A 57,671-nucleotide genomic window follows, 5' to 3' on the forward strand; every position below is an offset into this window, starting at 1 on the left:
ATCGAGCCGAAAGCCAAGACGTCGCTCCAACTCCTCTTGGAAACGCTCGGCCGTCCATCCATGTTCGAGGAAGAGGAATTTCAACCGCGCCTTCGCGCGATCCTGCCGCAGAACGTCGCTGTCGCGAAAGATCTCGGCGATCCCGCGCACGACCGGCAAGACTTGCGACCATCGAACGAAGGCGTTCAAGCGAACGCCGAAATGAGGAGCCGTCGAAAGCCCTCCCCCCACGCGCACCGAGAATCCGATCTCGCGCTGCCCATCTGCTCTCATGCGCTCGAGGGCCGTCAACCCGACGTCGTTGATCTCCGGATACGAGCACCAAACCCGACAGCCCGTGATGCAAATCTTGAACTTGCGCGGCAGATTGTAAAACGCGTCGTTCCCCACAAGCAGACGCGTCGCTTGCAGGACCAACGGCGATGCATCGCACACCTCATCGCCATCGATTCCGGCGAGCGGGCAGCCCGTGACGTTGCGCGTGTCATCGCCGCAGGCGCCCATCGTCGTCAATCCCACGCGAAAGAGGCGAAAGAGCACGTCGGGCATGTCCTCGATTCGCACCCAGTGCAATTGAATATTCTGGCGCACGGTGATGTCGGCGAAGCCTCGCGCATAGCGCTCGGCCAATTCCGCGATCGCGCGCACTTGATGCGCGGTGAGCAACCCATTCGGGATCCGAATGCGCACCATGAAATACGGCGTCGCGTGGCCAAAGACGCCACGCCCATCGCCTTGCGTATAGATCCCCCACCATCGGAAATAGGTCTCCAACCATTCGCGCGGGATGGCCTCATGCCCATGCTTCGCGAATCGAAGGATCTCCTCAAGGCACTCCCATGGATTTTTCTCCGCCTTCAGCCGCTCAATCCGCGCGGCTTTGGTCTCCTTGCTCGTTTCCTTTGATCGAACGTCACTCATTGGCGACGCGCCTGCTCCTTTCATTGAGGGGTGCGAGTCTCTCGAATTGGAAGCACGAAGGCAGCCCAATAAGGGGAAGATTCAGCGACGACAGATATCGTCGGCGAGGGCGTTCCCAAACTCCGAAGTCCACGGTCTCGGAGAGATCCGGACCTCGACGCTCATGAGGCGGCGCTCATGTGCTTCGCTTCGCGCCGTCTTCGATTTCCCTCTCCCAAGTCTCACCATGCGCTCCTCCCCACGGCGTGAGTCGGGCGCAAGTATAGTCCAAGCAAGACGACTTTGTCAACGAAAATGTATAGAAACTTGCCACACCCCCGTGTCCCCGCGGCGCACGGGGGCTGACCGCCCTACGGGGCACGCGTCATCAATCGAGGCGATGGACAAGAGGCGAACGTCGCGGCGAGCGCGTGAGGCCCGCTCGCTGAGTGTGGCGTTCCCCTCGCGAGCCGAGGCGAGCGCGCCGTCCCGATGAAGGCCGCGCGCGAGAGAGACGAGCGGCACTCGCCGACTTTCGGATGGTCGTGCGGGAGGCCGATGAGGTGAGGTTCCGATCCGTTGGCCGCGAATCGGGCATCACCGTCGGCGATGGGACGCGAGCCGTGGGAAGTGGGGTCACTCGAAGCGGTCGGCGACGGACCTCGCCGATCGGAAGCTCGGAAGGTTCAGGCGCGAGGACCGCTACGGTCGAGGTCGCCACGAGTACGCCCGCGTGCTCGGCTTGCCCATGAGAGATCGGTTCTCTCGATCCCCCCTCCTTTTGCGACCCCCTCGCACCATTGGGCGGCATCTCGGCACCGGCGGGGAGAACCCACAACTCCACGCGACGATTCAATCGTCGCCGTCCACTCTCGTGGGGGCGCTCGGCGCCGAAGCTTCGGATTCGAATCCGAGCGCGGTCGATCCGACGCTGCCGGATCAGATAATCGGCGGCATTCTGCGCCCGCCTGCGCGCCACATTTGGCCGCTCGGCGCGATCCTGATGACCATCAATGACGAGCGTGGCGCGCGGATCTTGTCGCAGCCGATCGGCCGCATCGTCGAGAATGGCCTTATGCAAATTCGTGATGCGCGCCGCATTCAATTGCGCGAAGAAGAGCGCGGGCAGTCGTATCGGTTCCGGCCGCCTCACGGCGACGACCGTGATCGCGTGCGAACGTTCTGCGATCCCGCCTCGGCCGTCATCCGCCGTCACCGTGATCGTCACCGTAACGGGCGGCCCTCCAGGTCCGACAGTGATCCCCGCCGTATCGAAGGTGATCTCGCTGCCGATGCCCACCCATCGTCCGGCCGTCGCGCTCCAGCGGTAGACGAGCACATCGCCATCGGGATCTTCGACGACGGCGCGAACGCGCAAGAGATCGCCATCGGTGATCTGCCCAGGTACCTGCGGCGTTCCAACGGGCACGACTTCGATGGCCCGAATGACCGGAGGACGATTTGGCGGAGGAGGTGGAGGCGGAGGCGGAGGCGGCGGAGCGGGGGGGGGAGGCGCAGTTACTGTGATCGCGCGCCGATCCGACGCGGTTCCTCCTCGTCCATCCTCAACGCGCGCGATGACGGTGAAGGTACGCGGCGGGGCGCCGGGCGTGGGATTCAACCCCGTCGTATCGAGCACGACGCGATTTCCCGGAGGCACGCCGACGGCCTGCAGCGCTTCGCGCGGGACCGGTGGTTCGATCGTCCACGAGTAGGTGAGCGCATCGTTATCCGGATCGAAGGCGCGCGCTTCCAGGGTCACCCGCTCCCCATCCCGCACTTCGGTGCGATCTGCAAAGAGCGTGACGCTCGGCGCGCGATTCGGCGGTGGCGGCGGCAAGATCGAAGCGCGACGCGCCAGCGCGAAATTGAAGATGAAGCCATTGGCGTCTCTCGAGCTGATGTCGAGCGTGGAGACGCCCACACCGGGTCGGAAGACTGGGATCGTGCGCGCATCGGATTGGTTCAACAGACGGCGCCACCCTCCACCGACCTGCAAGCGTCCCTCATAGCCATAGAAGCGCGCGCCGAGAATCAGATCGGAGGGATTGATCGCGTTCAGACTCGGCGTTCCCGACGCGACGTAGATCGTATTCGCCCATTCGGCGACGAGCACGAGCCATTGCGCCGGCGCGATCTCCACGCCCGCATTGAGCAGAAGCTGATCGCGCCGATCCAGCAGTTTCACCCCACTCAGCTTCGGATCCCCAGAACGGATGTAGCCGATGTTCTGCACGAATCGCAGCCGATGGTTGAGATAATTCTGGCCGGAGATCAGGAGCACGCCGACATCAGTCGCTCCCGAGCTGCGCCCGCGCGCGAGTGCCTCCAAATGTCGCGCCGAGGGCAACCGCAATAAGGCGGCCAAAGCGAGAGGGAAGGCGCCGGAAGGCTCCGTCAGCGCAGCTTTCAAACCGACAGTCACGTCGCCCATGCCGTTGGCCGAGCGCTGCAGGTCGAAGCCCAATTCGCGCGAGAGGAACGTCGCCGGTCCGAAAAAGGGCCATTCGTTGACGAAGCTCGGCCGATCCGCGAGCAAGGCCGGACCGAAGAAACTACCCGGGGGCGGCAGAATCCCTCCAAGCCGCGCGCCACTCAGGGGGAAGAACGCCGCTGCCGTCTCTCGTCCCCCAACCGGCGAACCGAAGGCGACGAAAGGATCTCCGCCGAAGGCCTTTCGCACGCCGTGGAATTGATAGCCCGAGAGGGCGAAGGGCTGTCGCGACGTCACCTGTTGGAAGACGTTCGCCGTCACGAACAGCTCCAGCCGATTCGTCACTCCGAGCGTGAAGCTGACCGGGATTTGATTGATGTCCAGATCGCCCGGATCGCGATCGAAATTACTCCACGACGTGCTGAAGGTATATTCGCCGCGGCGAAGCGTCCGTCCGCTGAGCGTCAGAAAGAGCCCTGTGCTCGTCCCCCCTGTCGTCGTCGAAGCCGTTTGATTGGCCGGTTCAATCGGTCGCGGCTGTTGCGCCAAGCCTTTGCCGAGCGATCCAAATCCCACGCACAGAAGGACGAGCGCACGAACGCGAACTCGCACAGGAGATCGAGCCACCATTTCCCCCTCCCTGAAGACGACGAATCCCCCAACTCTCGCCAGTGCGATGCGAGGACGCTGTGAAGGCTTTTACTGCACATCGCTGGTGAAGAGCGTCAACGTCTCGCGCGCCGTCATGAGAACGGCTGTGGCGACGTTCCTTCGCACGTCAATGTTCACCGTGAGCATGAGCCCATCAGGCCCTCTCCCTATGATGCGAATTTGAGCGCCGTCGCCGACGTTGCGCGCGATCTCCACGATCGTCCCAGTGAAGGTGCGACCGAGACGACCAGCGTGGAACTCGAACGTATTCGTCGCGAGATTGAGGATGAGCCGATTTCCGCTTCGGCGGCTGTCATCCAATCGAACGAGGTTCTGCACGACGACATCCACGGTATCCGGAGCGCTGCTCATCCGTCCATCGCTCACGACGAGCGAGAAAGTGAGGCGAACCGATGTCGCTTCCGTGACGGCGAGATTTGGTGCCGTGAAGCTCGGGCGCGGTGTCGTCGCCCCCGTGAGCGTCACCGTTGGTCCCGCCGTTTGCGTCCAGCGGAACGTGATGCCATCCCCATCGGGATCGAAGCTGCGCGTCCCATCCAGAGTGACGAGCACACCGTCGGGGACAGTTTGATCGGGACCGGCATTGGCGATCGGACGCCGATTGATGGTGATCACGACCGAATCCGGTGCACTGCTCAAACGCCCATCGCTGACGACTAACTCGAACGTCACGGTGACCGGCGGAGGAACGGTCGGAGCGACCACGGGCGCCGTGAACTGCGGGCGAGGCGCCGTCGCATCCGAGAGCGTGACCGACGGGCCAGCTACTTGCCGCCACCGGAACGTGAGGGGATCGCCATCGGGATCACGACTGGCCGTGCCATCGAGCGTGACCGTCGTCCCCTCGTCCACTCGTTGATCCGGTCCAGCGTTGGCGATCGGACGCCGATTGACGGTGATCACGACGAGATCGGGATCACTCTCAACCCGCCCATCGCTCACGATCAGCTCGAACGTGAGACGAATGGGAGGCGGCACAGCCGGATCTACGATCGGAGCTGTGAACCGAGGCTGTGCCGATGTAGGATCCGAGAGCGTGACCGACGGGCCAGCTACTTGCCGCCATCGGAACGTGAGGGGATCGCCATCGGGATCGCGACTGGCCGTGCCATCGAGGACGACCTCTGTGCCTTCATCCACGACTCGATCCGGACCGGCCTCAGCGATCGGCGCGGCATTCACCGGCGCGCACGCCGAGAACTCCGATGTATTCCCCGCAGCATCGGTCGCCGTCGCCGTGATGAATTGGCCGATCGCTGTCACAGGTAACACCGCCGTGAACACGGCCGGATTCGCCACGTCGCCTGTCGCCCGCACGGTGATAGCCCCGATGAACCGCTCCCCTTCTCCGAATCCCGAGGCGTGACAAGCGGCATTGGCGAAGAACTCAATACGGACATCGCCCGCTCGCGCATCGAGTCTTCCAGAGAGGACGAGCCGCCCTGGGCGCTGCACGGCTGCCGCGATCACAGGGAAGTTCTGCAGATCGTTCGGTCCCGCATCAGCATCGCCCGGATCGTTGACCGTCGGGCCATCTCCGCGCAGATCAATCCCGAGCTCACCGTTGTTCCAGATCGAGTTGCCCAGGATGCGGTTCCCGCGCGAACTCCCGCTGATTAGAACGCCGACTCCGCGCTGATGGGCGATGAGATTTCCCTCGCCGGACTCGGTCCCACCGATGAGATTCTCGTTCCCACTGCTGATGACGACGCCGGCCACGCGATTGCCGATCGGAGCCCCGCTCGGGCTCACGCCGATGCGATTCGCTTGCACGATGTTTCGATCCGCGCTCTCGGGCGCGCGAATCCACACGCCATTGCCCACGCTCGCAGCGATGATGTTACCCGTACCTGGTGCTCCCACGCGATTGCCGTTCGCCTCGCTCTCAATCCGCACGCCATCCACATTGGAGAGCGGCGTCTCGCCGTCGGTGGCTGTCCCGATGAAATTCCCTACGATGAGATTGCCCGTCGTCCTCGCTCCGCGCAAGAGAACGCCAATCGTATTCGCGGAGATGACATTTCGAGCCTCGGCGCTCACCCCTCCGATCCGATTCCCGCGCGCGTCCTCGATGAGGAGCACGCCCGTCGTGTTCCCCGCCGGTCCCGTTCCCGCAGCATTTGTCCCAATCAAGCAGCCTTCCACGACATTCTCAGCGCCACCCCGTACCACGATGGCGGCTTGATCCGCACCGGTGAAACGCGAGAGGATGAGCCGCCGCACGATATTCCGATCGCTGGCCAGAACGAGCCCGGAGATGGATACCGCGACTTCGCCGCTCAGGACGATGACCGGACGGTCGCCATTGGTCGCTCCCGTGAAGGCGATCTGACTCGCTCCATCAAGCGTGACGCCGCCCCCTCGAATCTCCGGCAGAGGGCTTCGCAGGCGGATCACGAACGTGCTTCCGGTGAAACCGGGATCCGATGTCGGAATGCGAAAGCGAATCACATCGGGATCCGGGCTGGCGTTCGCCTCCTGCAACGCTTGCCGCAGCGACCCAGGACCATCATCGCTCGTCGTCGTCACAATCAGCTCGTTCGCTGGCGCTGTCGCCAAATGAAAGACGCTCGGGCAGGTCCTTCCTGACATCTCGCGGCTCACGATGAGAAGATCGCCCACCCTATCCTCGGTGAGAGGAAGAACGCCAGCGAGGACGGGCGAGCATCCTGCCGTCAAGGGAACCAAAGACGCCGGCGCGCGCCCTCCGCGAGATCGTGCCGCCGGGCGCTTCTCCTGCAGCAGTCGCTCTCCGTGCCAGACTTCAAGCATCGCCGCCTCGGTCGCAAGGATCACGAGATCGGCCAGGCGATCCGCATCCAGATGAGCGGCCACGAGAGTCTGCGCCGCGCGCGAAAGCGCGATCGAGGTCTTCTCTACGGAAGCACCCCAGACGACGGTCACTTGAAGCCCGGATTCCTCCAAGAGCGCGAGATCCACGCGCCGATTCCCATCGAAATCGCCGATCGCCAGCGCGCGCGCTGAAATCGGAAGCGACATGATGTTGGGGACAGCGAGTCGCTCTCGCGCGAGATTGGAGAAGATCAGCAGCCGATCGCCGCCGAGAATGAGCAAATCGGCACGGGCATCGTCATCCCAATCGGTCGCCATCGCCGAAGTCACCCGCCGGGCGGCGGGCACGGGCAGCGAAGCTCGCTCTTGCACCGAGAGGTCGCGCACGCGCGCGATCTCCCACCGCTTCTCAGCCTCCCCAATCACGAAGAGATCCATCGGGACGCGAATGAGCGGCTGTGCCGAAGGACTGAGAGGAGGACCAACGCGCGGCGCCGACGCCATGACGCGAGGCACGACCGGAAGCGCGATCTCCTGAGGATCAGCGAAACGACCTCGACCATCGCCGAGGAGAATAACCATGCGCGCGGCCGATCCATCGGCGATCGCGATATCCGCATGCCCATCTCCATCGAAATCGCCGGCCTGAAGCACCCTCGGCTCAATCGATATGGTCACAGCGCGCGCGCGCAGGCGATCTGTCTCTCGCACCAACGATCCGCCAAACGACACGACGAGCGCTCCTCCCCATGGCGCGAGAAATCCCGTCACAGCATCCGCTCGTCCGTCTTCGTCGAAATCGGCCGCCGAGAGCGAGAGAGGAACGAGCCATCGCGGCTCGAAGAGCGCGCGAGATCCGCGCTCCCCCTCGACCTCCACCGAGAGCACGCGAGGAATACGCAAGGTTAATGCGGAATCTTGCGGACTCTTCGATCGAAGGGAATCGCGAACCGCGACAGAAGCGCTCTCTGAGAGAGGGACTTCGTAGCGAACTGGGCGAGCACGGATGCGCTCAGTTCCCTCGGGAAGTCCTCGATCGCCTCGGAGCGAGAGCACGAAAATGGCCGCAAGTACCCAACTCCATCGCCTCACGCTGCCCTCCTTGAACTGCTCGAACTGGGACATCCACGTTTGTGTTCACCACGACCACGGCACCCTTCATCGGCGTTCTCTCGCGCACGCGCTTCGTGCTCAACCCTCCGCGAAAGGCCAATCGGCCAAACACGTACGCGGGCATTTTTATTCAATGAACCTCGGCATGTCAAGTGCGATTTTGCTCAAGACGCCTCTCTCCGTATAATATCCGAAGCCCCATCGAGATCATCTCAGGAGGAGGGCAACTGATGCTGACGATCACGCAAATCGCCGTCACGCTGGAGAACAGGCCGGGAGCGCTGCACCGCGTCTGCGCGGCCTTGGCTCAAGCCGGGATCAACATCACGGCCATCTTCGTCCCCGAGGTCAAAGAGAAGGGGAAGGTGCGATTGGTCGTGGAGGACTTGAGTCGAGCGCGCGATGCGCTGCGCGCGGCGCGTATTCGCTTCTCGGAGGAGGAAGCGCTCATCTTCTCGGCCGAGCATCGGCCGGGAGCGCTGGCCGAGATCGCCGAGAAGTTGGCCCAGGCCAAGGTCAACATCAAATACGCCTACGCGACGACGATGCCGGGACAAACGCAAGCGGCCGTCATCCTGGCCGTATCCAACATCGAGAAGGCGCTCGCGGCCATCGGACGGTCGTGAGGCCATCGTTCATCGCGAGCAGTCTTGAGAGCGGAATCACTTCTGGACGCTGGCCGAGGAGTCGTCCGCCCATCCGTAGGAGTAGTTCGGCGATTCGTCCTAGCAACTCCCGTTGAATGTCGCGCTCGATGGACACGATACGCGAAGAAGCCGTCCGCGCAAAGTGAGTGTTTGCTCGCTTGTAGGCGTCTCTATCGAAGGGAACGGTGCTCAGCGGTGTGGGGAAGGTTTAGAAGAAAGCCTCAAGACGCGGCCAGAGGAAATCCCTCGGCCAGGTCCGTGAGGGGTTACCGGGAAAGAGTCCCCGCGGCGGCGCGCATCAGCCGAGGCATCGCCTCCAACGCGGCTAAGACCTCGCTCAAGCGTTCTCCCTCTTCGCTCAACCGATACCACACAGCCACCGGGCGCGTTGGACTCACCTCTCGCCGGATCACGCGCAAGTGCTCCAACTTCTCCAGCTTCTCGCTGAGCACTTTGCGGCTGATCCCAATGAGGCATCGCTGGAGAGCGCTCGGACGCTGCGGCCCCTCTCGCAAGAGCGCGATGATGTCTCGCAACCAACGGCACTTGAGCACTTCGCCTAATAGGGGCAAGGGAACGTCGTATCGCTGACACGTGGAGATGACGCGCAAAAGCTCCCGCCCTCGCTCCGTCAGATGATATTCCGCGCGCCGCGGATATCCCTCGAAGATGAGCGCGCGCACGAACCCATTGCGCTGCAGATCGCGCAGTCGCTCGTAGAGCACCTTGGTTGAGATCCCCGCGATCTCCCGTTTCAACTGCCCGGGGCGCACGACGCCTTCCGCCAAGTGGCGAATGAGAAGTGGCGTCCATTTACATCGCAAGGGCTCCAGCGCGGCCTCCTCCCACATACCTCACCTTTCCGTAACCAAGGCACGAAAAAGTGCCTGATTGACGACCCAACGAGCGATCCTTATCTTAGCATACCTGCCACTGAGGCAGAAGGGCGTTGAACCAGCGCCTGCAAATTCTGACGAGGAGGTCCTGGAAGATGAAACGCACGAAGAGACTCGCATTGTTGATCGCGATGGCCGCCGGGCTCAGCCTGGTCGTGCTCGCCGCGCAAGGCGAGCGATCCGCGCCGCCTCGGCGGACGCCCGCTCGAGGTGACGTCGAGAGTCTCACGCTCCCGAACTATCGGAACTGGACGCACGTCAAGAGCATGGTGATCTTCGATGAGAAGCACCCGCTCTTCCAGTCTTTCGGCGGCATTCACCATATCTACGTGAACGCCATCGGACGGCGGGCGAGTGCGACGGGAGGCCCCTTCCCCGATGGGAGCCAGCTCGTCTTCGTGCTCTACGAGCATGTGAACGAACAAGGGGCTTACGTCGCCGGGAAGAAGAAGGTCGAGGCCATTATGGTCAAAGACCGACGGCGCTTTCCGGAGACAGGCGGATGGGGATTCCAAGCGTTCGATCCGCAGACGCGCAAGCCGCTCATTAAGAACGCCGATGTGAAGTCAGCCTGCTTCGATTGCCACGCCTCGCAAAAGGACAACGATTACGTCTTCTCACGTTTGGTCCCATAAGCTCCGTCGAGCGGAGGGCGAGGACATGGTCGGTGCTGTCCTTGTCCTCCGCGCCATCTGGATGGGCTCCCACTCACGAGCCGCTCGGACGCTCGCTTCCTTGCGCCTTCCCTTGCGCGCGACTACAATTCGACTCGACGATGAAAGGAGCACGCTATGGAACCGCGCGTCGTGCAGGGAGCGTTGCGAGCTGAAGGCCTTCGATTTGCCATCGTCGTGAGTCGGTTCAACGACTTCGTGACGAATCGGCTGCTGAGCGGAGCCTTGGATGCGTTGGAACGACTGGGCGCGGAGGAGAAAAATGTTGTCGTCTACCGAGTACCCGGGTCGTTCGAGCTGCCACTGATGGCCAAGCGGCTCGCCACCAGCGGTCGCTGGGATGCGATCATCTGTCTGGGGACGATCATCCGTGGGGAGACGCCTCACTTCGATTACGTCGCGGCCGAAGCGGCCAAGGGCATCGCGACGGCGGCAATGGAGACCGGCGTGCCCATCGTCTTCGGCGTGATCACCGCTGATACGCTCGAACAGGCGATTGATCGCGCCGGCGCCAAAAGCGGTAACAAGGGGTTCGAGGCGGCGTTGACGGCCGTCGAATTGGCGAACCTCTATCGCGAAGCCTAACGCTTCGATGGGCGCTCGCCCACTGAGGCGATGTTTGACAACTCCGATGGCCTATGGGATCCAGGCGCAAAGCGCGGGAGTCCGCCATGCAGATGCTCTACCAGTATGACGTCGCTCGTCCGCCGATTGACGAATTGCTGGAGACTTACTGGAGCGAACTCCGCCCGGATGTGGACGAGGACGTGCGACGATTCGCGACCTCGCTCGTCGTGGGGACGATCGAACACTTGGAGACGATTGACCGGCTGCTCGCCAGTCGAGCCGAACATTGGCGAATCGAGCGCATGGCCACTGTAGATCGCAACATCCTGCGACTGGCCGTGTATGAACTGCTTTACGAGACGGAGACGCCGAAGGTCGTCATCATCAACGAAGCCATCGAGATCGCTCGTCGGTATTCGACCTACGAGGCGACGCAATTCATCAACGGCCTCCTGGATGCGATTCGACGACACTTGGAGGCCGCTTCGCCCCAAGGGCCCCGTGATCTCGTGTCTCCGACGACCGTGGATTCTCCATCTTGGCATTGGGACGAGGACGAACCGTGATGAAGCTCCTCACTCTCATCCTCACCCTTGGCGCTTTCGGCGCCGCCCTGTGGCTTTGCGATGATGGGCGCGCGCTCGGACAATCTGGTCGGGTCAGCGCGCCAAAGACCGAGTCAAAGGAAGAGCGCTCGGAGTCCCCGGAAGTGAAAAGCTCACGACTGGTCCTGGGGCTCATGAAGCGCGAGGAGATGCACGCCTGTGGGCTCACGAAGTTGTCGGAGGAGGAGCTTGACCGACTCGATCGCTGGATCCTGCAGCTCATGCTGACGATGAGTGCGTTGCCGACGGGAGAGCTTCGCCCCCGTTCGCTCGCTGAGGAGGGCTCCCGCGATCTGCAGCGACAGCAGATGGAGCTTGAGCTGAACGATTTGCGACAGCGACTGACGGAGATCCGACAGGCGAGCGCGCAACTGTTGCTCGATCTCTCTCGCGCGCGCCTGGCGGCGCAGCGACGCGACGCGCTGAGCGTGGAAACCTTCCTTTTCTCAGCCGAGGGCAGCGCCATGCGCATTCAGCGCGCCGCACAGTGAGCGCCGTTCAGAGCGGCATGAGCCACAGAGGAAGTCCTCGCAGCGCCGCTAGTAGAACGGCATCTTCTGGCACGCGCCTCCACTCACTGAAGAGCCGCGCCAGGAGCCCACGCTTCTTGGGCGTCGCCTCGACGACGACGGGTTCGCCAACGATCCCCGCCATCTCTGCAGCCAACTCGATAGCGCGCTGCACATTCCCCAACTCGTCCACGAGTCCATAAGCTTTGGCCTGTTGTCCGGTGAAGATACGACCATCGGCGAAGGTCCGCACTTGCGCCGACGTCAGCCCGCGCCCGCAAGCGACAGCTTCCACGAACTGCGCGTAGGTATCGTCAATGACCTCCTGCAGCAGCGCGCGTTCTTCTTCCGTCAACGGACGGAAGGTCGAAAGCGCGTCCTTGTACGGACCGGATTTGATGACCTCCGTTTCGACGCCGAGCTTCTGATAGAGCCCGCGCAGATTGTTCGTCTTCAGAACGACGCCGATCGAGCCAGTGATCGTCCCGGGATTGGCGACGATCTTCTCGCAGGCGACGGCGACGTAAACGCCTCCTGAAGCTGCGACGTCACCGAGCGAAGCGACGACTGGGATCTTCCGACGCTCGCGCACTCGACGAATCGCACGATGGATCTCCTGACAAGCACCCACGGTGCCTCCTGGGCTATTGATCCGCACGACGAGGGCGCGAGCTTTCATCGCTTCGGCGCGCTCCAAGGCTGCCAGGATCTGCTCCCGCGAGGCTCCGAAGGGCGTGTCCGTGATGATCCCCTCGATCGAGACGAGGGCGACGCGATTTTTCTTCCTCCGACGGCGGAAGGGCCACATCCTCATCCTCCCCAATATCCCCAGCCGACTTTCATGTTCGGCAAAAGGGACGTTGGAAGCGAATTCGCGAGCAAGGCGCTCAGCAGCGTGTGCGAGGCCGCGAGCGCCAAGAGATTCGGCTCCCGCTGGAATGTCCGCGCCCACACATATCCCCCGAGGAACGTTCCCACGACGAGAACGGGATTCGGCAGATGCAAGGTCGCGAAAATCGTGGCGACCCACAACGCCGTTCGGTTCCCCTTCCCCCACAGATCCTGCAGGCGCCGATGGATGAAGCCCTGAAGCGCGTACTGTTGGACGAGCGCCCATGGAGGCAGCGTCCGCAGATGGAAGAGGAACCGTTCTCCGAGATTCACGCTCTCGAATGCGAGTCCAATGGCCAGGATCCCGAGCGCGGCGGCTCCCGTCGGCAACGCCAAGAGTTGCAGCGCGCGCCCGAGGTTATCTACGCGCAGGCCGATCTCCCGCAGCCCATCGCCGTGGGTGACGTTGGACACGAAAGCAACCGAGAACGCGAGCACCGAGAGCCAGAAATTCGTTCGCCAAAATGTCACTCGATCCTCGATGAGCAGTGGCGTCACCCACATGATGACGAGAACAGGCAGCAACCCAAGGGCGATCTCGATCAGCGGATGAAGCCCCGACGACCGCATCGCTCTGCTCCAAAGGTCGAACGTTCGAGGACTCTGCTTCCTCATGGAAACGTTCGCTCGCGCGCCGATTCGGAAGCCGCGACAAGCACGCGAGGCACGCGCGCGCTGATCCCGCAGGTGATCTCGTAAGAGATCGTCCCGCACAGCTCGGCCAACTCCTCGGCCGTGATGCGCTGGTCGTTGGCCTGGCCAATCAAAATCACTTCATCCCCCACGCGCGCGTCGGAGACGTCTGTCACATCCACGAGCGTCCAATCCATGCTCACGCGCCCAACGATCGGAGCGAATCGCCCGCGCACGAGGACGCGCCCGCGATTGGAGAGCGCTCGCCGATAGCCGTCATGATACCCGATCGGCAGCGTAGCGATGCGGCTGCGACGCTGGGTGACGAACGCGCTCCCATAGCCGAGCGGCGTCCCGGCTTCCACTTCTTTGAGGAAGACGATGCGCGTGTGGAGGGAGAGGACGGGCTGCAGCGCATCCTCTCCCGTCGGGGTCTCCACGACGATCTCCGCGCGCGATGACGATGCGGATTGGCACGGACCACTCCAGAGACCGTAGAGCAATCCGCCCGGACGCACCATGTTCCCCCACGCTTCTGGATACGCGCGCACGCCCGCGCTATTGGCCAGATGCCGATAGGTCGGGCGAAATCCCCACGCTTCGACCGTTCGCACGGCTTCGTGAAAGCGCGCGATCTGCGCGCGCGTGAATTCGGCCCGATCCGGATCATCGGCCGCTGCGAAATGCGTCATGAGTCCATCCAAGCGCACATGGTGCAATCGCTCGAAGGCCCTCAGGACGGTCTCCAATTCCCGAAGTGGGACACCGGTGCGCCCCATCCCCGTATCCACCTCCAGATGCACGTCGAGGACGCGTTGATGCGCGCGCGCGCATGCGTCGAGCCGTTCGAGCTGAGCCACATCGAAGACGACCGGCGTCAACCGATATTCGAGCACGAGGGCTTCTTGTCCCTGAGCGATGCCGAAGCAGAGGATCGGGCGCGCAATACCAGCTTCTCGCAGCGCGATTCCCTCCTCCACCACAGCGACGCCGAACCAATCCGCCCCCACCGATTCCAGAGAGCGAGCGATGGCCACGGCCCCATGTCCATATGCCTCGGCTTTGACGACGGCGCAGATCTTCACTCGCTCGCCCACGCGGGCTCGAATCACTCGGAAGTTGTGCGCGAGGCGATCCATGTGGATCTCTGCCCACGTGGGCCGAGAGGCAGTGGGAAGGCGCTCAAGCGTCGTGATCGGCATATCTCTCTTCCCCTCTTTACGCGCATCCGCTCGCGTTCTCTCGCGAATCGTTCCCGAAGCTCGTGCAGAGGCATTCACAGCGGAGGTTTGTGCGAGAACGGAAAGGCTTGCTCATAGGCGTGCGCGGCGCGCAACAGCATCTCCTCCTCGAAATGGCGCGCGTGCAGTTGCAACCCGATTGGCAAGCCCTCGCGCGAGAGCCCTATGGGAATGCTGATGGCTGGGATCCCCGCCAGATTCGCCATGATCGTGTAGATGTCCGAGAGATACATCGCCAACGGATCCTCGGTCTTCTCCCCCAAGCGGAAAGCGACGGTCGGAGAGGTCGGCCCGATGATGAGATCGCATCGCGTGAAGGCCTCGCGGAAATCGCGCTCGATGAGCGTGCGCACCTTCAGCGCCTTGAGATAATAGGCATCGTAATACCCGGCCGAGAGGACATACGTGCCGAGCATGATGCGCCGCTTCACCTCGGCGCCGAATCCTTCGTTGCGCGTGCGGCGATACATCTCGCGAAGCGTCCTCGCGCCTTCGGCGCGATACCCATAGCGCACGCCGTCATATCGAGCCAGATTCGAAGAGGCTTCGGCCGTCGCGATGATGTAGTAGCACGCGATGGCATACTCGGTGTGCGGCAACCGCACTTCGACGATCTCCGCGCCGAGATCAGCGAACCGATCAATCGCCTGCCCCACGGCGGCCCTCACGTCCTCAGCCAATCCCGGGCCGAAATATTCCCTCGGCACGCCAAGGCGCAAGCCCTTGATCTCCTCGCCGAGCGCGGCCAGATAATCCGGCACCGGATGATTCGAAGATGTCGAATCGCGCGGATCGCGCCCAGCGATGACCTGCAGCACGCGCGCGGCATCGGCGACGGTCTTCGTGATCGGCCCGATTTGATCGAGCGATGATCCATAGGCGACCAAGCCATAGCGCGAGACCCGCCCATAGGTCGGCTTCACTCCCACGACTCCGCAGAAAGCCGCTGGAAGACGAACCGATCCCCCCGTATCCGAGCCGAGCGCGACGACGCAGAGATCGGCGGCCACGGCCGCGCCCGATCCTCCCGATGAACCGCCCGGCACACGTTCGGCATCCCAAGGATTTCGCACGATGCCGAACGCCGAATTCTCATTCGAAGAGCCCATGGCGAACTCATCGCAATTGGTCTTGCCGATGATGATCGCTCCGGCCTCGAGCAATCGCTCGACAGCCGTCGCATTGTATGGGGGGATGAAGTTGTAGAGGATCTTCGACGCGCACGTCGTCCGCAGCCCTCGCGTGCAGATGTTGTCCTTGATCGCGACGGGAACGCCCGTGAGAGGCCGCAATGGTTCGCCGCGCGCGAGGTCGCGATCCAGTTCCTCCGCCCGTCGGAGTGCCTCATCGCGATTGACAGTGAGGAAAGCGCCGAGCTGTGGATCGAGCGCCTCAATGCGCTCGAGCGTCCGCCGACACACTTCAGTCACGCTCGTCGTCCGCGCCCGCAATGCCTCATGCAGCCGATCAATCGTCAATCCGACGATCTCCATCATCCCTCCTCGATCACCCTGGGGACGCGGAAATAGCCCCGCGCCGGATCAGGGGCATTCGCCAACGCCAATTCCGACCCAAGTCCTTCGCCGACGACATCGTCGCGTTGCGCGTAATCGGCGCGCTCATCTCGACCGGCGTGCGCCATCGGCGGCACATCGGTGGTATCGAGCTCATTCAGCTTCTCGACATAGGCGACGATGGCCGCCAATTGGACGGTGAACCGCTCCTTCTCTTCCTCGGTGAGTTCCAGATGAGCCAGCTCCGCGATCTTCTCGACGTCTCGTTTAGTGATCGGCATGTAAAGCCCCTCCAGCCTTGATTTGCGACGTTCAATAATAACGCGATCGTTGGGGCGCGACCAGGGCGATGCCGTTTCCTGTTCGTCCTCGCGCTCAATGAGCGAATGCGAAAAAGCGCCATCTTGACAGTCCGCCGCCTCCTCTGCTAAATTTTTCGGCGTTGAGTGACAGGGTTAGGCGCGTAGCTCAGGGGGAGAGCACTACCTTGACGCGGTAGGGGTCAGCGGTTCAAATCCGCTCGCGCCTACCATTTTTATTTGCTATCCTTGCGGGGCGAGCGGCTCTCAAGTGGGAGGAGAGCGCTCGACGAGAGGACATGGCGAGGATGTGAAGCGGAGATGGGGATTTGGGTTCGTCTTCCTGGGAAGGACACCGTTGAAGTCCCCTCGGGGTTGACGGCGGGCGAGGCGATCGCTCATGCCGATGGAGAAGTGGCCAAGCGCGCGTTGGTCGCTCGCGTCAACGGGCAGCTCGTGGATCTGGCGCATCGTCCCGAGGAAGGAAGCGTCGTCGAACCCGTGTTGATCGGTACGCCGGAAGCATTGGAGGTCTATCGTCATTCGACGGCGCACCTTCTGGCAGCGGCCGTGTTGGAGCTTTTCCCGGGCACGCTGCTGGGGATCGGGCCAGCGACCGACGAGGGATTCTTCTACGATTTCCTCCGCTCGGAGCGCTTCACCCCCGAAGATCTCGAGCGCATCGAGGCGAAGATGCGCGAGCTGATCGAGCGCAATATCCCTTACGAGCGGATCGAGATCCCCAAGGAGGAAGCCCTTCGCTTCTTCGCGCAAGCTGGGGATTATCTGAAGTGCGAGCTGATCACCGACAAAGGGGGAGAGGTCGTCAGTTGCTACAAGCTCGGCGAGCACATGATCGACTTCTGCACGGGGCCGCATATCCCCTCGACCGGCTACATCAAGGCCTTCAAGCTGCTCAGCCTGGCCGGTGCGTATTGGCGCGGCGATGAGCGCGGTCCGCAAATGCAACGTATCTACGGGACCTCGTTCTTCACCGAGGAGGAGCTGCAGGAGTTCCTCCGCCGTCGCGAGGAAGCCGAGCGGCGCGATCATCGCAAGCTCGGTCGCGAGCTGGATCTCTTCAGCATCCAGGAGGACTATGGCCCCGGACTGATCTTCTGGCATCCCAAGGGGGGGATCATCCGCAAGGAGATCGAGGATTTCCTCAAGGAGGAGCTGCTGCGACGCGGCTATGGACTCGTCTACACGCCGCATATCGCGCAATACCGACTCTGGCAGCAATCCGGCCACACGGAGTTCTATCGCGAATCCATGTACGCGCCGATGCGCCTCGATGAGGTCGAGTACCAACTCAAACCGATGAACTGCCCGTTCCACATCGGCATCTACGCCTCGCGGCCGCGCAGCTATCGGGAGCTGCCGATGCGGTTAGCCGAATTTGGGACGGTCTATCGCTACGAGCGCAGTGGCGTGCTCCATGGGCTCTTGCGGGTGCGCGGCTTCACGCAAGATGATGCGCACATCTTCTGCACGCCGGAGACGCTCAAGCAAGAGATCATGGGCTGCCTCGATCTGGCCCAGCTTGTCTATCGCACATTCGGCTTCGCGTACACGGTTGAACTCTCGGTGCGCGATCCCAACGAGCCCGACAAGTATATGGGAGGCGACGAGCGATGGACCTGGGCCGAACGGACGCTCGCTGAAGCGTTAGAGGAGATGGACTTCACTTACACCGTGATCGAGGGGGAAGCGGCCTTCTATGGACCGAAGATCGACATCAAGGTCGTGGACGCCATTGGCCGCCAGTGGCAATTGGGGACGATCCAATTGGACTTCAATCTCCCGGAGCGCTTCGACCTGGAATATGTGGGCGAGGACAACCGGCCGCATCGCCCGATCATGATTCATCGCGCCATCTTGGGGTCGCTCGAGCGATTCTTCGGCATCTTGATCGAACACTACGCCGGAGCGTTCCCCCTGTGGCTCGCTCCGGTGCAGGCGATCGTTCTGCCGATCACGGACAAGCAGAACGACTACGCGCGAGCCGTTCAGGAGCGATTGCGGGCGGCCGGACTCCGCGTGGACGTCGACTTGCGCGGGGAGAAGATCGGCGCGAAGATTCGCCAAGCTCAATTGCAAAAAATTCCCTTCATGCTCGTCGTCGGCGCTCGTGAGGTCGAGACGGAGACCGTCTCGGTCCGCGAACGCGGTCGCGGAGACACGGGAGCCGTGCCGGTCGCGGCATTTCTGGAGCGCGCGCTCCATCTCATCCGCACGCGCGCCGTGGAGCTGGAAACGACGAGTCCGCAGATCGGCGATGTTCACCCCACACCTGCGAGGGCGTGACTCCCACATCTCCCCGAATGGGCATCTCGGGCGATCCTCGCGATCGCGCCGAGCCCCTCGGACCTTCGTCGAGAGACCATGAAAGGCCCACACACTCTGCGCTATCGCGTCAACGAACGCATCCGGGCTGAGCGCGTCCGGGTCATTGATGAGAATGGGCAGCAGATCGGCATCATGAGCGTGCGGGAGGCATTGGCGCTGGCTCGCGAGCGCGACCTGGATCTGGTCGAGGTCGCGCCGCATGCCGATCCACCGGTCTGCCGCATCATTGACTACGGCAAGTATCTCTACGAGCAGAAGAAGAAGGCGCAAGAGGCCAAGAAGCGACAGACGATCATCACCGTCAAAGAGATCAAGCTCCGCCCGGCCACCGATGACCACGACTATGAGTTCAAGATGCGGAACGCACAACGCATTTTGAGCGAAGGCGATAAGGTGAAAGCCATCGTTCACTTTCGCGGGCGCGAGATCGTTCACAAGGACCTCGGCGAGCAGATCCTGCAGCGGCTGATCAACGATCTCACGCCGATTGCCATCGTCGAATCCCCTCCGCGCTTGGAGGGGAATAATCTCGTGGCCGTCTTCGCGCCGAAGAAACATCATAAGTCGTGAGGGCGCGCGTCCGAAAAGGAGACACGACGCCCGACGAGGAGGAGACATGCCGAAGTTGAAGACACATAAAGGGGCATACAAGCGATTTCGCCTCACGGCGACAGGGAAGATCAAACGCGGCCATTCGCATGCTCGTCACTTGTTGACGAAGAAACCCCCAAAGCGCAAGATGCGACTGGATCGGGACACCTACGTGGACCCGACCGATGCCAAGCGCGTTAAGCGCTTACTCCCATACGGTCGGCCGTGAGGTTCCGATCGAAAGGAGAGCACGATCATGCCACGAGTCAAACGCGGCCATAAGCGGGTTGAACGTCGCAAGAAATATCTTCGTCTGGCGAAGGGCTACTGGGGCGCCAAAAGCCGCCTCCACCGATACGCGAAGGAGGCAGTGCAGCGCGCTTGGAAGTTCGCCTACATTGGGCGACGCTTGAAGAAGCGGGACTTTCGCCGCCTCTGGATCGTGCGCATCAATGCGGCGGCGCGCCAGAACGGCTTGAATTACACGCAATTCATGCATGGCCTGAAGCTGGCGGGCGTCGCTCTGGATCGAAAGGTGCTGGCCGATTTGGCCGTCCGCGATGCGGCGGCTTTCGCCGAATTGGCTGGCGTCGCCAAGGCAGCTCTCGCTGCCCGGACGACCTAGCGCGCTGTCCGCGGTCGGGAGGCTGAGCATGCGCGAACGCGTGGAGCAAGTTCGCGCTCAACTGCGCGAGGAATTGGCGCGGGTCGCTGATCTTGCAGCTCTGGGCCGCCTCCGCGATCGGTATCTCGGGCGAAAGAGTGGCCTCATCACGCAGCTCATCAAGGAGCTGGGGGCGCTCCCGCCCGAAGAGCGGCGAGAGCTTGGCCATTTGATCAATGAGCTGAAGGAAGAAGCCGAAGCGGCGCTGGAACAGCTCCGTCTTCAACTCGAAGAACGAGCTGAAGCCGAGCGCTTCGAGCGCGAACGTTTGGACATCACGCTGCCGGGATTGCGTCCCGTCTTCGGCGCTCGCCATCCGATCACCCTCATTCGCGAGCGGATCGAGGATATCTTCGTCTCGATGGGGTATTCGGTGGAGAGCGGGCCCGAGGTCGAGACGAGCTATTACAACTTCGACGCGCTCAACATCCCGCTGGGCCATCCGGCTCGCGAAGCGCAGGACACGTTCTATTTGAGCGAGGATCTCGCCTTGCGAACGCAGACCTCGACCGTACAAATCCGAGCTCTCGAGCGGCGACGTCCTCCTTTGCGCATCATCGCCCCGGGAAAGGTCTTCCGCCGCGATACGCCGGATCCGACGCACAATCCGATGTTCTTCCAAGTCGAGGGACTGGCCCTCGACCATGAGATCACGCTGGGTGACCTGAAGGGGACGTTGCAGGAATTCGTTCGGCGGATGTTCGGCCCGCAGGTGCGGACGCGCTTTCGCCCGAGCTATTTCCCCTTCACTGAACCGAGTGCGGAGGTGGATTTCAGTTGCTTCGTCTGTGACGGCGCTGGCTGTCGCATCTGCAAAGGAGCGGGCTGGATCGAACTCGGTGGCTGCGGCATGGTGCATCCGCGCGTGTTGCGCGGCGCGGGCGTGGATCCGGAAGAATTCACCGGATTCGCCTTCGGCTTGGGCTTAGACCGCATGGCCGCCCTCATGTATGGCCTCGATGACATTCGGCTCCTCTATGAGAACGACGTGCGGTTCCTCGAACAATTCGGCTTCTAGCGCAGCGCGAGGCGACGACTCGCGAAGCGCGCCATCTTCATTGCGAGAGCGCACGGGAGCATGAGAGTCAGCTACCGGTGGTTGAAAGAATTGGTGGATTTCGAGCTTTCGCCGCGCGAGTTGGCTGAGAAGCTCACGATGGTGGGATTGGCGGTGGATCGCGTGGAAGAGGTGGATGGGGATGCGCTCTTGGAGCTGGATGTGACGTCGAATCGTCCCGATTGCTTGTCGCACCTTGGGGTAGCGCGCGAGATCGCCGTCCTCTGTGGCACGAGCGCGCGATATCCGGAGACGCATCTGGAGGAGGACGAGGAGGAGACGGCACGTGTCACTTCGGTCGAAATTCGCGATCCCGATCTTTGCCCGCGATACGTCGCGCGCGTGATTCGAGGCGTGCGCGTCGGCCCATCGCCGCGCTGGGTCGTGGAACGATTGGAGCGGCTCGGCCAACGGAGCATTAATAACGTCGCGGACATCACGAATCTGGTTCTTCTGGAACTCGGGCATCCGCTTCATGCGTTCGATCTGGAGAAACTCGTCGGACGGCAGATCATCGTGCGGCGTGCACGCGCGGGGGAACGGCTGGTGACGCTGGATGGCGTGAAGCGCACGCTTCGGGACGATATGCTGGTGATCGCAGATGCCGTGCGTCCGGTCGCGTTGGCGGGCATTATGGGAGGCGAGGAAACGGGCGTCTCGGAGACGACGCGCGATGTGCTTCTGGAGAGCGCTTACTTCCATCCCCTCTCGATCCGACGCACGGCGCGTGCGCTCGGGATGAGCACGGAGGCTTCGTATCGCTTCGAGCGCGGCGCCGATTACGAGGCGCCACGCCGCGCGGCCGATCGCGCCGCTCGTCTCATCGTGGAAGTCGCCGGAGGACGCATCCTGCGGGGCGCCATCGATATCTACCCGAATCCGCTGTCGCGCACGACAGTACGACTGCGCCGCCAACGGCTGCGACGGATCTTGGGGGTGGACGTGCCGTGGGATGAAGCCGTGCGCCTCCTTCGAGCGCTCGGCTTTCATATCGAGCGCGCCGATGGTGAGGAAGTGTGGGTGATCCCGCCGAGCTTTCGCGTGGATATTGATGGCGAAGACGATCTCGTCGAAGAGGTCGCGCGGCACATCGGCTATGACGCGATCCCCACGACGCTCCCCCAATGGAGAGGTTACGGAGAACTTCTACCGGGCGAAGAGAAACGGCGCGCGCTGCGCGCGATCCTCTCGGCCTTCGGCTTCAGCGAAGCCATCACTTTCAGCTTCGTCCCCGAGTCATGGGATGCCCTCTTCCGAGAGGAGGAAGTGCGCGTTTGTCGGTTGCGAAATCCCATTGATGAGACGCGGGCGCAATTGCGGACGAGTTTGCTGCCGGGACTCCTCGAATCGCTCCTGCACAACATCCATCACGGCGTCCGCTCGGTGCGCCTTTACGAAATCGGCACATGCTTCATCGCGATGGAGGATGGCCAACGCCCGATTGAGCGCGAGCAGTTGGGACTGGTGGCGACTGGGCTCTTCAATGAGCGCGCATGGCAGGATCATCATCGCCCATTCGGCTTCTACGAGATGAAGGGCGTTGTGGAAGCTCTTCTCGAAAAGCTTCGGGTGCGTCGCGTCGCCTTCGAGAGGTCCCCGCGAGAGTACTTGCATCCGGGCCAATCGGCGCGCCTCCTGGTGGACGGTGAACCCATCGGAGATTTCGGTCAGCTCCATCCGCGCGTCGCCGCCCTCTTCAAGTTCAAGCAACCGGTCTTCGTCGCCGAGCTGGATCTGGAGAAGCTCCTTCGGAAAGAGGGCGAAGCGATTCGGTATCGCTCTCTACCGCGCTTGCCGACCGTCGTTCGCGATTTCTCGCTGCTTGTCCCACGCGAGGTCGCATATGCCGAGATCGAGCGCGGCATCGCGGAGCTGGGCATTCCGGAGATCGTCGAGGTGCGCCTCTTCGACGTCTATACGGGACCGAACGTCCCGGCGGACAAGCGCTCGCTTTCGATCAGCGTTCGCTTGCGCGCGGAGGATCGAACGCTGACTGAGGAAGAGATCGCCGCCATTCAGGCGCGGTTGCTCGCCCATTTGCGGGAGCGCTTTCGCATCGAGCTGCGGTCGTGATCGGCGCTCGCGCGAGCAAAAAGGAGTTGCCAGATCGTGTCCATCGGAGTAGAATACAGCTCAGCCGTTTGTCAGGCGGAGGGATGATCGTGGCGGGATTGAGCGGTCTGGAAAAGTTCGCGCACCTGGAAGATAAGATCTATCGCGCGATCGAGCAATTCAAAGCCCTGCGGCAAGAGAAGGAGGCTCTGGAGAAGGAAGTGGCGACTCTGCGCCGAGAGATGAGCGCGCTGCTGGCGGAGAAGGATCGGCTGGAAGCTCAAGTGGAACGCCTGTTGACCGAACGCGATGCCATCAAGCTCAAGATCGAAGCGATGCTGGAAGCTCTCTCGGTCTTAGAGCAGGAGATGGTGGATTCCCTGCGATGAGGAGCGAACCGGAGCCTATGGAGACGACACGCACACAGACGGTGAAGGTCGAGATCTACAATCAGACCTACAATCTGCGTGCCGACGGCAACGCCGAATACATCCAGCAATTGGCGGCGTATGTGGATCGGCACATGCGGGAGATCGCTTCGAAGACCCTCACGGTAGATTCCCTGAAGGTCGCGATCCTGGCCGCGTTGCTGATCGCCGACGAGCTGCATCAGATGAAGCAGCGCTATGAGCAGTTAGACGCGCAATTGGCACAGCGCAGCGCGGAAGCGGGTGAGTTGCTCGACCAGGTGCTCAGGAGCTATCGCTCCAGCGACCGCCGGACGGGCGACATCTCGGACGCCGCCGAACTCCGGAATCCTTGAGCGTCCTCAAGCTCTGTGGCGATCCGTACGGCGGAGCTCGTTGGCCGATAAAGATGATCGTCTCCGCCGCTTCAGGTGTCCTCTTCACAAGGCCCCACGCGCGCTCTCCTCAAGGCACAGGCTTCGAGTATAATCATGTGTTGTCATGCAGAGAGAGATTGCGATCGGAGGGTGGGCGCTCTCGTGAAGGGCATACAAGGCCACGACATTGAGAACCTCTTCGGGGTTTCTTCGAGCACGAGATGGCATGGGGAGTTCGCCCACCCGAATGCTCACTCTAGGAGGACGTCGGTATGATCATGAACGATCTCTTCCGGGTGAAAGTCGGACTGGCCGAAATGCTCAAGGGGGGTGTCATCATGGATGTGACCAACGCCGAACAGGCGCGCATCGCGGAAGAAGCGGGGGCCGTCGCCGTGATGGCGCTCGAACGCGTGCCCGCAGACATTCGCGCCGAAGGGGGCGTAGCGCGCATGGCTTCGATCAAGCGGATCCGCGAGATCATGGAAGCCGTCTCCATCCCCGTGATGGCGAAAGTGCGCATCGGCCATTTCGTCGAAGCCCAGATCCTACAGGAACTGGGCGTGGACTTCATCGACGAGAGCGAAGTGCTGACGCCCGCCGATGAAGAGCATCACATTGACAAGCATCAATTCAAAGTCCCCTTCGTCTGCGGAGCGCGCGATTTGGGCGAAGCCTTGCGTCGCATCGGCGAAGGCGCGGCCATGATCCGGACGAAGGGGGAGGCCGGCTCGGGGAACATCGTCGAGGCCGTTCGCCATCTGCGGAGCGTGATGGACGCGATCCGTCGCTTGACGGTCTTGCCCAAGGAAGAGTTGATGGCCGAGAGCAAACGCTTGGGCGCGCCCTATGAGTTGGTCTGTTGGGTCGCTGAGCATGGTCGCCTGCCGGTGCCCAACTTCGCGGCCGGGGGAATCGCCACGCCGGCCGACGCCGCGCTCTGCATGCAACTGGGCGCGGAAGCTGTCTTCGTCGGCTCCGGAATCTTCAAATCGGAGGATCCAGCGCGACGGGCGCGCGCCATCGTCAAGGCGGTGACGTACTACAACGACCCCCAGAAGCTCCTGGAAGCGAGCGAAGAGCTGGGCGAGCCGATGCGCGGCCTGGATGTATCTCGCTTGGCCAAGGAAGAGCTTCTGCAAACGCGCGGATGGTGAGAGCGACGATGAAGATCGGTGTCCTAGCCGTTCAAGGTGACTTCGCCGCTCATGAACGTGTCTTGGAACGGCTCGGCGCGCCTTGGTGTGAGGTCCGACATCCTGAGCAACTGCGCGAGATCTCGGGCCTGATCCTCCCAGGGGGCGAGAGCACGACGATGTTGAAGTTCCTGCTGGAGGAAGGATTTTGGGAACCGCTTCAGGAGCTGGCTCGTCGTGGCGGCGCGTTCTTCGGCACATGCGCGGGCGCGATCCTGCTGGCGCGGGAGGTCACCAATCCGCGCCAGCCTTCACTCGGCTTCCTCGACATCTCTGTGCAGCGGAATGCCTATGGCCGCCAAATCAACAGCTTCGTGGATCGCGCGCTCAGCCCCGCCTTCGGCCCCCCTCCCCTGGAGATGGTCTATATTCGGGCACCGATCATCACCCGCGTCGGACCAAATGTCGAGGTGCTCGCCGAACACGGCGGCCATCCTGTGCTCGTCCAGCAGGGACGTTGTCTGGCCGCTACTTTTCATCCCGAATTGACCGACGACCTGCGCATTCACCGACGATTCTTACAATTGGTCGAAGCCGCGTCCGCGCGATAAGGGCGACGCCTCCTCCCGATGGAGGTCTTTCCCTTCACCTTGACAGGCCAAGAGGTGATCGCGATAATACGGCTCTTCGTATGCGCAGGAGCCGGTCAATAAATCCGCGACAGCAGTGCGTATGGCTGTCCGACGGCCTCTCTAATCGCCTCAAGACCGAAATCACCACGATCGCTTTGAAACTCGGACACTCTTTCTCGGAGATCGCGTTGGCTCGGCGATTCTGCGTCGGTCGTCCGCCGATCTACGGCGTCTCCCCTAGCCACATTCGGAGCGCGAACGGAAACTGTCCCTGATATGAACGGCGATCCCGCCCCTTGGTCGCGGGGGAAGCACGCGATGAAGGGCAGACGATGAGGATCAACGACGAGCATCGAGAGGAAACCGCCCGAATCGTTCAATCTGCTCATGCGCTTCGGAGAGACTTCGGACCCGCTGCCGGAATCTTCGCCTGGCTCCGACAGGCTTCGCCCGAGCAGCGTCGAGCGCTTGTGGCCGCCTGCCTCGGATGGATGCTCGACAGCATGGACGTCATGCTCTATGCGATGGTCTTGGCACACCTCATGCGCGACCTGCAGATGACCCCTTCGCAGGCGGGCCTGCTGGGATCGCTCACCCTCCTCTCCTCGGCCGTTGGAGGAATTCTCTTCGGTCTTCTTGCGGACCGCGTCGGCCGGACGAAGGCGATGATGGCCAGCATCCTGATCTACTCCTTCTTCACGGCGGCCTGTGGCCTGGCGCAGAACATCGCGCAATTGGCCGTCTTCCGCATCTTGCTCGGATTGGGCATGGGCGGAGAATGGGCAACGGGAGCCGCACTTGTTTCCGAGACCTGGCCGCCCGAACACCGCGGAAAGGCGTTAGGAATTGTCCAAAGCTCTTGGGCTATTGGTTACGCACTCGCTGCTGCAATCACGGCCCTCATTCTTCCTCGATACGGATGGCGCGCCGTCTTCTTCTTCGGCATCCTGCCGGCATTGCTGACTTTTTGGATTCGACGCTCCGTCGAAGAACCAGCATTGTGGAAGAGCGCGCAGCGAGAACAGGCGCTTGCGAAGGCGTCGGCTCCTCGCATCGTCGAACTCTTTCGCAAAAGGTTCCTGCGACATACCCTCACAACGACGCTCATGAACACCAGTTCGATGTTCGCCTGGTGGGGGCTGTTCACATGGATTCCAGCATATCTGGCGCTTCCCCCGGATAAAGGGGGAGCGGGCCTGAGCATCGTGCAGACTTCCACCTGGGTGATTCTCATGCAGGTCGGCATGTGGCTTGGTTATGTGACCTTCGGCTTCATCAGCGATTGGGTGGGACGGCGCCCCACGTACCTCATTTACTTTCTCACAGCAGCAGCGCTAGTCCCCATCTACGGAGGAACGCGGCATCCGCTGTCGCTGCTTTTGCTGGGTCCGGCCGTCGCGTTCTTCGGGACGGGATACTTCAGCGGATTCGGCGCGATCACGGCTGAACTGTTCCCGACGCGGATTCGAGCTACGGCGCAAGGTTTCACGTATAACTTCGGGCGCGGAGTGAGCGCGCTCGCGCCCTTCGCCGTCGGACACTACGCTCAAGCGTATGGTCTGGGCGTCGCATTCTCGCTCACGACCATCGCGTTTCTGATCGCCGCCGCCTTCGCCTTGGTCCTTCCGGAAACGAAAGCTCGAACGCTCGAGTGAACGGAGGGAACGATCCGATCGGCGAAGAGGATGCGTCGAACCCGAGTTCGGCATCGCGAATCCGGATGGGGCAGCCTCGGCCTGCAAGTTGCGAAAGATGATCTCGCGCATTATGCTTCATGCCGAATATTGGAGAGCGTCGGGCGTGGACGTGACCCATCGGGCAATGGGAACGCGATCCGATGGATCCGGAGGGAAGAGCGAGGCGTGAGGTTTGGTGCCTATGATGGCCAGACGTTCATCGGCGTGGCGAGCCTTTCTGCGAATACCTCCACCTTGAGCGGAGGCGCGCGAGGCGGAACGCGTCGCTCGATGAGCAGCGTGAACCTTGTAAAACGCGAGGAGGGGCGGAGGCGCGGGCGTCCCCTCGCGATCTTCTCCTGGGAGAATTGAAGCTGGAGGCGCGGATGTTGCGAATCGGCGTAGATACCGGAGGGACGTTCACGGATTTCATCCTCGTGCGCGATGGTGCGCTCGTGACCCTGAAAGTGCCTTCGACGCCGAAGCAGCCCGAACAGGCCGTGCTCCTGGGGGTACAAGAGCTGCTGGGCGAAGCGGACACGGCGGTCGAGTTGGTGCACGGGACGACCGTGGGGACCAACGCGCTGCTCGAACGCAAGGGAGCCCGCACGGCCTTGCTCACGACTGAAGGGTTCGAGGATGTCTTGGAGATCGGCCGGCAGAATCGGCCTGGACTCTATCAGCTCACGGCGTCGCGTCCGAAGCCGCTCGTCCCGCGATCGCTTCGCTTCGGGGTGCGCGAGCGGGTGACCTCATCGGGAGAAGTACTCATTCCACTTGATCGAGAGCGCGTGCGCGAACTGCGCGCACGGCTGGCGGAGGAGGGCGTGGAGTCCATCGCTGTGTGCTACCTCTTCGCCTTTCTGGAACCGAAGCACGAGCGGGAGACGGCCGAGTTATTGACCGAGCTTGGCGTGCCCATCTCGCTCTCGCACGAGATCCTGCCGGAATTTCGCGAATACGAGCGGACTTCGACGACCGTCATCAACGCCTATTTGGCGCCACTCATGAGCCGTTACATTTCGCGTTTGGAAGAAGGAGTGGCCGAGCTGGGCAAAGCGCGCTCCACTCGCCGCTTCGCGCTTCGCATCATGCAATCGAATGGCGGCTCGATCTCAGCGCGCGCGGCGGCACAGCAACCGGTGCGCACTGTGCTCTCCGGTCCCGCTGGAGGCGTGGTGGGCGCTTTCGCCGTCGCGCAATTGGCTGGGTTCTCGCGGATCATCACCTTCGACATGGGGGGAACTTCGACCGACGTCAGTCTCGTGGAGGGCGCGATTCAGACGACGCATGAGGCCCGCATCGCCGAATTGCCCATCGGCATTCCGGTGATTGACATCCACACGGTCGGCGCGGGAGGCGGATCCATCGCCCGCGTGGATGAAGGCGGAGCGTTGCGCGTCGGCCCAGAGAGCGCAGGAGCAGATCCAGGCCCGGTTTGCTACGGGCGAGGCGAAGAGCTCACCGTCACCGATGCGCATCTGCTATTGGGGCGATTGGATCCCGATCGGTTTCTCGGCGGCGCGATGCCTCTACATCTCGCGCGCACGGTTGAATACTTCCAAGCTTTTCGCCAGCGGTTCCCGCGTCCGGCTTCGGAGATCGAGATCGCCCTGGGGATCCTCGATGTCGCCAACGCCAACATGGCGCGCGCCATCAAAGTCATCTCCATTGAGCGCGGCTACGATCCGCGCGATTTCGTCCTCGTCGCTTTCGGCGGTGCTGGTGGATTGCATGCGTGCGATCTCGCCGAGATGCTCTCGATCCCGCGCGTCTTAGTGCCGCCGCATCCCGGATTGCTCTCGGCGCTCGGCGTCTTGCTCTCGGATGTGTTGAAGGATTACTCGCAAACGGTCATGCTCTCGCAAGGGGAGATCGAGCCAGAGCGATTGGAGGCGATGTTCGCACGTTTGGAAGAGCGCGCCCGCGCCGATCTTCAGGCCGAAGGATTCCCGCCCGATCGCATCCTCCTCTCGCGCTTCGTGGACGTGCGATACGCCGGACAAGCGTTCGAGCTTTCCTTGCCATTCACGCGCGAATTCATTGCGGACTTCCATCGCGCGCACGAGCGCCGCTACGGCTACGCCGACCCGATGCGGCGCATCGAACTGGTCACCGTGCGCGTGAGGGGTTGTGGGATTACGGAGAAACCGGCCTGTCGTCCGAAAGCTCGCGACCCGAGGCCGATCGAACCCGTGGCGCGTCGCTCCGTCCATTTCCGCGAAGGAAATGCCCTGATCGCGCGAGAGACGCCGTTTTACTGGCGCGAGGCACTCACTCCAGGCGCGACGATCTTCGGACCGGCCATCATCCTGGAGTACAGCGCGACGACGGTCATCCCCCTGGGATGGCGCGCCGATGTGGACGAGTACGAGAACCTGATCCTCTCGCGGGAGGGCTGAGGATGGCTTTCGATCCGATCAAGCTGGAGATCTTCAAATCGCTCTTCATCTCGATCGCCGAGGAGATGGGGATCACGCTGCGGCGCACGGCCTTCTCGCCCAACATCAAAGAGCGGCGCGACTACTCGTGCGCCATCTTCGATGGCAAGGGACGTCTGGTCGCTCAAGGCGATCACATGCCGGTCCATCTCGGCTCCATGCCGATGTCGGTGCGCAAGGCCATCGAGGCCGTCACGCTTGAACCCGGAGATGTGGTGGCGCTCAACGACCCCTATGAAGGAGGGACGCATCTGCCTGACGTGACGCTGGTGTCGGCCGTCTATGTCGGCGAGCGACCGTTCTTTTACGTCGCGAATCGCGCGCATCACGCGGACATCGGCGGCATGTCCGCCGGCTCGATGCCGCTCTCGACCGAGATCTTTCAGGAAGGCCTGCGCATCCCACCGATCAAACTCTACGAGAGAGGGCAGCTCAACACATCGGTCATGCGCTTGATCCTCGCCAATGTGCGGACGCCAGTCGAACGCGAGGGCGATCTCACGGCGCAATTGGCCGCCAATCGCACGGGCGAGCGACGATTGCGCGAGATGATAGCGAAATACGGCGAGGAGGAAGTCGCCTTTTACATGCGCGAGTTATACGCCTACGCCGAACGCATGGTGCGCGCGCGTTTGGCGATGATCCCCGACGGCGACTACGTGGCTGAGGAATATTTGGATGACGATGGGATCACCGACGCGCCCGTACCGATTCGCGTCAGGATCTCTATTCGGGGAGACTCGGCCCTCGTGGATTTCACCGGCTCGGCTCCGCAAACGCGCGGGAACGTGAACGCCGTCTATGCCATCACGCTCTCGGCGGTGTACTACGTCTTCCGCGCGATCACCGGAGGTGACATTCCGGCGAATGCGGGCGTATTGGCTCCCATCACGGTCACCGCGCCAGAAGGAACGGTTGTGAATGCGGTCTTCCCTGCTCCGGTCGCCGCCGGTAATGTCGAGACCTCGCAGCGATTGGTGGACGTGTTGTTGAAAGCGTTAGCGCCGGCCTTGCCCGAGATCATCCCAGCCGCGAGCAGCGGCACCATGAACAACCTCACTCTCGGTGGGATTGACCCACGTACCGGCGCCCCCTTCGCGTATTACGAGACGATCGCTGGCGGGATGGGCGCGAGTCCGCAAAGCGACGGCGACAGCGGCGTACACACGCACATGACGAACTCGCTGAACACGCCCATTGAGGCGCTCGAATACGCTTTGCCCGTGCGCGTCCGCCGTTACAGTCTGCGCCCGGGTTCTGGTGGGCGCGGCCGACATCGCGGCGGGGATGGGATCATTCGCGAGATCGAATTCCTCACCGATGCCGAAGTGGCCATCCTCTCCGAGCGAAGGCGTTTCGCTCCTTATGGGCTGCACGGCGGAGAGCCTGGCCGACCTGGAGAGAACATCCTGGTCTCCGATGGCGTCGAACACCGACTGCCTGGGAAGGTCAATCTCCGCGTGAGAAAGGGCGATGTGATCTCCATCCGAACCCCTGGCGGCGGAGGATGGGGACCTCCCGGTGATCTCCCCGCAGAAGAAGCCTCCTGAAGCGAAGAGCCCGTTGGGGAGAGCGATTCATTTTGGCTCTCCAGCCATGCCGTGTACCAGAGGCTGGCGAGCATATGAGCGGCAGCGGCCAATCGCTCGGCAGCGAAGCGTCGAGCCTCCGCGTGCGTCGAGCCCGGAGCGAATCCCCCTTCGCGATCCAGCTCATAGAGCCGTTCGACGAGCGCATGCGATTCCCGCAGGTAACGCATCGTCTCTTCCAAGAGCGGACCGAGCCGACGCGGCGGAGTGAGCAACGGCCTCACGTCGGCCTCGCGAACGGCAGCATTGACGAAATCGTTCTCGAAACGGAGATGGATTCCTCGTTCGGTCGTATATCCGCGCGGGTTCGGCGCGAAGGCTGTATTCCATCCGTCGTAATGAACCGTCGTATGATGCGGCTGCGCACCGTCGGCCACGAAGTGACCGAGCACGCCGGCGATGAAGATGATGTTCTGCTCAATCTGACGGCGCTCGACGCGCTGACGCGCTGTGCGCCGCGGAGCTTGCCGCCAGAGGCGAAATTGCCCGCGCAAGAGTTCCGTCAGCTCGACGATACGATAGGGAAGAAAGCCAATGCTCGCCGGCGTCACACCATCGCGAATGATCCCTCGTTCGACGAGCCTTTGCACGAATTGATCCCGATCAGGAGGGAGCGTCCCTCCGGGCACGCGTTCGAGATTGATGAAGTGATCGGGAGCGTTCACGGCATTGAGCGCCGGCTCCTTCGGCGATCGCCATCGGTCGGGATCGTAGCCGAGATATTCCAGCTCCCACACGGCACGCCGAAAGAAAAGGGGCATGTCGCGAGGGAGCGATTGCGCCGCCAGCCGATTGACCATTCGATGGCCCTTCTCCCCCCACCCCAAAGCATACGGTGCGCTCAAGAATACAATTGCCAGAGCGCTGACGATTTGACTTCCACGCATCATCGGTTCTCCTCCTCGCGAGGACGCGCTGCGCGCTTCCCCGCTCGCTTTTGCTCAACGGGATATCGGCTCTCCTCATGAGCGAAAGCGCTTTTCGCGCTCCAGAAGGAAGGCACGGTCACCCCCGGATCGAATTCCTCAAGGGAGGGCGATGACGCGCACATCGCGGATGGCCGGAATACGACGAATCTCGGCCAGCACGTCATCCGAGACGGGAGAATCCACAGTGAGCACGCCGATGGCCATCCCTTCAGCGCCGCCACGCGCGAGCGCGAAATTTCCAATATTCACCTGTGCCTCGCCCAAGAGCGTTCCGATGCGCCCGATGACCCCAGGCACATCCTCGTTGCGAACGAGCAGCATATGAGGCGCTAGCGGGATCTCCAAGCTCACGCCGTCAATAGAGACGAGCCGCAGATTCCCCTGGTGCAGCACCGCCCCTTCGACCCAATCCACATGTCCTTCGGCGTCGCGCAATTGCACGCTGATCAGATTCGCATAACTGCGCGCGCGATTGCTCCGCGTCTCGATGATCTCGATATCGCGCTCTTCAGCCTTCGCCCGCGCGTTGATGAGGTTCACATCTTCATCGAGCATCTGCCGCAGGACGCCGCAGAGGATGGCGTTGGAGATGGGATAGACGTTGAAGTGGGTTAGCTCGCCGTAATATCGAATGCCAACCTCGCTCGGACGCACGCGTGCGATTTGAGCGACGAAGGCGCCGAGCTTCTCCCCAAGCTCCAAGAAAGGCGCTAGCCGCTGCCGCTCTTCGGGTGAGAGCGCAGGGAAGTTCACGGCGTTCCGAATAACTCCAGATTGCAGATACTCCCGCACTTGAAGGACGATCTCTAATCCGACCTGTTCTTGCGCCTCGATCGTCGAAGCCCCAACATGAGGCGTCGCTAGCACGCGCGGATGCTCCAAAAGCCGACGATTCCGTGGAGGCTCCTCGGCGAAGACATCCAGGCCCGCTCCCGCGATTCGTCCCGAATCGAGGCCCTCGAGCAGTGCTTCTTCATCCACCAGCTCGCCGCGCGCCGTGTTGATGAGGATCACGCCGGGCTTCATGCGCGCGATGGTCTCGCGATGGATCATCCCCCGCGTCGCGCGCGTGAGCGAGGCGTGCAGCGAGATGACGTCGGACGTGGCAAGCAATTCTTCCAGCGGGACGAGCCGCACGTCCAGCTCCTGCGCGATTCGCTCCGCGATGAAAGGATCGTGAGCGATCACCGTCATACCGAATGCCTTGGCGCGCTTGGCCACTTCTTGACCGACCTTCCCGAGCCCGATGAGGCCGAGCGTCTTCCCCTTGAGCTCCCGCCCGAGAAACAACCCTCGCTCCCACTCCCCGCGCTTCACCGACTCGTTGGCCTTCACGATGTGGCGCACCAGGGCGAGGATCAAGCCGAAAGTGTGCTCGGCGACGCTCACGCTGTTGCCTCCTGGCGTGTTCATCACGAGGATGCCGCGCGCCGTCGCCTCCTCCAGATCAATGTTGTCCACGCCTGCGCCCGCGCGCCCGATCACCTTCAAGCGCTTCGCCGCGCGAAGCACGCGCGCCGTCAATCGCGTCTGGCTCCGAACGATCACGGCCTCGTAGGCCCCGATGATCGCCTCCATCTCCGCTGGCGTCAGCGCCGGGCGCACGTCCACGTTCCAGCCGGTCTCTCTCAAAACCTCGATGCCGGAAGGAGCGATCGGTTCCACCACCAGAATGTTCACGCTCTCGCCCTCCGAATTGGGAGCATTATGCCGTCGGGGTGCACGAAGCGTCAAGGCGCTCCCCGTCGAAGTTTCACGATCGTCTCAACATGAAACGTCTGCGGGAAGAGATCGAACACCACGATCGAGGAGATCGCGTAGCCACTGGCAAGCAAGAGCTTCAGATCGCGCGCGAGCGCCGCCGGATGGCACGAGACGTAGGTGATGCGCTCGGGCGCGACGCGCACGAGCGCGCGGATGAGCGAGCGGGAGAGCCCCGCCCGCGGAGGATCGAGCACGGCGAGATCCACCGATCCCAGCCGCCCTCCGTTCCGCGCAAGCCACGTCTCGGCGCGCTCGCGCTCGAACCGGCAATTCGTCACGCCATTCTCACGCGCATTTCGACGCGCGAACCACACCGCGCGGGCATCGTGCTCCACACCGATGACCTCGGCGAAGCGCCGCCCGAGCGGCAGCGTGAAGAAGCCCACGCCACAGAAGAGATCGAGCGCCCGCTCTCCCTCTTCCCCCTCCGTGACCGCATGCACGAGATCCGCGAGCAAGAATCGGTTCGCCTGAAAGAACGTTCGCGCATCGAAGGTATAGGCGAACGCGCCCACCGACCACGAGACCACCGTCCGCTCATCCGAGGGATGGATGGCCACGCGCCCGTCTTCCCCTTGAGCGAGATCGAGCGCGCGCACACCTCGGAAGCGCTCCGGCGCCTCGCTCGATAAGTTGCTCAAGGCGACGTTCAACGCCGGGCTGAGCAGCGGACATTCCGCGATCGGACACATCTCATGTGATGCTGGCCGATAGTATCCGATCTCCACGCCCCTTTCTGAGACGCGCACCTTCAATTGCGCGCGGAGCCGATAGTGGAACTCTTCCGAAGCGATGACGGGGAGTGCCTCCGTCCAAACGACGCCGCCAATACGTTCGAGCGATTCTCGAACGAACGCCGCCTTAGCCCGCTGCTGAGCCGCGTACTGAAGATGCTGGAGCTGACAGCCCCCGCACGTCCCGTAGTACGGGCACGGCGGATCGCGCCGATCGGCTGAAGCCTCCATCAACCGCACGATTCGCGCCCGTGCGAAATCAGCGCGCTCTTCGACGATCTCCACAAGCGCCCGATCTCCTGGTGCGGCATAGGGGATGAGCAGAACTCGCCCTTCATGGCGCGCCAACCCGACGCCGCCATACACGATGCGTTCGACGGTGACCTCGACCACGCTTTCCCTCTCGAGCGAGAGAGCATTCAAGCTTCAACGCCCGGACCGATGTCCTTCCGCTCGAACACCCAAACCGCCAGCACGAGCATGACCGCGGCATAATCGGCCAAGTGAAGGAAGAGCATTCCCATCGCAGGAGCGTCCTGCGGTTGCCCGATCAGCATTCCAAAGAGGGAATCGAGTCGCTCCGTCGCCGGGAAGGGGTATCCCAAGAGCGCGCGCGTGCGCTCGGATACCTCCCCCACCACCGGACGAAGGAGAGACACAAGCAGCGCGACGAACGAATCCCCGTAGTAGACGATGAGCGCCAGTGCCGCCGCGATCCACGCCGAAGTCAAGATCGAGAAGAAGAAGGCTGTGCTGAGCAGCACGAGCGCGAGCAACACGCGCCCCAACAAAATCCACGCGTGCGCTCGATTGATCTCTCCCCCCAAGGCGTAAGCGAGTCCGAGGAAGAGGAGGGCGAAGATCGCCCACGCGAGTAACAGGGAGAGCGCGCATCCCAGATAGCTCCCCACCACATAAGCCCATCGGGGGATGGGTTTGGAGAGCACGCTCAGGATCGTCCCATCCCGCAGATCCGCGCGCACGAGCGTCGCTCCCAGGACGAGCGCGATGAAATTCCCGAACCCGCCCGCCAGAAGAGCGAACAGCAGCATCGCGCCCTCGGCCCGGACAAGAGGCGAGGTCTCTTCTCTGAGAGCGACAGCGATCCCAACGCTCGTGAGCGCCAAAACGACGAGCCCAAGGAGGAGGACGGCGAGGATCATTTTGCTCGCCATCGCGCGCCGCACAGTCAGCCACGCTTGGACGAACAGCCCGTTCATGAGTCCTTCGAAGGCACGAGATGCCGACCCGTGAGCTCGAGGAAGACTTCCTCCAATGTGTGCGTGGTCGGGAGATAGGCCTTCAGTACCCCTCCATTGCCTCTCACGAGATCCACGACCTGTTGCGCAAGCGATTCCTCGCTCACGAACGTCCGAAACTCTCCTCCAGCCAGCTCGACGTTCACGCCGAGAGCGCGCAGATGATCGAGCGTCGAAGATTCGACCTGGGCAAATCGGATCTCATACCCGCGATCTCGGCCAATGATCTCCTTCAGCGGTCCTTCCCGCACGATTCGTCCGCGATCCACAATGGCCACGCGATCGCAAATGGCTTCGACCTCCGAGAGGATATGCGAGCACAGGAATACCGTGGCGCCCCTGGCCCTGTACTGTGACAGCAGCTCGCGCACCATGCGCCGTCCGCGTGGATCGAGGCCGGAGGTCGGCTCATCGAGGATGAGCAGCTCGGGATCGTTCAAGAGCGCTTGAACTAAGCCCAAGCATTGGCGCATGCCACGCGAATATCTGCCGATCGGCAGGACGCGCGCTGACCAGAGATCGAAGTCTTTGAGGAGCCGTTCGATGCGCGTCCGCCGCTCAGCAGTCGGGAGGCGAAAGAAACGCCCGAAGACGTCAAGAAGACGCGGAGCCGTGAATGCGGCGTAGAGCGCATATCCCTCCGGGAGATAGCCGATCCGACGTCGCGCCGCGACGGCCCCAGCCGGATGGCCGAGGACAAAGGCGCGTCCTCTCGTCGGTTTGAGGAATCCCATCAGGAGATTGAGCGTCGTCGTCTTCCCTGCTCCGTTCGGGCCGAGGAAGGCGAAGATCTCTCCGCGCCGCACCTCGAACGTCAGATCGGCGACCGCTTCGACGCTTCGCCGACGGAGCGTCCCGGTGACGAAACGTTTTGTGAGAGCCTCCGCTCGAATGACAACGTCGCTCATCGCGCGTCTTCCTCCCGAATCTCGCGGACGATGGTCTCGATCTTCGTTCCGACGCCGCCCATGTAGCCCATCTCCTGCTTGAAGATGCGTCCTTCTGGGTCCACGACATAAAGAGTAGGCAACACGCGAACGTGATACCGTTTGGCGACTTCCCCATCCACGTCAAGGAGCACCGGAAACGGCAGCCGCGCCTGTTCGACATAGTGGCGGACCTGCGCCGGATCCTCTTGAACGTTCACGCAGAGGATCACCAGCTCAGGAAATCGCCCGCGATTCTTCTCCCACCACGAGCGGAGGTCAGCATGTTTGGCCCGACAAGGCCCACACCATGTCGCCCAGAAATCGAGGATGACGATCTTCCCACGTAGTTCTTCGAGCGCAATGCGCGCGCCATCGAGGTCGGGGAGGGTGAAAGTGGGAGCCGGCTTTCCCTCCGAAAGCTCTTCGGGCGCTCGTTTTCCGAACTCGGAGAACTTAACGCGGTACTGCAAAAGAGCGGAGGCGACCAGGAAGAGCCCGAGCAGAAAATAGGCGACCCACTGCCGCTCGATACCGACGAGCCGTGATCGCAGCATGGCTCTTCTCTCCCACGCTCGCCGTGAGCTGGTCGCTTCACTTCGCCGTCGGGCGATAGCGAGCGGCGATATGCTCCAAGCGTTCTTGGATCTCCTTCTCCGAGAGCCACCGCCCCCGCACCATGACGCCGGCCAATTGCTTCAGGTTCTCCAGGTTCGCGAGCGGATTCCCTTTGACGAGGATCAAATCGGCGCGCGCGCCGACCTCGATCGTCCCGAAGCGATCCTTGTGGCGGAAATACTCGCCCACGTTGCGCGTCGCCGTCTGCAGGATCTCATACGGCGTCAGCCCGCACTCGAGCAGCACGGGGATCTCCCGATGGATGGAGAAACCAGGGACGCTGAACTGCTGCGGCGCATCGGTCCCGAAGAGGATGCGCACACCCCCTCGATGCAGCGCTCGCAGGATCTCCTTGCGATTCGCAGCGATTCGCTCGGCTCGCTCCCGACTGTAATTTGGATTCTCCAGTCGCGCGCGATGGGCTCGAGTCCAATTCTCGACCATTTGCGGCGGCATGTAGCGCAGTTCCGAGTAGGCGAGCAGCACCTCTAAGGGGCGCGCTCCAATCAAGACCTCCCAAAGCGCCATCGTTGGGACGACCCAAGCGCCCGCTTCCCGCGTGCGCCGGACGATGTCTTCGAGCTTGGTGCGATCGAGCGGCCCCGTGTCCCCCTCCAGGTACTCGATGTAGCCGTCCAGATGGTCAATCGTCTCCTGGCCCATTTCGAGCGCGCGCACGAGGCCGACGGCCGCTGGGACATGCCCGACCCACCGCATGCCCACTTCGCGCGCTGTCCGCGCCATCGCCTCGTACTCCTCGAGGGTGAGCCCGGGATGGATTTTCAACAGATCCCACCCCTGCTGCTTTTGCTCGCGCACGCGCGCGATGGCCTCCTCTGGCGAATTGATCGAGGCGTCGCTGAAACTCGGTCCGGCCAGATAGAGCGTCGGCGAGAGAAGCTCCCCACGATTCGCTCGCTCGCGCAATTCCAACTGCCCAGGTGCGCCGAGCATCCCGCGCACCGTCGTGATACCGTTGGAGAGATAGAGAAACAGGACGGCTTCGAGATATTCCGGCGGCGCTTGCGGCGGGGGGATGTGCCCGTGCATCTCTCCTAAACCCGGTAACAGATAGTACCCGCGCCCCTCGATCCGTATGGCTCCCTCAGGGATCTTCACCCGCGCACTCGGACCGACTTCGACAATGCGATCTCCCCGAACGATGACCGTGTGGTCCTCCAAGATTCGCTCGGACGTCATCGGGATGACGTTCACATGGACAAAGGCGATCTCCGTCGCGCCTGACGATTGTCCGCCCATCGCGCCAAGAACAGGGGCGATCAAAAGACCTCCGGCGAGAACGATGGCCGTCATTCGGATCATCGTCGTTCCCCTCCTCCTGCGAATGTACAACGCGAGGATCATAGCACGATTCCCTCCTGGCGGGAACCTGCTTCGCGAGCGCTTCAATCACCCCCGGCGATCGCCGAAACGCCGTCTCCGCACAACGTGAGCCCACCTCATGATCCCGGCGGACGACGCGCGAACCACAGGCCGCGAGCGCGACCGGCATTGAGGATGAAGCCGACGATGCGCCCTTGGGCATCTCGACGAAATTGGTAATGCAAGCCCGCAAGACTCAGGAACTCATCCTCGCGAAGGTGCTGGAGTGGAGAAGCGGGAATCCCGCGCGCGTGCACGACCAAGGCCTCGCCCTCGCGCGCGATCGTGTAAACAGCATCTAGCTCCTCGCTCTCGTACCTCCCCACATACTCGAGAAGCCGCTCGGGCGAGAGCGTCACCGGAGTCACCTTCTCGTAAACCTCAGCCGGTCGGTTGGGCCGAAGTATTTGGAATCGAACGGACGAGGCCTCGCCCTCGCGCGACTCCTCGAAAGCTAATTCCGCCGAGAACGGCGCTACGAGCTGAAAGCGATCCTTCGCGATCGGCCTTAATTCCAGATTCGAGCCGAACGCTTCCAAAGAGAATGTCGAACCACGCTGGAGGAGGCGGACGATGGCGCCCGTCTTCGGATTCCGATAGATTCCCACCCGAGCCGCCAACTCGCGCTCGGCGAGCGCCACGCGCTCGGACGACGGCGCGGGTTCGGGAAAGGCGGAGGCCAGATACAGATCCGCGATCTGGCGCGCGAGCACCGTGGGATTGATAGTACTCAGATTGCACAAGCAGATCACCGAGAATCGCCGCTCGGGGAAGCGCAGGAATTCAGCTCGATATCCTGCCCAAGAGCCGCCGTGATGGATCATCGTTAAGCCGCGATGCGTGCCCAGGATCAATCCCGCCGCGTACCGGATCGTCTCGCCGCTTGCGAGCTGACCAGGCGTCAGCATCCGACGGATCAGTTCTGGCCCGCCGACCTTCGGCTCATAGAAATTCGCATCCCAGCGCGCCAGATCCTCCACCGTCGTCATCAGCGCGCCATCTCCGGTCTGCTCGAACTGCGACATGTTGATGCGAAATCCCCCTTCCGGAGCCGGGGCATATCCGGTCGCGCGGCGAGGAACGATCCGCGTGTGATCATCCTGAAAATGCGTGCTCCTCATCCCGAGCGGGCGGAAGATGTGCTCTTCGGCGAACTCGCGGAGCGATTTGCCGCTCGCACGCTTGACGATGATCGAGAGCAAGAAGTAGCCGGAGTTGCTGTAAAGATACTCCTCTCCGGGAGCGAAATTGAGCCCCCTCTGCCGCGCAATCAAGCGAAGGGCATCCTCCTCGGTCGTAACCCCGGCGAAATGAACGCCGGCCAAGGCCATGAGCGTGAGATAGTCCCGCAGCCCGCTCGTGTGATGCAGCAGGTGACGAATGGTGATCGGCCGGCCATAGTCGGGGATCTCTGGCACGAACTTCCGAATGTCGTCGTCCAGCGAGAGCTTTCCCTGTTGTTCCAGCAGCACGATGCTCGCCGCCGTGAACTGTTTTGCCGTCGAGCCGATGTCGAAGACCGTTTGAGGCGTGATGGGAATCGCATGCTCGAGATTAGCCATGCCATAGCCGCGCGCATAGATGAGCTGCCCATCCTTGATGATCCCAATGGCGCATCCTGGAGAACCCGACCGATCCCATGCGGCGAAGAGTCGATCCACGTGCGCCCGCAGTGTGCTCTCGCTTTCTGAGATTTGAACAGGAGCGCCCTGCGCCGTCGGCAAGCCCGCCTCGGGCTCTCCGCTCATGAGGGAAGGATCACCCGGCCATTTCCCGAGAAGCATCGCCATTGCGATCACTCCCATGATCCCTCGCCATTCTCTTCGAAGGATGACTCGCCTCATCATCGCGCTCGTCTTCTCCGGCGGACAATAATCGCGAACTTCACAAAAGCAGATCTTCACGCGAGAGACATTATAGGCGCAAGGGGACGTCCGAACCAATGTCCCGCGTCTTCGCCTGCGCGGGATCGCACAATGGTTGATGACGCCGTCAGGATGTGACGAGTGAGAAAGCAGGGGCCTGATGATGAGGGCCCCCGCTTCGCTCTCAGAAGATGAACTTCAACCCGAATTGAATCTGCCGATTCAACGTCGTCGTCGCATTCACTTTCCCGAAGGCCGAGGAGGCCCGATTCCGCTCCGGAATCCCAAAATTCGCGTGATTCGCTGCATTGAAGAACTCGGCCCGAAATTGAAGCCGACGTTCCTCTCCGAGGCGGAAGTTCTTGAAGAGTCCGAGGTCGAGGTTATTGATCCCATCAGCGATGAGGATGTTGCGCCCGGCGTTTCCGTAGGCATACACCCCCGGCGGCAAGGTGTCAGAAAATGCGTCCGTGTTAAACCACCGATCGGGCGTGGGCTTCTTCAGTTTGGGATTCCCCACGACGAAGGGACGGTTCTCGCCGCCTGTATTGGAGATGTCGCGAGTCGTGATCACAGTGAACGGCCGTCCAGATTGCAGCGTGAGGATACCCGTTATCTGCCATCCTCCCAGGATGTGCTCGAGAACCGGATGGGCCGTCGAGAGCCAACGCCGACCCCGCCCGATGGGTAATTCGTACACGAAGCTGGTGACGAAGCGATGTCGCGCGTCGAACTCGGAGAGACCGCGTTCGGCCCTCAGGTTCCTCGGATTTTGAACAGCAGCTTCCCCAATGCCAGAAGTCGAGGGCGGTGCTCCAAGGTCGATGGACTTCGAGATCGTCCAAGAAGTGAGGAGCGAAAGCCCTTGGGCGAAGCGACGCTCAATCCGCAACGAAAATCCGTGATAGCTGGACGTCCCAACAGCATCGCGCCAGAAGACGTTGCTCCACTGCGGCCAGGGACGACGCGCCTGGATCGGCCCAGGCCCCGGTTCCGGCTGGTTGATGTCGAACAGTAACGGTAAGCGCGTCCCTTTCGATCCGAGGTATGTCACCTCGACGAGAAGATCCGAGGTCACCTCGCGCTGGATCCCGAGGCTCCACTGCTGCATATAGGCGGATGGAAAGTCATAATTGATCCCGTGCGGCGTGAAGCCACCGGCGGCTACGCCCGGCGGGAAGGGCCTCTCCCACGTTGCCAGGACACGCGTCGTCGTATTGGTGAACGTCTGACGGATGCGGAACGGAATCCCACGATACATTTGCGAGAGCCCATTGCCCGCGACAATCTGATTGTAGAAGATCCCGTAGCCGCCACGAAGCACCGTGCGGTTATCGCCGAAGATCCGATAAGCGAAACCAAACCGTGGAGCGAAGTTATTCTTATCCAAGCGCCAGAGCCGACGTCCGAACGGCGAGCGCCCCACGGTGACGAGGTTCCCATTGGCATCCACATTGATCAAGCGTCCATCGGCGACAGGGACGAATCCGGTCTTCGGATCGAAGCTCGACATCTTGTTGACGCGCTCCAGTTCGGGAAAGTTCAGCTCATAGCGCAGGCCAATGTTCAGCGTCAGCTTGGGCGAAACCTTCCAATCATCCTGCACATAAAATCCCGCCTGCGTCGTATAGGTGTTGGAGAACGGCTCGCCTGGGGCGCGCGACGTCGAGCGCAACAATCCGAGCAGGAAGTCAGCGAACGCGTTCCCAGTGAATTGTCCGTTGAAGAAGAAATCGCCCCGACCGAACTGCGTGAAGAACGAGTTGAAGAGGAACCGTTTCACGTCGGCTCCGGCCTTCACCGTATGATCGCCCCCCGTATAAGTCACGCTATTGGCGATATGATAAGTGTTCGTTCGCCGTCCCTGGGGGAGATTGGTCGGCCCTCCGATGATGGCGAAGCCCGAGACGCGGACCTGCGGCAAGCCCGTGTTAAAGAACTCCGGCCCGGCAAGGCCATCGGGGCCGCCTTGTGGAATGCCGAGCTTCTGCACCATGTTGCCCAGCGCCATGTCCTCGTGGAAGCGGTTCGTGCGCAAGCGGTTGTACCCTATCCGGAACTCGTTCAAAAAGCGCGGCGAGAAAACATGCGTGTCCACGATGGCGATGTGCTGCGTGCGCTCGGGCTCCGTGCACCCAAATCCCGGGATGACTCGATCGCCACAGAGTGGATTCGAGGGCTCGAAGTTCTCGCGCTGCATGAATTGATAGCTCGCGAAGAAGCTGTTCGCTTCCGAGAACTTGTGATCCACGCGGACGGAGAATTGATTCTGATTCTGAGTCCGAACAGCATTGAACGCATAGTTATTGGCCAATCCCGGCTGATTCGGCAACGGCCAGAAATCCAATAGGGCGCGGCTGATCCGATGAATACGATCCTCGGGGATCCGATTGCCAGGGAAGGGCTGCCCAGTCTGCGGATCTCGAATGGGCGTCGCGATCTCGGAGAGATCGCCCCGGCGCATCTTCTCCGTCGGGACGGTGGCCAGTCGAGCGACCCCTTCGGTCAGCCGCAGGCCCTCATACGTCACAAAGAAGAACGCGCGATCGCGAACAATGGGACCACCCGCTGAGAAACCAAATTGATGCCGTTTGAGTTCCGGCTTCGGCCCTCGTAAGAAGAAGTTACGCGCATCGAGATTGTCATTCCGCAAGAATTCGAAAACGGTGCCGTGGAATTCGTTCGTCCCGGATTTCGTCGTGATGATGATCTGCCCTCCCGAATGCCGCCCGTATTCGGCGCTGTAGATCCCGGTGAGGACCTTGAACTCGCGAATCCCATCCACCGAGGGACGATGCGTCGGTTGCATCGTCGTCTCATCGTTATTGTCAATGCCGTCGAGCAGGAAGTAATTGTTGACCTCCGGATTACCCGCTACGTTGAAGCCGCCGCGAAAGCCAAGGGTCGAGCCTTGAGGCGGATTGAAGACATTAGGCGCTAATTGAGCGAGTTGCCAGAACTCCCGCCCATTGAGCGGCAACTCCTTCACCTTCTGCTCATCAATGACATTCCCCACCATCGCGTTCTCCGACTGCACCAACGGTGCGCCCGCTGTCACGACAACTTGCTCCTCAAGCCCGCCAACGACTAACGTGAAATCCAAGCGCGCCTCTTGTCCGACTTGCAGGACGATTCCCTCGCGGATCTCGGTTTTGAATCCTGTCGCTTGAGCCGTGATGGCATACGAATCGGCGGGCAACTGCGTGATCACGTAATCCCCCGAGTTGTTCGTCACCGCCGTTCGCGTCCACCCCTTGCTTACGTTCCGAACGATGATCGTCGCGCCGGGGATCACGGCTCCCGATTGATCCCTCACTGTCCCTCGAAGCGTCGCCGTGAACCCCTGCGGGTTCGCGAAGACACACCATAGACTGGCTATGGAGAGGATGAGGAACGACATCGCGGCCTTCATCGCCATCGCCTTCATCTTCCTCGCCTCCTTAGTTTGGGATGTGACAGTAACGATGCCCACTATAGCACGCATTGAGAAAATCTGTCAACACATCCCATCAGCATCAGCGTGCTGGACGTTATGCGCGTAACGCTTACCTGAGCAAAAGCGTATTCCTTATAGCTGAGGAACAACGTGAACGGAAGGGAGAGACTTCATGCGGGCGAGGAGAAGCCGACCAAGACCTTCATGGGGAGACATTTGGACGATCGAGAGGCCTTTCCTCATGGGTGCGCTCTTCATTGGGGCGACCTTGATTCTGAGCGGATGTCGAAGCGGATCTCCGGCCTCGAGCGCGCAAAACCCGATTGTGGGCGATCCGGCCTCTCCGAAGCTTGTGCGGACGGCGCGCGTCATGGTTTGGCCTTTTGAGGATACGATATCGGTCATGGGGACGCTGGCGGCTTACGATCAAGCGACGCTGCGGGTGAAGGTTCCCGGGCGGTTGCAGATGATCACCGTGGATTTCGGCAGCGTCGTGCGCCAGGGGCAATTGATCGCCCAGATTGAACCCCGCGACTACCAATTGCGCGTGGAGCAAGCTGAAGCAGCATTGGCGCAGGCGCGTGCGCGTTTGGGATTGCCCCTGGAAGGGACGGACGATCGCGTGGATCCCGAGCAGACCGCGCTGGTCCGCCAAGCGCGTGCCGTTTTAGAAGAAGCGCGTGCCAATTACGAACGCTCGACCCGGCTGTTTGAAGAAGGCGTCATCTCGCGCTCGCGCTTCGACGCCGACGAAGCGGCGTATAAGGTCGCGCTCGGCCGCTATCAGGACGCTCTGGAGGAGGTGCGCAATCGTCAGGCGCTTCTCGCTCAGCGGCGCTCGGAGCTTGCGCTCGCACGGCAACAATTGGCTGATACAGCCCTTTATGCGCCTTTTGATGGCGTCGTACAAGAGCGGCACACGAGCGTCGGGGAGTTTCTCGCCGTCGGCTCCCCCGTGGTGACGATCGTGCGAATGGATCCGTTGCGGCTGCGCGCTGAGGTTCCGGAGCGCGAAGCCCACCGGGTGCGCCCCGGACAACGCGTGCGCGTGACGGTCGAAGGCGACCCCACGATCTACACCGGCCAGATCGTGCGCCTCAGTCCGACGATCGCACTGCAAAACCGCATGCTCGTCGTCGAGGCCGAAGTGCGTAACAACGGGCAGCTTCGTCCGGGCGCCTTCGCGCGCGTGGAGATCCTCACCGGAGAAGGGCGCTCGGCGCCCGTTGTCCCCCCCAATGCCATTGTGAGCTTCGCCGGATTGGAGAAGGTCTTTGTCGTGCAACAGGGGAGAGCTGTTGAGAAGCGGGTGATGACCGGTCGCCGCACGGGGGAAAGGGTGGAGATTCTCTCCGGACTCGAACCGGGGGAGGAGGTCATCCTCGATCCAGGTAATCTGCAGCCGGGGCAAGCCGTCGTCTCCGTGCGCGAGCGATCGTGACCGGCTGGTGACACCAGGAGGAGAAACCCATGCAAAAACTCGCGGAGATTTGTATTCGACGTCCCGTCTTCGCCACGAATATCATCCTCGCTCTGGTCGTCGTTGGCGCGGCGAGCTATTTTCGCCTCGGCGTGGATCGTTTCCCCTCAGTGGATCTACCGACGGTGAGCGTGCGCACGGTCTTGCCCGGCGCATCGCCTGAGGAGGTCGAGACGCAAGTCTCGCAACGCATCGAAGAGGCCGTCAACACGATCGAAGGCATCTACGAGCTGCGCTCCATCTCCGGCCCCGGCGTCTCGATTGTCATCGTGACCTTCAATCTGGATCGTGACATTGACGCTGCCGCTCAAGATGTCCGCGATCGCGTGGCGACGGTGCTGCGGGATCTGCCGCGCGACGCGGAACCGCCCATCATCTCCAAGTTCAACAATGACCTCTCTCCAGTGCTGACGATTGCTCTCTCAGCCGATCGGCCGCTGCGGGAGTTGACCGAATTGGCCGACAAGATCGTGAAGCGGCAACTGGAGCGCTCCGAAGGCGTCGGCGAAGTGCGCGTGGTCGGCGGCTTGGAGCGTGCCATCAATATTTGGATTGATGCCCATCGGCTGGCGGCCTACCAGATTCCGATCACGGCCGTGCGGGAAGCCATCGCGCGTCAGAACGCGGACATCCCGGGCGGCAACGTGACGGCTGGGCCGCATGAGCAGACGCTCCGCACCATGGGGCGCCTCACCGATCCGAAGCAGTTCGACGATCTGGTCATCGCCACCATCAACGGGATGCCCATCCGCGTGCGCGACATCGGGTGGGCGGAAGATGGGACGAAAGAGCAACGCTCGTTCGCTCGACTGAATGGCGTCCCGACGGTGACGCTCGAAATCCGACGCCAGTCCGGAGCCAACACAGTCGCGGTCATCGAAGGGGTCAAAGCCCGACTGGCGCGCGTCCAGGCGCAGCTCCCGCCCGACGTGCGGATGGAGATCATCCGGGATCAGTCGCGGTACATCTACGCGGCGCTCCATGAGATCAACATGCATCTGCTGGCCGGCAGTCTGTTGGCCTGCTTGGTCGTTCTCCTCTTCATGCGGAGCTGGCGCTCGACGTTGATCGCGAGCGTGGCGATTCCCGCCTCGGTCATCTCCACCTTCGGCATGATGCGCGCCTTGGATTTCACCCTCAACAGCGTGACGATGCTGGCCCTCGTGCTCATGGTCGGCATCGTCATTGACGACGCCATCGTCGTCCTGGAGAACATTTTCCGTTTCGTCGAAGAGAAGAAGATGCGCCCTCTTGAGGCGGCGCGCGCGGCGACGGCCGAAATCGGCCTCGCCGTCACGGCGACGACGCTCAGCCTCGCCGTCATCTTCATCCCCGTCTCCTTCATGTCCTCGATCTCGGGGCGCTTCCTCTATCAATTCGGCATCACGGCGGCGGTGGCCGTGATGGTCAGCCTCTTGGTCTCCTTTACGCTGACGCCGATGCTGAGCGCGCGCCTGTTGCGCGCTGAGGATGCTTCCGGGAATACCGGTGTCGCCAGATCGCGAACTGGCTTTTACGCCGGATTGGAACGGGGATACCTGGCCATCCTCGCCTTCGCCATGCGTCATCGGGTGCTCGTCGCCGGGGCGGCCGTCCTGGTGATGCTCTCTTCGATCCCGCTCTACCAGATCCTGCGCCAGGAATACATCCCCAGCGACGTGGATGAGGCGGAATTCGAGGTCAATGTGACGGCTCCCGAGGGCACGAGCATCGCCGCCATGGATGAGATCATGCGAGCTATTGAGGCCGACCTGCGAGCGACGCGAGGCGTGCGTTTGGTCCTCGCCTCGGCCGGCGGGGGATTTCTCGGCAACGTCAATCAGGGGAGCGTCTACGTCCGCATCGCTCCTCACGAAGAGCGGCGATTCTCCTTGGCGCGCCTCTGGCGCGAGACGCTCAAAGGGCGCCCGCTCGATGCGTTTCGCGGAAATTACACGCAACGCGATGTCATGCAAGAGGTGCGTCGCCGTTTGCGTAAGTACTCCGATCTCCGAATTGCGGTGCGCAATGCCCCCTCGTTCAATATCGGCGGAGGCAATTTCGACATCGATTTCGTCATCCGAGGTCCGGATCTCGAGCAGCTCGCCGCCTATGCGGAACGCCTGCGGCAGCAAGCCGATGCGCTGGGCATCGTAGATGCCGACACGACACTGAAGCTGGATAAGCCCGAATTGCGCGTCGAGATCGATCGGGATCGCGCGGCGGCACTCGGCGTTTCCACCGAGGACATCGCAACGGCGTTGCGCATCATGGTCGGCGGGGATGAGAGGGTCTCGCGGTTCCTCGATCCGACGCTCAATGAGGACTACTATGTCCAACTTCGATTGACCGAGGGCGACCGCAACGATCCACAGACGATCTCGCGCTTGTACGTGCCGAGCCGCGGCGGGGGATTGGTGCGGTTGGACAACGTAGTGCGGTTGGTCCCGGCGCGCATCGCCTCGCGAATCGATCGCTTGGATCGGCAACGGCAAGTCAGTTTGCGCGCGCAGGTCGCGCCAGGTTATGGTTTGGCCGATCGCCTCCAAGCGCTGCGCGCGGCCGCGGCGGAGTTGAACATGCCCCCCGCCTATACGATCAGCATCGCCGGACGCGGGCGCGAGCTGGAGCGCACCTTCCGCGAATTCGTCTGGGCATTCCTGCTGTCGGTCATCTTCATGTACATGATCTTGGCCTCGCAATTCGAGAGCTGGGTGCATCCGTTCACGATCCTGCTCTCGCTGCCGCTCTCGGCGCCGTTCGCCTTGCTCTCGCTCTGGGCGACGGGCAACACGCTCAATCTCTACTCCGCGCTGGGATTCCTCGTGCTCTTCGGCGTGGTCAAGAAGAATGCGATCCTTCAGATCGACCACACGAACCAGCTCCGCGCGCAGGGGATGGATCGGCTTTCGGCCATCCTGCAGGCGAATCGCGATCGGCTGCGTCCGATTTTGATGACGACGCTCACGCTGGTGGCTGGCATGATCCCGATGGCTATCGGGACCGGTCCGGGCGCTGAAGAGCGACGGGCCGTCGCCGTCGTCGTCATCGGTGGACAATCGCTCTGTCTGCTGTTGACGCTGATTGTCACGCCGGTGGCGTATTCGATCTTCGATGACATCGGCGCGATGGCCTTCTGGCGAACGTTGGCGGAACGCCTGCGCGTGACGCTCGAACTGGTGCGACGGCCGCTTGGCGCTATCTTCGGAGGGCGTCAGGTCACCGCTCATTCGCGTGCCGTCGCCCCTCTGTTCGAGCGCGAAGAGCGCGAAGTTGAAATCAGCCCCAAGAGTGGCGATTAGACATGGCGCGCGGGAGTCACGGTTCGGACAGCGCTTGCTCTCCCACCTCCGTCTCTCGCCAGGAGAGGAGTCGTCCCTTTGCGCGCTCCTTCCGGGACTCCGAAGAGGAACGCACCATGTCGCGTCCCCATTGGGCGATCGCTTGTGTTCCCCGCTCCGCCGACGTGAGCGGGCGCACGGCGAGAACAAACTAAGGAGGGAAACGTCATGAAGCATAAGAGGAGACTGCTCGGAAGAAGCCTCTCGCTTTTCCTTGCGAGTGCCCTCATCCTCGCTCCCTCAGTCTTTCCCCAAACGAAGGAGAAAGCGCGGCCCACTCCGGCCGCTCAGAAACTCGATGAGGGGTACACGGCCAAGATCCGCGAATATACGACCGAGCCATTCTTCCTGACCGAGTTGGTAGATCATCTGCCGGCTTCCGATACGGTGCCCACGCCGGAGAAAGTGCTCGGTTACATCATCGGCGCACCGAATAAGCTGACGTACACGAAGGACATCTACCGCTACATGCGCGAGTTGGAGAAAGCGACGCCGCGGGTGAAGGTCTTCACAATGGGCTATTCGGAAGAAGGGCGAGAGATGATTTTGGTCGTCATCTCCGATGACGCGAATATGCGCCGGCTGGAGCGCTACAAAGAGATCACGGCTCGACTGGCCGATCCGCGCACGCTCACCGACGAAGAGGCCAAGCGGTTGATCGCCGAAGGACTGCCCATGTATTGGGCGACTGGCGCGATCCATTCGCCGGAGACCGGCTCGCCCGAGATGCTCATGGAGCTGGCCTATCGGCTCGCCGTCGAGGAGACGCCCTTCATCCAGGAGATCCGAAAGAATCTGATCGTGCTCATCACGCCTGTCGTCGAGGTGGACGGACGCGACCGCCAAGTCGATCTCTACAACTATCGCAAGGCCAATCCCAATAAGCCCGCGCCGAACTTGATCTACTGGGGGAAGTACGTCGCTCACGACAACAATCGCGACATGATGTCACTCTCGCTGGCGCTCAGCCGACATATGATGCGGACTTTCTTGGAGTGGCATCCGCAGGTGTTGCACGATCTACACGAATCGGTCCCCTTCCTCTACACCTCGACGGGAACGGGGCCATATAACGCGTGGATTGACCCGATCTTGATCAACGAATGGCACCTGTTGGCCTATCACGAGATCGAGGAGATGACCAAGCGGGGCGTGCCCGGAGTGTGGACGCATGGATTCTACGACGGATGGGCGCCCAACTACATGTTCTATGTCGCCAATGGACACAATGCGATCGGGCGATTCTACGAGACCTTCGGTGGGCGCGGAGCGGACACAGGCGAGCGTACTGTTCCGGCCGCGCAAACGACGCGGACATGGTACCGGCCGAATCCTCCACTGCCGCGTGTTCGCTGGTCGTTTCGCAACAATATCAATCTGCAGCAGAGCGCTTTGCTCTTCGCGATGAACTTCGTGGCGCGGAACAAGGAGCGGTTCTTGCACAATTTCTATCTCAAGAGCAAGCGCTCGGTATTGAAGGCGACCACTGAAGGCCCGGCGGCGTGGGTCATTCCGGCCGATGATCCGCGCCCGGTCGAATGCGCGGAACTCGTCAACCTCCTTCGGTTACAAGGCGTCGAAGTCCACACGGCGGACCGCGAGATCGAAGTGACGGTGACCGACGGGCGAGAGGAGAAGAAGGTCACTTTCCCACCCGGCAGCTACATTATCCGCATGGATCAACCCTACAGCCGCATGGCCGATATGTTGCTCGATACGCAGTATTACAATCCGAACGATCCGCGCCCCTACGATGATACGGGCTGGTCGCTCGGGGCCCTGAAGAACGTGCGGACTGTGCGCGTGACGGACACGGCGATCTTGAAAGCCCCGATGACCCTCCTGACCTCGGATGTGAAGGTTCGGGGGCGAATCATCGGACCGGCGGCGACGGCCGGATACCTCATCAATCACAACACGGACAACACCCTGGCGACATTTCGCTTCCGGTTGAGGGACGTGCGCATGCTCGCCGCTGAAGAACCATTTGAAGCGCTCGGTCGCGCGTTCAATGCTGGTTCGTTCATCATCCCGACCGAGGGGAATCCGCCGGACTTGCGCGCGCGTCTCGAACAAGCGATTGCAGACCTCGGCCTCACCGTATATGCCGTCGAGGAGTTGCCGAAAGTGCCCACCCATCCGATCGCCGTACCGCGCATCGCGCTCGTGCACACGTGGACGAACACGCAGAACGAAGGCTGGTTCCGTCTCGCCTTCGATCGCTTGCAAATCCCTTACGACTACGTCTCCGTGCACGTGCTGCGCGACACGCCGAACCTCCGCGACAAGTACGACGTGATCATCCTGGGACCGACTCCAGGCAGTGCGCAAGCGATCGTCAACGGCCTCCCGAAGCGCGGCGATCCCATCCCGTGGAAGAAGAGCGACCTGACGCCGAACATCGGCACATCCCCAGACCAAACGGATGACATCCGAGGAGGGATCGAGCTGGAAGGTATGGTCAACCTCAAGCGCTTCATCGAGCAGGGAGGACTGTTCGTCACGATCGGAAGTAATGCCGCCCTCCCCATCGACTACGGATTGATCCAAGGCGTCTCCATCGTTCAAACGCGCGAGCTGCAAGCGCGCGGCGGCGTGTATCGCGCCGTGTTCGCCGACAGGCGGAGCCCCATCGCTTACGGCTACGGGGATCACCTCGCCGTGTACTTCAATCAAGCGCCCGTGTTTCAAGTGAGCCTGACTGGCGGCCTGGGCGGAGGAAGCGGAGCTTTCGGCGCGCAACAGCAACAACCGACTGGGCGACCGAGCGGACGTGGCTCGCTCACCGATCCCGATATCCCCCAAGGACGACCGTATGTGCCGCCGCCACCCTCTCCGCGTCCGGGAGAGGAATCGGGAATCCCGGAAGAAGTGAGCGAGTTCGTGCGCGCATTCCTCCCTCCGCCGGAGGCGCGACCGCGCATCGTCTTGCGCTTCGCCGAAGAGCGGGACCTGCTCATCGCCGGGATGCTTGCCGGAGGCCGCGAGCTGGCGAATCGTCCCGCCGTCATTGATGTCCCCGTCGGCAGAGGACACGTGCTCCTGTTCGCGAACAATCCGATGTGGCGACAGCAAACGCAAGGCAGCTTCTTCCTCCTCTTCAACGCCATGCTCCACTACGATCATCTTCACGTCGGACGACAACGGGCGCGCATCGAGGCCACCAGCGACGAAGAAGACTTGCAGTGAATACCGAAGCCAGCGAGCCCGCGAGGGGGAACGAAGGATTCGCTCCCCGAGAGGGCTCGCGGCGCGCGTCGTTTGAGCCCGACCGTCGTATGCGCCCGCGGGGGATTTTCGAGTATAATGCCCCCCGTATGCGGCAGCACGATCTTCGGCAGTGACCGCTTCCGGAGGGGCGAGATGGGGAAAGGAAAACTCGTATGGGCGTTGACATTGGCGGTGATGCTGGAGCCACTACCGACGGGCGCGTTCGGCGGGCGGCCCGTTCGCGCTCGGCATGGTCTGGTGGCGTCCACGCATGAGATCGCTTCGCGCGTGGGCGTGGAGATTCTGCAGCGCGGAGGGAATGCTGTGGATGCGGCGGTGGCGGTTGCGCTGGCGCTCGCCGTCGTGCATCCGGCAGCGGGGAATCTGGGAGGAGGAGGCTTCATGCTCATTCGCCTGGCCGATGGGCGAACGACCGTGATTGATTATCGAGAGACGGCACCGACTCGCGCGCACCGCGATATGTATGTGGACGAGAAGGGCGAGATCATTCCCGAAGCCTCGACCGTCGGACATCGCGCCGTCGCCGTCCCGGGAACGGTCGCCGGCATGGCGCTCGCTCTCGAAAAATATGGGACGATGTCCTGGGCGGACGTCTGCCGGCCCGCCGAACGACTCGCGCGCGAAGGCGTCGTACTCACCCATTTCGAGGCCGAGAGCTTGAAGCGAGCCGCACGACTCCTGTCTCGCTTTCCCGAAAGCCGGCGCATCTTCCTTCGCGATGGACGCTACTACGAAGAGGGCGAGGTCTTTCGCCAACCAGAGTTAGCCGACACTCTTCGACGGCTCATCGAGCACGGTCCGCGAGAGTTTTACGAGGGTGAGACGGCGCGCCGCATCGTCGCTGAGATGGAAGCCGGAGGGGGATTGATCACGCTCGAGGACCTGAAGAACTATCGCGCCGTCGAGCGCGAGCCGTTGCGCACGACCTATCGCGGATATGAGATCATCACTGTCCCCCCGCCCAGCTCTGGCGGCGTCGCCCTGATCGAAATGTTGCATATCCTGGAAGGCTTCGACTTGCGCGCGCTCGGTCATAATTCCGCTGAGTACGTGCATCTGCTCGTCGAGGCGATGCGGCGCGCGTTCGCCGATCGCGCGCGCTTCCTTGGCGATCCGGACTTCGCGCGCATTCCGGTGAAGGGACTCACCTCGCGCCGATATGCGGAGGCGTTGCGTCGAACGATCGACCCCAAACGTGCGACTCCCAGCGCCACGCTCACCGGAGGCGACGCCTTCGCTTACGAATCCGAACAAACGACGCATTTCACCGTCGTGGATGCGGCGGGTAATGTCGTCGCCAATACATACACGCTCAACGGCAGCTACGGAAGCGGAGTGACCGTTCGCGGAGCGGGATTCCTCTTGAACAACGAGATGGATGACTTCACGAGCAAGCCGGGCGCGCCCAACATGTTCGGACTCCTCCAGAGCGAAGCCAATCAGATCGCCCCTCGCAAGCGTCCGCTCTCGGCGATGACGCCCACGATCGTGCTCAAAGACGGTAAGCCATGGCTGGCGTTGGGTAGTCCGGGCGGCCCGACGATCATCAACACCGTCCTGCAGGTCATCCTCAACGTCATCGAGTTTGGGATGAATCTTCAGCAAGCCGTCGCAATGCCTCGCGTGCATCATCAATGGATGCCGGATCAGATCGTCTACGAGCCCTTCGGGCTCTCACGGGATACGATCGAAGCGCTCCGAGCGCGCGGGCACACCTTGACGGAGAGGCCTCGTTACATGGGCGATGTGCAAGCCATCATGATCGAGCCGGAGACGGGCATGCGCTTGGGGGCTTCCGATCCGCGCATGGATGGAAAGCCGGTGGGCTATTGAGTCGTATGACGCACGCTCGATGGCTCCGTTGGGCGATCCTCGGACTTCTCTTGCTTCCTCCCGTCGGAAGCGGCGCGTCCTCGCAAAGCGCGGCACGCAGGGCTTCGGCGCTCATCTACCGAGATGATTTCGGCGTTCCTCACATCTTCGCTCCGGATGTGGAGACGGCGGCCTATGCTGTCGGCTACGCGCAAGCGGAAGACCGACTCGAAGAGTTGCTCAAGAACTATCGCCGGGCGACGGGAACGATGGCCGAAGCCTTCGGTCCAGAATTCTTCCGACAAGATTACGAACAACGCTTGTGGCGACACGCCGAGGTGAGTCGCGCGAACTATCACCGCCTCACCCCGAAGACGCGAGCCGTGATCGAGGCCTTCATCGAAGGGGTGAAGGCGTACATGAGGGAACATCCGGAAAAAGTGCCCGCGTGGGCGCCGGAGATCCAGCCATGGCACGTCGTCGCCCTCGGACGCTTCATCATCTTCGGATGGCCTGTCGGCGAAGCCTTGGCCGATCTGCGTCGGGTCGGGATCACTCCCGATGTCCCATCGGGGCTTCCCGCCGAACTCCGGAATCTGTGGGGAAGGTCGCCGAGCAGTTTCGATCTCGCGGATCGTGGCTCGAACGCGATGCTCATTGCCCCGTGGCGTACAGCGATGCGCGCGCCCATCGCCATCATTGATCCGCATCTCAGTTGGTACGGCGAATTCCGTTTCTATCAACTCCGCATATACGCAGGCACCTTGGCCGTCGCCGGCGTCGCGATCCTCGGCACTCCCCTCCCCGCGCTCGGACATAGCGCGCACTGTTCCATCGCAATGACCACGGGAGGACCAGACACGGCCGATGTCTACGAGGAAGAGGTCAACCCCGAGAATCCGCGCCAATATCGCTATGACGGGGAATGGCGTCCGATGCGCGTGCGCGCGGAGCGGATCGGCGTTCGCCGAGGAGATCGCGTGGAATGGGTGACCATCGAGATCGAGGAGACGCACCACGGGCCGATCATCGCCCGCCTCGGTCACAAAGCTTACGCGGTGGCGCTCCCCTACGCGGAGGAAGTGGAGCTGATGGACCAAATCTTCGAGATGCTGATGGCGCGCGATGTCGAGGAGATGAAACGCGCGTTGGCGCGCCTTCAACTCATGGCGCAGAACGTCTTGATCGCCTGCACCTCGGGCGACCTCTATTACGCCCGCGTCGGGCGCGTGCCGATCCGGCCTGATGGCGTAGATCCGAGTCGTCCCATTCCCGGACACACGGCTGCCACCGAATGGCGCGGGATTCATCCGTTCTCCGATCTCGTGCAGCTTCAGAATCCCCCTTCCGGCTACATGCACAACTGCAACGTGACGCCATTCGCCATGATGCGGGAGAGTCCCCTCGTGCCGGAGCGGTACATCCCGTACATCTACAACGCGAGCCGCACGGCGCCGCGCCATCAACGCGGCGAACGCGTGACGGAACTGTTGGACGCGGCGACGCGCGTCACCGAGGAACAAGCGCTCGCCCTCGCTTTCGATACCGGCGTTTGGCACGCTGAGCTGTGGCAAGCGCGAGTGAGAGAGGCATGGGAACGAGCGCCCGAGTCGGCGAAATCACCGGAGGTGGCCATCGTCTACGAATTGATCCAACGCTGGAACCGGCGCAGCGATCCCGATTCCGAGGGCGCGCTCGCGTTCTACGCGTTCAAGAAAGCGCTCGGCCCGATGCTCGCTCCTCGCGTTGATCCCCCGCCGACGGTGACCGACGCTGAGCTTCTCGAGGCGCTCGCGCGCGCAGCGAAATGGCTCAGGGCGACGTTCGGATCGCTTCGCGTCCCCTACGGGCGATATTTCCGCGTCGGCCGCGAAGGCGGGACGCGAACATGGCCTGTCGGAGGCGGCTCTCTCAATCGAGAACCGAACAATGTGGGGATGGCGACTCCGCGCGCCATCACCTTCGTCCCCGCGGGCGAGGTGATGCTCGGACGCGCCGGACAATCGGCGACGCACGTCGTCATCCTGACGAAACCGCCTCGGTCATATTCGGTCGTCCCCCTGGGGCACAGCGACGATCCGAAGAGCCCGCATTGGGACGACCAGGCGGAAAAGCTCTTCAGTCGGGGACGCGCTGCGCCCACGTATTTCCTGCGCCGCGGTGAGCTACTCAAGCACGTCACGGCGCGAAAGGTGGTGAGGCGCACGATGAGAAGACCACGAGGATGAAACGCGGACTCTCCCGACGGCGCTTCCCCGCCCCCACAGATTTCGAGGAGACAGAGTTTGCCCCCCATCGGCGCTCCAGCTCGTAATGAGGATGCTTCACCATGCGGGAATCGAGCTGCGCATTTCGGCCATTTCTCGCCTACCCCAAGCCAGCGGGCAACGGGAAAACGCTCATCGTCGAAGCTCTCGACACGGAGATCCCCGTCGAATGCGGATGAGGGAGCCATCGCCTCCCCTTCGGGAGAGGCTTCGTGCTATGATGAAAGGTCAACACAAGCGATGCTGGCGAGGGGTAAGCGTCTATGATCCGTCGGCTTCTCGATCGTCCGATCACGCGGCGTCCGGCCACTGTGCGCTTCACGGGGAGAATCCTCTTCCTCACCGAAGACCCCGATCTCATTCGTCGGCAGTTGGCCGGGGAGGATCTCGCATGGACGCCGGAGATGAAACTGCGGGATGACATTTCGACGGACGAGATCACGCCCGCCTACGTCTGCTTCTATTTCGACGAAACGCTCGGCGAATTCCCTTACATCGGCTTGAAAGCCGGCGATCAATTCCCCATCGGCCGGGGCGACGTCAAACGCGGGGGGTTCGTCGCATCGGTCTCGGGCAAACGACGAGGCAAGGGGAGCAGCCGCGAGCAAGCTCCGTTCGCTGAACTCTCCGCGGGCATCCGTGTCGTGATCGCGGAGAACATCGAACGCATTTACAAGCAAAATTGCCAAAACTTGGGCTTACTGACGACGACGAATTTCGATCTCATCGAGAAGATCCGACGCGGGGAAGAAATCCCGCTCTCCGCTTTCACTGAGGGTGAGGATGAGATCACGCGGCAGATCGTGGAATTCGGCGGCTTGTTTCCCTTCAACGTCGCGCGCCTCCAAGGCCAGGTCGCCATTCCCCCGATTCGGACCGAACCGCGTCCGATGACGCTCGCGGAGAAGATCCTGGCGCGTCACATGGTCGTGGATTTGCCGCAGGATCGCGTGGGCGTGCCGGCCGTACGTCCGGGCGATGCGGGATTCGTGCGCGCTGATTGGCGCTTCAGCCACGAATATGTGACGCCAATGGCCGCTATCTTCTTCGAGCGCTACGTCGGCGAAGAGGAGCGCGTCGCCGATCCCGATTCGATCCTCCTCTTCCGCGACCACTTGACGTTCCTGGACGAAGTCATGCCGCCGGAGCGACGCGCCATGGGCCTGCTGGATTTGGCTCACCAGCTCAAGCTCAAGCAGGAGGAGTTCGCCCGTAAGCAAGGGATTCGCTATCACGGGGAATTGAGCGATCGTAAGGGTTCCGAAGGGATCTGCCACAGCATCGTCCT

General features: G+C 62.1%; 41 protein-coding genes and 1 tRNA gene (1 of these 42 running past the window's edge). 25 read left to right on the top strand and 17 right to left on the bottom strand.

Annotation, left to right across the window (positions count from 1 at the left end; all coding sequences use genetic code 11):
* From NZ746_09210 to NZ746_09220, 3 genes are all read right to left on the bottom strand, one after another.
* The coding region (locus NZ746_09210) for a nitrite reductase (GenBank protein ID MCS6817546.1) at positions 1-921 on the bottom strand (921 nt) is incomplete at its 3' end.
* Between the two features lie 367 nt (positions 922-1,288).
* On the bottom strand, positions 1,289-3,964 hold the full coding sequence (locus NZ746_09215; protein ID MCS6817547.1) for an OmpA family protein: 2,676 nt from the start codon (positions 3,962-3,964) through the stop codon (positions 1,289-1,291).
* Between the two features lie 69 nt (positions 3,965-4,033).
* The gene (locus tag NZ746_09220; GenBank protein ID MCS6817548.1) at positions 4,034-7,891 is read right to left on the bottom strand and encodes a PKD domain-containing protein; all 3,858 of its coding nucleotides are present in this window, start codon (positions 7,889-7,891) and stop codon (positions 4,034-4,036) included.
* A 251-nt stretch (positions 7,892-8,142) separates the two neighbouring features.
* Here NZ746_09220 and NZ746_09225 point away from each other — a divergent pair, with 251 nt between their 5' ends.
* Positions 8,143-8,538, top strand: a complete 396-nt coding sequence (locus tag NZ746_09225; protein MCS6817549.1) for an ACT domain-containing protein — start codon at positions 8,143-8,145, stop codon at positions 8,536-8,538.
* A 287-nt stretch (positions 8,539-8,825) separates the two neighbouring features.
* Here the strand turns inward: NZ746_09225 and NZ746_09230 are convergent, their stop codons facing one another.
* Positions 8,826-9,410 (bottom strand): winged helix-turn-helix transcriptional regulator, encoded by a 585-nt coding sequence (locus NZ746_09230; protein ID MCS6817550.1) that lies wholly within the window; start codon positions 9,408-9,410, stop codon positions 8,826-8,828.
* A gap of 140 nt (positions 9,411-9,550) precedes the next feature.
* Between NZ746_09230 and NZ746_09235 the strand changes: the two genes are divergently transcribed.
* The 4 genes from NZ746_09235 to NZ746_09250 all read left to right on the top strand — a co-directional run bounded on the left by NZ746_09235 (position 9,551) and on the right by NZ746_09250 (position 11,792).
* The gene (locus NZ746_09235; GenBank protein ID MCS6817551.1) at positions 9,551-10,090 is read left to right on the top strand and encodes a cytochrome P460 family protein; all 540 of its coding nucleotides are present in this window, start codon (positions 9,551-9,553) and stop codon (positions 10,088-10,090) included.
* A 156-nt stretch (positions 10,091-10,246) separates the two neighbouring features.
* Positions 10,247-10,714 (top strand): 6,7-dimethyl-8-ribityllumazine synthase, encoded by a 468-nt coding sequence (gene ribE, locus NZ746_09240; GenBank protein ID MCS6817552.1) that lies wholly within the window; start codon positions 10,247-10,249, stop codon positions 10,712-10,714.
* Positions 10,715-10,767: 53 nt separating this feature from the next.
* Entirely contained in the window at positions 10,768-11,262 is a 495-nt protein-coding gene (gene nusB, locus NZ746_09245; GenBank protein ID MCS6817553.1) for a transcription antitermination factor NusB, read from the top strand.
* The gene (locus NZ746_09250) at positions 11,262-11,792 is read left to right on the top strand and encodes a hypothetical protein (GenBank protein MCS6817554.1); all 531 of its coding nucleotides are present in this window, start codon (positions 11,262-11,264) and stop codon (positions 11,790-11,792) included. Before nusB ends, NZ746_09250 begins: the two co-directional genes overlap by 1 nt.
* Before the next feature lie 7 nt (positions 11,793-11,799).
* Here NZ746_09250 and sppA read toward each other — a convergent pair whose 3' ends face one another.
* From sppA to gatC, 5 genes are all read right to left on the bottom strand, one after another.
* On the bottom strand, positions 11,800-12,624 hold the full coding sequence (gene sppA / locus NZ746_09255; protein MCS6817555.1) for a signal peptide peptidase SppA: 825 nt from the start codon (positions 12,622-12,624) through the stop codon (positions 11,800-11,802).
* Positions 12,621-13,271, bottom strand: coding sequence for a hypothetical protein (locus NZ746_09260; protein ID MCS6817556.1), 651 nt, complete (start codon positions 13,269-13,271; stop codon positions 12,621-12,623). The genes sppA and NZ746_09260 overlap by 4 nt, the downstream gene beginning before the upstream one ends.
* 41 nt (positions 13,272-13,312) lie before the next feature.
* Positions 13,313-14,536: an alanine racemase gene (alr, locus tag NZ746_09265; protein ID MCS6817557.1), complete on the bottom strand. Its 1,224-nt coding sequence runs from the start codon at positions 14,534-14,536 to the stop codon at positions 13,313-13,315.
* Positions 14,537-14,610: 74 nt separating this feature from the next.
* Complete coding sequence (gatA, locus tag NZ746_09270) at positions 14,611-16,068, bottom strand: Asp-tRNA(Asn)/Glu-tRNA(Gln) amidotransferase subunit GatA (protein MCS6817558.1); 1,458 nt, start codon at positions 16,066-16,068, stop codon at positions 14,611-14,613.
* Positions 16,068-16,370 carry an Asp-tRNA(Asn)/Glu-tRNA(Gln) amidotransferase subunit GatC gene (gene gatC, locus NZ746_09275; protein MCS6817559.1) on the bottom strand — a complete coding sequence of 101 codons (303 nt, stop codon included), beginning with the start codon at positions 16,368-16,370 and terminating at the stop codon, positions 16,068-16,070. Before gatC ends, gatA begins: the two co-directional genes overlap by 1 nt.
* 176 nt (positions 16,371-16,546) lie before the next feature.
* Here gatC and NZ746_09280 point away from each other — a divergent pair.
* The 14 genes from NZ746_09280 to NZ746_09345 all read left to right on the top strand — a co-directional run bounded on the left by NZ746_09280 (position 16,547) and on the right by NZ746_09345 (position 31,320).
* Positions 16,547-16,621: transfer RNA gene (locus tag NZ746_09280), tRNA-Val, on the top strand.
* A gap of 88 nt (positions 16,622-16,709) precedes the next feature.
* Positions 16,710-18,695, top strand: a complete 1,986-nt coding sequence (gene thrS / locus NZ746_09285; GenBank protein ID MCS6817560.1) for a threonine--tRNA ligase — start codon at positions 16,710-16,712, stop codon at positions 18,693-18,695.
* Positions 18,696-18,773: 78 nt separating this feature from the next.
* Positions 18,774-19,307 (top strand): translation initiation factor IF-3, encoded by a 534-nt coding sequence (gene infC, locus NZ746_09290; GenBank protein MCS6817561.1) that lies wholly within the window; start codon positions 18,774-18,776, stop codon positions 19,305-19,307.
* Positions 19,308-19,353: 46 nt separating this feature from the next.
* On the top strand, positions 19,354-19,557 hold the full coding sequence (gene rpmI / locus NZ746_09295; GenBank protein ID MCS6817562.1) for a 50S ribosomal protein L35: 204 nt from the start codon (positions 19,354-19,356) through the stop codon (positions 19,555-19,557).
* A 27-nt stretch (positions 19,558-19,584) separates the two neighbouring features.
* The gene (rplT, locus tag NZ746_09300; GenBank protein MCS6817563.1) at positions 19,585-19,953 is read left to right on the top strand and encodes a 50S ribosomal protein L20; all 369 of its coding nucleotides are present in this window, start codon (positions 19,585-19,587) and stop codon (positions 19,951-19,953) included.
* Between the two features lie 28 nt (positions 19,954-19,981).
* Positions 19,982-21,010, top strand: coding sequence for a phenylalanine--tRNA ligase subunit alpha (gene pheS, locus NZ746_09305; GenBank protein ID MCS6817564.1), 1,029 nt, complete (start codon positions 19,982-19,984; stop codon positions 21,008-21,010).
* Between the two features lie 60 nt (positions 21,011-21,070).
* A complete protein-coding gene (gene pheT / locus NZ746_09310) occupies positions 21,071-23,122 on the top strand; it encodes a phenylalanine--tRNA ligase subunit beta (GenBank protein ID MCS6817565.1) in 2,052 nt (683 codons plus the stop codon).
* A gap of 83 nt (positions 23,123-23,205) precedes the next feature.
* On the top strand, positions 23,206-23,490 hold the full coding sequence (gene zapB, locus NZ746_09315) for a cell division protein ZapB (GenBank protein ID MCS6817566.1): 285 nt from the start codon (positions 23,206-23,208) through the stop codon (positions 23,488-23,490).
* A gap of 17 nt (positions 23,491-23,507) precedes the next feature.
* Positions 23,508-23,864 carry a cell division protein ZapA gene (locus tag NZ746_09320; protein MCS6817567.1) on the top strand — a complete coding sequence of 119 codons (357 nt, stop codon included), beginning with the start codon at positions 23,508-23,510 and terminating at the stop codon, positions 23,862-23,864.
* Between the two features lie 293 nt (positions 23,865-24,157).
* The gene (pdxS, locus tag NZ746_09325) at positions 24,158-25,042 is read left to right on the top strand and encodes a pyridoxal 5'-phosphate synthase lyase subunit PdxS (GenBank protein MCS6817568.1); all 885 of its coding nucleotides are present in this window, start codon (positions 24,158-24,160) and stop codon (positions 25,040-25,042) included.
* A gap of 8 nt (positions 25,043-25,050) precedes the next feature.
* Positions 25,051-25,632 carry a pyridoxal 5'-phosphate synthase glutaminase subunit PdxT gene (pdxT, locus tag NZ746_09330; GenBank protein MCS6817569.1) on the top strand — a complete coding sequence of 194 codons (582 nt, stop codon included), beginning with the start codon at positions 25,051-25,053 and terminating at the stop codon, positions 25,630-25,632.
* A gap of 353 nt (positions 25,633-25,985) precedes the next feature.
* Positions 25,986-27,308, top strand: coding sequence for an MFS transporter (locus NZ746_09335; GenBank protein ID MCS6817570.1), 1,323 nt, complete (start codon positions 25,986-25,988; stop codon positions 27,306-27,308).
* A 407-nt stretch (positions 27,309-27,715) separates the two neighbouring features.
* On the top strand, positions 27,716-29,731 hold the full coding sequence (locus tag NZ746_09340) for a hydantoinase/oxoprolinase family protein (GenBank protein ID MCS6817571.1): 2,016 nt from the start codon (positions 27,716-27,718) through the stop codon (positions 29,729-29,731).
* A gap of 2 nt (positions 29,732-29,733) precedes the next feature.
* On the top strand, positions 29,734-31,320 hold the full coding sequence (locus NZ746_09345; protein MCS6817572.1) for a hydantoinase B/oxoprolinase family protein: 1,587 nt from the start codon (positions 29,734-29,736) through the stop codon (positions 31,318-31,320).
* Positions 31,321-32,384: 1,064 nt separating this feature from the next.
* Here the strand turns inward: NZ746_09345 and serA are convergent.
* The 8 genes from serA to NZ746_09385 form a co-directional block, all read right to left on the bottom strand.
* Positions 32,385-33,968, bottom strand: a complete 1,584-nt coding sequence (gene serA, locus NZ746_09350; protein ID MCS6817573.1) for a phosphoglycerate dehydrogenase — start codon at positions 33,966-33,968, stop codon at positions 32,385-32,387.
* 50 nt (positions 33,969-34,018) lie between these two features.
* Positions 34,019-35,179 (bottom strand): class I SAM-dependent RNA methyltransferase, encoded by a 1,161-nt coding sequence (locus NZ746_09355; GenBank protein ID MCS6817574.1) that lies wholly within the window; start codon positions 35,177-35,179, stop codon positions 34,019-34,021.
* A 26-nt stretch (positions 35,180-35,205) separates the two neighbouring features.
* Positions 35,206-36,006 carry an ABC transporter permease gene (locus tag NZ746_09360; GenBank protein MCS6817575.1) on the bottom strand — a complete coding sequence of 267 codons (801 nt, stop codon included), beginning with the start codon at positions 36,004-36,006 and terminating at the stop codon, positions 35,206-35,208.
* Positions 36,003-36,953, bottom strand: coding sequence for an ABC transporter ATP-binding protein (locus tag NZ746_09365; GenBank protein ID MCS6817576.1), 951 nt, complete (start codon positions 36,951-36,953; stop codon positions 36,003-36,005). Before NZ746_09365 ends, NZ746_09360 begins: the two co-directional genes overlap by 4 nt.
* Positions 36,950-37,528 carry a TlpA family protein disulfide reductase gene (locus NZ746_09370; GenBank protein MCS6817577.1) on the bottom strand — a complete coding sequence of 193 codons (579 nt, stop codon included), beginning with the start codon at positions 37,526-37,528 and terminating at the stop codon, positions 36,950-36,952. Before NZ746_09370 ends, NZ746_09365 begins: the two co-directional genes overlap by 4 nt.
* A gap of 37 nt (positions 37,529-37,565) precedes the next feature.
* Positions 37,566-38,912: an amidohydrolase family protein gene (locus NZ746_09375; protein MCS6817578.1), complete on the bottom strand. Its 1,347-nt coding sequence runs from the start codon at positions 38,910-38,912 to the stop codon at positions 37,566-37,568.
* A gap of 137 nt (positions 38,913-39,049) precedes the next feature.
* Positions 39,050-40,816: a serine hydrolase gene (locus tag NZ746_09380; protein ID MCS6817579.1), complete on the bottom strand. Its 1,767-nt coding sequence runs from the start codon at positions 40,814-40,816 to the stop codon at positions 39,050-39,052.
* A 205-nt stretch (positions 40,817-41,021) separates the two neighbouring features.
* Positions 41,022-44,264: a TonB-dependent receptor gene (locus NZ746_09385; protein MCS6817580.1), complete on the bottom strand. Its 3,243-nt coding sequence runs from the start codon at positions 44,262-44,264 to the stop codon at positions 41,022-41,024.
* A gap of 181 nt (positions 44,265-44,445) precedes the next feature.
* Between NZ746_09385 and NZ746_09390 the strand changes: the two genes are divergently transcribed.
* The 6 genes from NZ746_09390 to NZ746_09415 form a co-directional block, all read left to right on the top strand.
* Positions 44,446-45,714, top strand: a complete 1,269-nt coding sequence (locus tag NZ746_09390) for an efflux RND transporter periplasmic adaptor subunit (GenBank protein ID MCS6817581.1) — start codon at positions 44,446-44,448, stop codon at positions 45,712-45,714.
* Between the two features lie 29 nt (positions 45,715-45,743).
* Positions 45,744-49,034 (top strand): efflux RND transporter permease subunit, encoded by a 3,291-nt coding sequence (locus NZ746_09395; protein MCS6817582.1) that lies wholly within the window; start codon positions 45,744-45,746, stop codon positions 49,032-49,034.
* 207 nt (positions 49,035-49,241) lie between these two features.
* Positions 49,242-52,262 carry a M14 family zinc carboxypeptidase gene (locus NZ746_09400; GenBank protein MCS6817583.1) on the top strand — a complete coding sequence of 1,007 codons (3,021 nt, stop codon included), beginning with the start codon at positions 49,242-49,244 and terminating at the stop codon, positions 52,260-52,262.
* A 174-nt stretch (positions 52,263-52,436) separates the two neighbouring features.
* Complete coding sequence (gene ggt / locus NZ746_09405) at positions 52,437-54,137, top strand: gamma-glutamyltransferase (GenBank protein MCS6817584.1); 1,701 nt, start codon at positions 52,437-52,439, stop codon at positions 54,135-54,137.
* A gap of 5 nt (positions 54,138-54,142) precedes the next feature.
* Positions 54,143-56,344 (top strand): penicillin acylase family protein, encoded by a 2,202-nt coding sequence (locus NZ746_09410; GenBank protein MCS6817585.1) that lies wholly within the window; start codon positions 54,143-54,145, stop codon positions 56,342-56,344.
* Between the two features lie 302 nt (positions 56,345-56,646).
* On the top strand, positions 56,647-57,671 hold the 5' portion of the coding sequence (locus NZ746_09415) for an aconitase family protein (protein ID MCS6817586.1). 991 nt of this gene lie beyond the right edge of the window; 1,025 of the gene's 2,016 nt are visible here — the first part of the coding sequence; its start codon is at positions 56,647-56,649; the stop codon falls past the right edge of the window.

The sequence above is a fragment of the Blastocatellia bacterium genome (genome assembly GCA_025055075.1).
In the GTDB taxonomy this organism is placed as follows: Bacteria; Acidobacteriota; Blastocatellia; order HR10; family HR10; genus HR10.

What these genes read in the sequence shown, in the direction of transcription:
- rplT (MCS6817563.1), top strand. Translation starts at nt 19,585, where the DNA reads ATGCCACGAGTCAAACGCGGCCATAAGCGGGTTGAACGTCGCAAGAAA.
- NZ746_09375 (MCS6817578.1), bottom strand. Translation starts at nt 38,912, where the DNA reads ATGATCCGAATGACGGCCATCGTTCTCGCCGGAGGTCTTTTGATCGCC.
- thrS (MCS6817560.1), top strand. Translation starts at nt 16,710, where the DNA reads ATGGGGATTTGGGTTCGTCTTCCTGGGAAGGACACCGTTGAAGTCCCC.
- nusB (MCS6817553.1), top strand. Translation starts at nt 10,768, where the DNA reads ATGGGATCCAGGCGCAAAGCGCGGGAGTCCGCCATGCAGATGCTCTAC.
- NZ746_09320 (MCS6817567.1), top strand. Translation starts at nt 23,508, where the DNA reads ATGGAGACGACACGCACACAGACGGTGAAGGTCGAGATCTACAATCAG.
- NZ746_09365 (MCS6817576.1), bottom strand. Translation starts at nt 36,953, where the DNA reads ATGAGCGACGTTGTCATTCGAGCGGAGGCTCTCACAAAACGTTTCGTC.
- NZ746_09395 (MCS6817582.1), top strand. Translation starts at nt 45,744, where the DNA reads ATGCAAAAACTCGCGGAGATTTGTATTCGACGTCCCGTCTTCGCCACG.
- rpmI (MCS6817562.1), top strand. Translation starts at nt 19,354, where the DNA reads ATGCCGAAGTTGAAGACACATAAAGGGGCATACAAGCGATTTCGCCTC.
- pheS (MCS6817564.1), top strand. Translation starts at nt 19,982, where the DNA reads ATGCGCGAACGCGTGGAGCAAGTTCGCGCTCAACTGCGCGAGGAATTG.
- pdxT (MCS6817569.1), top strand. Translation starts at nt 25,051, where the DNA reads ATGAAGATCGGTGTCCTAGCCGTTCAAGGTGACTTCGCCGCTCATGAA.
- NZ746_09390 (MCS6817581.1), top strand. Translation starts at nt 44,446, where the DNA reads ATGCGGGCGAGGAGAAGCCGACCAAGACCTTCATGGGGAGACATTTGG.
- NZ746_09250 (MCS6817554.1), top strand. Translation starts at nt 11,262, where the DNA reads ATGAAGCTCCTCACTCTCATCCTCACCCTTGGCGCTTTCGGCGCCGCC.
- NZ746_09225 (MCS6817549.1), top strand. Translation starts at nt 8,143, where the DNA reads ATGCTGACGATCACGCAAATCGCCGTCACGCTGGAGAACAGGCCGGGA.
- gatC (MCS6817559.1), bottom strand. Translation starts at nt 16,370, where the DNA reads ATGCCGATCACTAAACGAGACGTCGAGAAGATCGCGGAGCTGGCTCAT.
- NZ746_09400 (MCS6817583.1), top strand. Translation starts at nt 49,242, where the DNA reads ATGAAGCATAAGAGGAGACTGCTCGGAAGAAGCCTCTCGCTTTTCCTT.
- gatA (MCS6817558.1), bottom strand. Translation starts at nt 16,068, where the DNA reads ATGGAGATCGTCGGATTGACGATTGATCGGCTGCATGAGGCATTGCGG.
- ribE (MCS6817552.1), top strand. Translation starts at nt 10,247, where the DNA reads ATGGAACCGCGCGTCGTGCAGGGAGCGTTGCGAGCTGAAGGCCTTCGA.
- NZ746_09385 (MCS6817580.1), bottom strand. Translation starts at nt 44,264, where the DNA reads ATGAAGGCGATGGCGATGAAGGCCGCGATGTCGTTCCTCATCCTCTCC.
- NZ746_09230 (MCS6817550.1), bottom strand. Translation starts at nt 9,410, where the DNA reads ATGTGGGAGGAGGCCGCGCTGGAGCCCTTGCGATGTAAATGGACGCCA.
- NZ746_09370 (MCS6817577.1), bottom strand. Translation starts at nt 37,528, where the DNA reads ATGCTGCGATCACGGCTCGTCGGTATCGAGCGGCAGTGGGTCGCCTAT.
- infC (MCS6817561.1), top strand. Translation starts at nt 18,774, where the DNA reads ATGAAAGGCCCACACACTCTGCGCTATCGCGTCAACGAACGCATCCGG.
- NZ746_09410 (MCS6817585.1), top strand. Translation starts at nt 54,143, where the DNA reads ATGACGCACGCTCGATGGCTCCGTTGGGCGATCCTCGGACTTCTCTTG.
- sppA (MCS6817555.1), bottom strand. Translation starts at nt 12,624, where the DNA reads ATGAGGATGTGGCCCTTCCGCCGTCGGAGGAAGAAAAATCGCGTCGCC.
- NZ746_09345 (MCS6817572.1), top strand. Translation starts at nt 29,734, where the DNA reads ATGGCTTTCGATCCGATCAAGCTGGAGATCTTCAAATCGCTCTTCATC.
- NZ746_09335 (MCS6817570.1), top strand. Translation starts at nt 25,986, where the DNA reads ATGAGGATCAACGACGAGCATCGAGAGGAAACCGCCCGAATCGTTCAA.
- pdxS (MCS6817568.1), top strand. Translation starts at nt 24,158, where the DNA reads ATGATCATGAACGATCTCTTCCGGGTGAAAGTCGGACTGGCCGAAATG.
- NZ746_09260 (MCS6817556.1), bottom strand. Translation starts at nt 13,271, where the DNA reads ATGCGGTCGTCGGGGCTTCATCCGCTGATCGAGATCGCCCTTGGGTTG.
- zapB (MCS6817566.1), top strand. Translation starts at nt 23,206, where the DNA reads ATGATCGTGGCGGGATTGAGCGGTCTGGAAAAGTTCGCGCACCTGGAA.
- alr (MCS6817557.1), bottom strand. Translation starts at nt 14,536, where the DNA reads ATGCCGATCACGACGCTTGAGCGCCTTCCCACTGCCTCTCGGCCCACG.
- NZ746_09340 (MCS6817571.1), top strand. Translation starts at nt 27,716, where the DNA reads ATGTTGCGAATCGGCGTAGATACCGGAGGGACGTTCACGGATTTCATC.
- NZ746_09380 (MCS6817579.1), bottom strand. Translation starts at nt 40,816, where the DNA reads ATGAGGCGAGTCATCCTTCGAAGAGAATGGCGAGGGATCATGGGAGTG.
- ggt (MCS6817584.1), top strand. Translation starts at nt 52,437, where the DNA reads ATGGGGAAAGGAAAACTCGTATGGGCGTTGACATTGGCGGTGATGCTG.
- NZ746_09215 (MCS6817547.1), bottom strand. Translation starts at nt 3,964, where the DNA reads ATGGTGGCTCGATCTCCTGTGCGAGTTCGCGTTCGTGCGCTCGTCCTT.
- pheT (MCS6817565.1), top strand. Translation starts at nt 21,071, where the DNA reads ATGAGAGTCAGCTACCGGTGGTTGAAAGAATTGGTGGATTTCGAGCTT.
- NZ746_09360 (MCS6817575.1), bottom strand. Translation starts at nt 36,006, where the DNA reads ATGAACGGGCTGTTCGTCCAAGCGTGGCTGACTGTGCGGCGCGCGATG.
- NZ746_09235 (MCS6817551.1), top strand. Translation starts at nt 9,551, where the DNA reads ATGAAACGCACGAAGAGACTCGCATTGTTGATCGCGATGGCCGCCGGG.